Below are 56,322 nucleotides of genomic sequence, written 5' to 3' on the forward strand. Positions count from 1 at the left end.
GGTCGGGGTCGATCAGTCTGGTCTTGATGGCCCATCCGAGGAATCGGCTGGCGATCCCGCGTGTGGTGGTTCCGCCGGCCTGCCAGGCGTCGAGGTCGCCTTGGGTGAGGTCTTCGAGGCGGACTCCGCGTGCACGGAGCCAGGTCACGAAGTCGATGGCGACGGTGACGGTTTGCTTGGACCGGAGGAAGGTGCCGCGGCTGGTGCCGTCGGCCTCGTTCATCCGGCGCAGGATGTGCCAGCGGATGAAGCGGGTGATGACCTCACGGTCGTCTGGGTGGGCGAGTCGTTCGATGGCACCGGGAGCCCAGTCGTTGAAGCGGTCAAGGTAGAGGTCCTTGCGGGGGAGCGCACCGTGTTCGACCAGGAGCCCGCGAACGTAGTCGCGCGTCCGGGAGGGCGGCAGCGAGTCCAGCAGCTCGTGGGTGACGTTGCGGTGGCCGCGGACCTGTTCGAAGAACGCGCGCACGTGGGTTTGCTTGATCCAGGTCAGGCCGCTGTTGGCTCGCTTCATGTTCTTCATGGCTTCGCTGATGGCGACGAGCTCGGGTGCGGTCTGCCCGGTGACCGGGTCGGCCAGCATCGAGTCCACAACGAGGTTCAGCTCGCAGTGCATGCAGCGTCCACCGCGATAGAGCTCGGCTTCGGCGCCACACGCGACACAGTCGATGTTGAGGGTGACACCTGAGCAGGTCCGGCAGGTGGGCCTGCCGTCAGTCCGTCCGGGGAGAACACCCTCGTGGCCGCAAGCGCATCGGCCGCGGTGGCGCTTGGCGGCCTGGTAGCAGTAGCCACAGATCCGCCCATCGGGCCACCATGCGGAGGTCGGGTGGTGCTCGTTGCAGCGCGCGCACGGATCCGGCCAGGCGGCTGGGTCGCCTGGCTTCCTGGGACGCGCCATCAGTCGTCGGACTCGTCAGGAACGACGCGGACCCGTCGGGCGACGGGACTACCGGGCTTGATGCCGAGGTCCTCGGGCCGCTTGGGAGCGTTGGCCGTGGCAGCGGCGCGCATTTCGACGTAGGGCTCGAAGAGGTCGTTCGGGGTGCAGTCGAAGATGTCACATAGGGCTGCGAAGGTGCGTGCGGGAATCCGGTCGGGAGCCTGGGTGACGAGTCGATGCACCTGGGCGTTGGACAGGTTCACGCCACGCGACTTGAGTAGCGGGATGAGCTCGGTGGTCTTCCAGAGGTTGTGCTCGGCCATCACCTGGCGCAGACGCCAGTGGTAGCCGACGCGTCGTTGCTCAGCCATCGTGACCACCATCCTGGTTGTCGAGTCGTAGGCGCCGGTTGATCATCTGCTGGATCGTCTTCTGTTTGAAGTCCGAGGACACCGATGTGTACAGCGACGTGGTCGAGGCGTGTTGGTGCCCGACCTGCTGCTGGACGAAGAACGGGTCGTAGTCGGCTTCGATCAGGTGCGTCACGTAGGAGTGGCGCAGACAGTGCAGCGTGAGCTCCTGCGGAAGGCCGGCTTGCTCGCGTGCGCGGGCGAAGGCGCGTTCGAAGGTTCGCAGGCTCGCGGCGCCGGCCCGTTCCGAGGGCCAGAGACACCGGGACCGGTCGGCGGTCGGGAAGAGCGCGCGGCCGGCCGGGGAGAGCCAATGCTGGAGAAGGTCGACCACCCAGTCGAACTCCGGTGTGGTGAGAACGGTGCGCCGTCGTGGCCCGGAGCCCCGCATGCCCTTGGCCCAGCGCACCTGCACGGCCCCGAAGTTCCGGTACGCCGGGACCTTTGGGTTGGGGCCGAAGTCGACGTACTCCAACTTGGTCAGTTCGCGTCGTCGGAGCCCGTATGCGTAGGCGACCTTCAGCGCGGTCGAGTCACGCAGCGCCGGCAGCCACCGTTTGGTGCCCTTGGCGTACTCGGCGTCGACGAAGTCATCGGCGGCGTCGAACAGGCTCTGCATCTCGGGGCGGGTCAGGGCCCGTCGCCCGGTGGGCACGTCGTCGTCGGTGCTGTGACGTGGACTGTTCCAGTCGAAGACGATCTGCGCCGGGATGTCATCGAACACTCGGTCGCAGAACGCCACCCAGCCGTACCGGGTATCGCTGACATAACGCGTGAACGCACGGATCGCCGTGGTGTAGGAACGCAGCGTCGAGACCTTCAGCGGCGGCTCACCGGTGCGTAGGTCGGCGAGGAACTCCTCGAAGTGATGAGCCAGCCAGGTCCACGGGTACTCGTTGGTGTGCTCCTGGAATCGCGTCACAATCCGGGACGAGGTCTTGATGTGGGCCGTCGTCAGGCCGCGTGCCAGCTGCTGCGCACGCCAGCCATCCAGCATCGCTTCGAACACACGGTCATCAGCCCGCAGCAGCCCGATCGAGTCGTCAACCAGATAGTCGGGGATCCGTCCCGGCACAAGCTCCATGTTGCAGACCGTACGCGAGAAACTCGCATTAAACGAGAGGCAACCCTGTTGAGCAGGCGTTATGCGGCTACTCAAGCGCACATCCGAGCCTGGCCCGAGTAGAGCAATCCACGCCGCGGCCTGCGGAAACACCGCAATGCGGGTGCGCGACGAGCTCTCTCATCTGTTTGAACTCGTCGTACTTTTGCTCCGATAATCTACATTATGTCAGTTACTAGTCTGCGTATTGCATCGGATGAATCAATCGCGGGCGGCTATCCCGCTGCCCCGCTGGCAGGACTGAACCCAGCTCTGACCCGCGGAAACGCAGCACCGAACGTCGTCGTAACGGCGTCAAACCGTGCGTGGCGGCGGAACGATCAGGCGTTGCGCGGCCACCGCGACACGCCCTTGACCTGCGTAAACACAGATGGCGTCTCATCGGATGCATCATGGAATCACTGGATGAAACCAGATTCTCGGGAGGATCCGATGCAGGTTGATGGCTCCGGACGGGTCCGCCTGGTCGAGTCGGTGCCGGTCCTCCGGCCCGACGAGCAGGTGCTCCAGAAGATGCTCGAGGGCTGGCGAAACCAGCAGCTGTCACGCAACCTGCAGTTCGCGACCATCGACCAGCGGCTACGGGTGGTGGAGCGCTTCATCAGCCACGTCAACGAAGACCCGTGGAACTGGACGCCCGCGCTCGTCGAGGAGTTCTCGGCGGACCTACGCACCCAGAAGCACGTTGCCCACTCGACGCTGCGCGGCTATCACTCCGCGTTGCGTGCCTTCACCAGCTACATCAGCAATTCCGACTACGGGTTCGACGTCGTGTGCGAGCGGTTCTTCGGCACCCACCCGGCGCAGGTGTTCTTCGACTGGAACACCGCTCCCCACGTCCAGGAGTACGACGGACGCCCGAAGAAGCGTCCGTACACCCGTGAGGAGATCAGTCAACTCTTCGACCACGCCGACGACGAGGTTGAACGGATCGGCAAGTCGGGCCGCAAGGGCTGGCAGGCCGCGTACCGGGACGCGGTCATGATGAAGATCGCGTACGGCTACGGGCTCCGGTTCAACGAGTTGAGGCACCTACAAACGGTCGACTTCGCCCGCAACCCACACGCCCGAGAGTTCGGCGCGTTCGGCGTCTGCAAGGTTCGCTACGGCAAGGCGAAGCGGTCCTCGCCGCACAAGCCGCGGAGCGTTCTCACTGTCTGGCGGTGGACGCCCGGCATCATCGAGGACTGGCTCGCCAACGGCCGCGGTGATCCGGGCACCCTGGACCTCTTCCCTAGCGAACGCGGCGGACTGGTCGTCGAGTCGACTCTGATCCGACGGGTCCGGCGCTACTGCGAGGAGTTGGGATTCTCCGATGGGCTCGATCTCCACTCGTTCCGTCGTTCGTACGCCACTCACCTGCTCGAAGCTGGATGGGACCCGCGGTTCGTGCAGGACCAGATGGGCCATGAGCACGGGGCGACAACCGGCATCTATCACTTCGTGTCCGACGAGTTCAGGCGCTCCACGCTCAGGAGCGCCTTGGACCGTACGGTGAAGGAAGCCATGGCCCGCAAGACCGAGGACGGAACATCATGAAGCGCAAGGTCGACTACACGTGGCGCCTGGCCGAGCTGATGGCCGCCCGGGGCCTGCACAACACCACGGATCTCATTCCCCTGCTGGCCGAGCGCGACATCAATCTGTCTCGACCGCAGGTGTACCGGCTGGTGAACCAGCGGCCGGAGCGCGTCTCCCTGATGTTGATCGCGGCGCTGTGCGACATCTTCGAGTGCGAGTCGACGGACCTGTTCACGACGACGGCGACGGATGTACGCGTGCGCAAGACGGGCACCGCTTCCCCGCCGAACGTCGTCTCGCTCGACCGCAGCGTGCGGCCGCGGCGCGCAAACATCCTCGACGAGTAGCGCCAGGAGCATCGATGGATCCGAAGCCGACGGGCCTCTCCCCTCGCTCGACCGTCCAAGGCCGTCCGCGCGCGACGAGCACTCGCGACGATCCGTGTGCTCGCTGCGGCCGGAACATCCCCAGACTCGCAGCCAACTGGCCAGAAGGCCGACTCTGCAACATCTGCTACTACGACGCCGTGCACACCCGCGGAACCTGCCCAGAGTGCCTCCAGGATCGGCTCCTGCCGGGCCTGCGCGCCACCGATCGCCAGCCGATCTGCTCGACATGCGCTGAGATCCCCGTCGACTTCCACTGCGAGCGCTGCGACGTCGAAGCAGCGCGACATCGCGGACGGCTCTGCGTCCGCTGCGCACTCCGCGACGACCTCCACGGGCTGCTCGGTGGCGTGCCAAGCGATCCCGCACTGCTCGGCCTGGTCGATGCTCTCTGCGCGTCGGACAGGCCCGAGTCGATCCTCGTTTGGAAGCGGTCGGCCAAGGTCCAGGAGCTGCTTCGCGGGCTCGGTAACGGCGCCATCGCCGCGTCGCACGAGGGTCTCGACTCCGTGCCCGGCAAGCCCGCCGAGCATCTCCGGGCACTGATGCAGCACCACGGCCTACTCCCCCCTCGCGACCCCTACCTGCCGCGCTTCGAGAACTGGATCGAAGCCAAGCTCGACGGACTCCCCGACGAGGTACGGCAGCCGGTTCAGCACTTCGCCACGTGGCACCACCTGCGGCGCATCCGCGCCAAGGCCGGGGCTGGCGCACCCACTCGCGCGCCAATCCACTCCGCGAAGCAGGAGATCACCGAAACAGTGAAGTTCCTCGTGTGGCTCCACGAGACGTATCAGCGCACCGCGGCCACCTGCACTCAGCAGGACGTCGACGAGTGGCTCGCCGCCGGACCGACGACGCGCAGTGCGATCAGAACGTTCTTCGTGGTCGCGAAGCAGGCGCGTCTCAACACGGCGGTGACTGTTCAGCACCGATCCGCGAAGAGCAGCCCATCTCTCAGTCAGGATCAACGGCTCGCCTGGATCCACGAGCTCCTCACGGGCACCAGCGAGTCACTCCCCTACCGCGTCGCCGGGATGCTCCTGTTGCTCTACGCCCAGCCGCTGGTCAAGGTCGTCACCTTTCCGACCAGCATCGTCGACGACGCCGACTCTGGGATGAGCATCGTTCTCGGCACGCATCCGACCGATGTTCCCGAGCCGTTCGCCTCGCTCATCAGGGAGCACCTTGCCGCACGGCCGAACCTACGCACGGGCGCCGGATCCGACAGCCCGTGGCTTTTTCCAAGCACGCTGGCGGGGCGGCATCTGCATCCCAACACCGTCATGGACCGGCTCCGCGACCTGGGCGTCAACCTCCTCGGTGCCCGCAACCGTGCCATCGGTGAGCTCGTCCTTGAATGCCCGCCCTCCCTGGTGGCAGAGGCGCTCGGTTACAGCGCCCAGGTCGCGTTCCTCCACGCCGACAAGGCGGGCGAGCCGTGGGCCCGGTACGCCGGCCGATCCATTAAGACCTAGTCTTCCCTACGCCGGACACCCCGCGGCGAATGGAGAGACATGTCCAATCTCGGTAGTGATCGTCTCGATCTCCGAAAGCGCGACTTAACGACCTCTGACGGCAAGATCCTTCGCGAGGCTACTCTAGCCAATCTAAATTGGGCTGAGCCACGTTTTACCGTTTCTGACGTCACCTCGAATCCCGAGTTCTCCCATTACGTGAACCTCGACCCTTCTCGCGGTGACTTCGGGGTCGTGGCGGTTGACGAAGATAACCAATGGGTGGGCGTCGCCTGGGTGCTTTTCCTGCCATTAGACGATCCGGGTTACGGATTCGTCGACGCTGACACCGGAGAGGTCAGCGTGAGCGTTATAAAGCATGCACGGCGCCGTGGTCTGGGTCGCGATCTGATGGTTCGCGCGATCGAGATGGCTCGTGATCGAGGACATCGTCGGCTTAGCCTCAGTGTTGAGTCGGACAACCCCGCCCTGGCGCTCTATCGCGACCTTGGGTTCGTCGATGTCGACCCGGATCGGCTGCCTGGAACCATGCTGCTGACCTGGTGAAGAAGACGAGGAACCAAACATATGTATGACTCATTGGTTGAGCTTGACAACGCTCTCGGTAAAACTATTCGAATTACGATAGACGAGCCAACGAACGGGAGTTCGCGCGGCTCTGTGGTGCTGGCGCCTCCTTTCGGCGCGACGGCTCACAGCATGTTCCCGTTTGCCTACGCTTTAGCCACGAACGGTTGTCGGGTCGCCCGAATCGATTTTACGGATCACGTAGGTCTGAGCGATGGAGAAGTCGCGGATGCTGCTTTGCCGACTATGCTGGACGATCTTCGGCTCACCCTCGATGCTTTCCCCGATGCCCGAGCTGGAACAGCGAGCCGTGACCACGTGGCGATGGTGGTCGACCGACGACCTCACAAGCGCGGAGGTACAGGTCTTCCCCGACAACCTGGTCGATCTCGTCCGACAGGCGTCTGAGCTCGTTCGCACTGAGGCGGCCAACCCGCCTGGCGAGCTGTAGTCGGGTCAGGCGGCAGGGTCGTTGAGGCGCAAGATCTGAAGGCGCTCGTCGGAGGTGAGGTCCGACTCCGCGAGGACCTTCTGGAGAACCGCAGACTTTCGGGCGATGTAGGTATCGATGTCCATGCCGGGCTCCGCTGCAAGCGCCAGCTTCACGGCCCCGTACTCGTCACGCAGATCTTCCCGCACACGAAGAACGTCGCGAACCGCGAGGTGGTTGCGGACGTTCAACGTGCCCGCCCGGCAGACATAGACGTTCCGCCGCGGGTTCGCATCGGGAGCATGGAAGGCCTCCCGATCGACAACTCCCAGATCGCCGCGGTGAACGTACCCGGCCGAACCCAGGGCGGCGACCGCTGCCGACATCTCCGCTCCGTCGACGATGACGTCGATATCGAGGATGGGCTTGGCCGCCAGTCCTGGCACTGAGGTTGAGCCCACGTGCTCGACTCGCGCGGTCGCCAGTCCAGCGAGAGCCTGCTTCAGGTCGCTTGCGACCAGCGCAAACTGCGCAGGCCACGATGGCGAGTACGGAACCACTTCGATAGGCACTGGGCGATGCTAGCCGCCGGTCTCACCGGGTCTCATCCCCGCCGAATACGCCCGGACTTGATACGCAGCCTGTCCACTACTGTAGATCCGGGTTCCGAGCGAGGGCCCCTCGATCGGACTCCGATCCGTTGCGTCACCATGACTCCATGAGCACCCCGCCGCCCCGTGCCGAGCTCCGACGAGAACTCCGCACGGGCGACGCGATCTTCATCGGACTCGGTTCCATGGTGGGCGCCGGCGTCTTCTCCGCCTTCACGCCGGCGGCCGTGGCCGCCGGCTCGGGGCTGCTCGTCGGCCTGGCCCTGGCCGCGGTCGTCGCCTACTGCAACGCGACGGCATCGGCCCAGCTGGCCGCCCAGTACCCGACCTCCGGCGGCACCTACGTCTACGGCCGTGAGCAGCTCGGCGCTTGGTGGGGGTTCCTGGCTGGCTGGGGATTCGTGGTGGGCAAGACGGCCAGTTGCGCCGCCATGGCGCTCACCTTTGCCGCGTACGTTGCTCCGTCCGGTTGGGAGCGTCCCGTCGCATTGGCCGCCGTGGTGGCGCTCGCCTCGGCGAACTACCGCGGTGTCACCCGCACCGCACGCCTCACCCGGGTCATCGTCGTGATCGTCCTGACGGCCCTCTCCCTCGCCCTGGTCGCCAGCCTCGTCGCCGGTGAGCCGGAGCTCAGCCGCAGCGTTCCCGACCTGTCATCGGGCACCGACTGGTACGGCGTGCTGCAGTCTGCCGGTCTGCTCTTCTTCGCCTTCGCAGGCTACGCCCGGATCGCCACCCTGGGCGAGGAGGTCCGTGACCCGGAGCGGACCATCCCCCGGGCCATCCAGACGGCACTGCTGCTGGCCGTGCTCGTCTACGGCGCGGTGGCCGTGACGCTGCTCGCAACCCTGGACGCCTCCGGTGTCGCCGCCTCCGCCACCCCCGTGGCGTCAGCGGTGGACGCCTCATCCTGGGCCTGGGTCGACCCGGTGGTCCGGCTCGGGGCTGCCGCCGCCTCGTTGGGAGCTTTGCTCGCGCTGATGGCCGGGATCGGACGTACGACCTTGGCGATGGCGCGGCACCACGACCTCCCCCACTGGCTCGCCGCGGTCCACCCCCGCCACCAGGTCCCCCACCACGCCGAGATCGCGCTCGCGGTCGTCGTCAGCCTCCTGGTGATGACCCTGGACCTGCGCGACGTCATCGGATTCTCCTCGTTCGGCGTGCTGCTCTACTACTTCGTCGCCAACGTGTCCGCCTTCACGCAGGAACCCGATCGACGACGGTTTCCCCGGGCGTTGCAGGTGGCAGGTGCCGTCGGCTGCGCGGTGCTGGTGGCCACCCTGCCGGCAACCTCGGTGGTCGCGGGCGTGGCGGTCCTGGCCGTCGGGGTGATCTACCGGCTCAGCCGGCGCTCGCGAGGGAGAGCTTCACGGCGAACCCCATGAAGAGGGCACCCGCAGCGGTCGAGGCTCCAGCCGTGAGCGCCTGCCGTCGACGCGCCACCGCGGACAGGTGCGCTCCGGCCAGCACGAGCACCGACAGGTAGCAGAAGCTCGTGAGCGTGACCATCGATCCCAGCACGAGGAAGGACGCCCAGGGGTGGGCGTAGGTCGGGTCGACGAACTGCACGAAGAACGAGACGAAGAAGAGGATCGCCTTCGGGTTGAGCAGGCTGACGACCAGGGCCCGACGGTAGGCCGCCGCAGGGGTGACCGCGGTTCCACCGACTCGCTCGATCTCGTCGACGAGCTCCGACGCGCCTCTCCCCCGGTGGCGGCGCCACGCGCCGATCCCCGAGAGCAGCAGCCCGAAGCCCAGCCACCCGAGGTAGCCGGCTCCCAGGAACTTGATGACGGTGAAGAGCAGCGGATGCGCCTGCAGCACCGAGGCGACGCCCGCCACGGCGAGGATCATCAACACCGCGTCGCCGGTCCAGACGCCCGCTGATGCAGCGTAGGCCGGACGCGCACCCGAACGGCTGGCCGTCGCGAGCACGTACAGGGAGTTGGGCCCCGGCAACAGGATCATGACGACGAGACCAGCCACGAAGGTGGGGAGATCGACGACACCTAGCACGCCGTCGATTGTGACACGGATTCCCCTACCATCTGGCCATGACGTCTCGCCTTCCTCGCCGTGCCGCTGCGGCATCGTCCCTGCTCGTCGCCGCCCTCCTTGCCGGTTGTGGCAACGACGACTCGACGGCGTCCGGAACGTGCGACTACCCCGATGCAGGCGCCGCGGCCAAGGAGGTGGACAAGCCTCCGGCTTCACCCGACCAGGACGGACCGCTGGACGCTGTCCTGCGACTGGGCCAGGGCGACCTGACGATGACGCTCACCCCCGACGAGGCCCCGTGCACGGTCAACAGCTTCGTGTCCCTGGTGGAGCAGGGATGGTACGACTCCACCGAGTGCCACCGGTTGACGACCGAGGGCATCTTCGTGCTGCAGTGCGGAGACCCCACGGCGACAGGGACCGGCGGCCCCGGCTACACCATCCCGGACGAGGTCGACGGCAGTGAGACCTACCCGGCCGGCACGGTCGCCATGGCCAGGACCAGCGCCCCCGACAGCGGCGGGAGCCAGTTCTTCCTCGTCTACGAGGAGAGCCAGCTGTCGGCCGACTACACCGTCTTCGGCTCGTTCGGGGACGACGGGGTCGAGCTGCTGCGACAGATCGCGCGCGGCGGCACCGCCGACGGCACGACCAGCGGACCGCCGGCGACCCCGGCCGAGATTGAGACGATCACCCTCGAACGGGAGTGACCCCTCAGGTTGCGGTACGGAACTCGATCGGCTCCCCGATCTGGACGGTGCGGCTCACCGAGCAGAGGCGGTCACGGCTCTGCTCGAGCGAGCGCTGGATCACCGAACGGGCAGCGTCGCCCTCCTCGCCCGGAGGGAACTCCAGGTCGAAGGTCAGGCGCAGGCCGGTCATGTGGTTGCCCTGCTCGTCGCGGACCTTGTCGCCCTCGCTGACCACCTCGAACTTCGTCGCGGCCGCGCGCTTGCCGGTGATCAGGTCCACGTCGATGGCGCTGCATCCCGCGATGGCGGCGAGCAGGAGCTCGACCGGTGAGAAGTCGGGATCCTCTCCCCCGGTGCCGAAGTAGGTCTCTCCCCCACGGCCGTTGGTGGCCTTGAAGCGGCCGTGGCCGATCTTGCTCACCGTCACGGCGCGGTGGTTCTCGGCGGGAGCGGGCGTGGCGGGTGCAGGCACGTCGGTCATGGCCCGATCATAGAGAACCGCCCCGTTGGCCGGGCCGTCAGTCCGACGGCACCGCACAGGCCGGCAGGTCGAACCACCGCAGGTGCTCGAAGTCGGCGGAGAGGTCGCCGGGATGGCTGTCCAGCGACGGCGGGTCGGCGGCCGCCAGGATCTCGGTGGCCTCGCTCAGGTGCTGGGCCAGCAGCTCCTCCCCTCCCCTGGCCTGCGAGGTCGGGAACCGCGGGACCCCGTCGGCGTACGTGACGGCGCGCAGGCTCAACGGCGGCTCGACCACCCCGGCCCGATGACGCCACAGGCCGGTGGCCGGGTCGAAGAGGTAGTCCCCCAGCAGGCGCCATCCCTCCCGGGCGACCAGCCGGACAGCCTCGACGAGGTAGTCGGCCACCGCGTCGGAGATGAAGTAGTTGAAGTTGACGCGCACCCAGCCGGGCTTGATGCCCTCGCATCCCCCGCTGATCTCGCGGTCGAACTCCGCCGACCGTTCCAGGTCGATGCCCAGCAACCGGTGGCCGTAGGGACCGGCGCACGAGCACCCGCCTCGCGCCTGGATGCCGAAGAGGTCGTTGAGCAGGGCGACGACGTAGTTGTGGTGCAGGTGCCGCCCAGACGGGGAGCGCACGACGAAGGAGACGATGGAGAGGCGTTCGGCCTCCAGGTTGCCGAGCAGCTCGACCGCCGGCTCACTCCCCCACGCCTCGACCGCCCGACGCAGCAGGCGCTCCTCCTCGGCACGGATCGTCTCGACTCCGACGGCCTCCTTGAGCTGGAAGACCAGGCCGGCCCGGATCGACTCGATGATCGCCGGAGTGCCGCCCTCCTCGCGCACCTCCGGATCGCCGACGTAGCGGTGGTCGTCGGAGTTGACGTAGGAGACCGTCCCGCCACCGGGCACGTCGGGCACCCGGTTGCCGAAGAGCTCCCGGCGCGCCACCAGCAGTCCGGGCGTCGAGGGGCCACCGATGAACTTGTGCGGACTGATGAAGAGCGCGTCCTTGTGCGACCCCGGCCGCTGGAGGTCGCCGTTGAAGTCGATCGCGACGTAGGGCGCGGCTGCAGCGAAGTCCCAGAAGCTCAGGGCCCCGTGGGCGTGGAGCAGCTCAGCGATGCCGTGGGTGTCGGAGACGATGCCCGTCACGTTGGAGGCGGCCGAGAACGACCCGATCTTCAGCTCCCGGTCAGCGTGACGCTCCAGCTCCCGGCGGAGCACCGCCTGGTCGATGCGCCCGTCGGGGTCCTCGGGAATCGTGACCACGTCGGCGATCGACTCACGCCAGGGCAGTTCGTTGGAGTGATGCTCGTAGGGTCCGATGAAGACCACCGGACGCTCCGAGGCGGGGATCTGACGGCCGAAGCCGTAGCGGTCCTCGAGGGCCGACGGCAGTCGCAGTCCCATGACGCCGATGATCTTCGCGATCGCCGCGGTGCTGCCGGAACCGGTGAAGAGCACGACGGAGTCGTCGCCACCGCCCACGCACCCTCGGATGATCTCGCGCGCCTCCTCCCGCAACCGGGTGGTCTGCAACCCGGTGCCGGACGACTCGGTGTGGGTGTTGGCGTAGGAGACGAGCACCTCGCGGCGCAGGAACTCCTCGAGGAAGTCCAGCGCCCTGCCCGAGGCCGTGTAGTCGGCGTAGGTCACCCGTCGACGTCCGTAGGGCGTGGTCATGACGTGGTCGTCACCGACGACCGCGTCGCGCACCGTACGCAGGAGTGCCCCGGCACCGGGCTCCTCGCGGAGTCCGGTGCCGGGGCGGGTGAGGTCCTGGGGGGTCATGCCCCCATCATCACCGGATGACCACGCGGATGCGCTGCTGACCCACCACGATCGAGGGGGCAGCCGGCGTCACGGCCTCCGGCACGGCGCGGTCGTCGTCACCGCGGCCCAGGACGAGCACGGCCTGGTCATTGCGGGCGCTCTTGGCGACGTACTCCTTCAGCGCTGCGACGGAGTCGTTGGACCAGTCGCCGTAGTGGCGACGGCCGCCTCGCACCCACGCCGGCGTCGACGTGCCCTTGAACCGCCTCGGCACGACGAGCGACACCTTGCGACGCACGGTCTGCTTCGCGTTCTTCAGCACGACGCGCAGGACCATCTTCTTGCCGGCCTTGGCCACGACGGGCCCGCGGACCTTGACCCACTTGCCCTTGGCGCGCTGCTCCACACCGGCGACCCGCAGGCGAGCGGTGCTCTGGGAGAGCGTGATGTCGGACTCCACGGAGTCGACCTCCACCCCGGAGAGCCGCTGCAGCTGCCAGAGCAGGTCCGGCGCCTCGCCCACGGCCTCGCTGGCCAGGTCCCATCCCGCCGGGTGGCGGTCGGTGCGCTCGAGGGTGAAGGGAGCCCCCTTCTCGTCGGTGCCGGTGATCGTCCAGCTGACGAGCCCGTTGCCCTTGGCCCAACCGTCGACCGCCCGGTCGTTGGTGGTGGCGTTGTGCATCCACACGACCTCAGGTGCATACAAGGGCACCGTGACGGTGGACGTCCCGCTGAAGCTCCGGTTGCCGTAGCGGCTGGTCGAGCTGATCGTGGTGCCGTCGGGCACAGGCCCGAGGACGCCCGAGATGCCGGCGAGCCGGTCGTTGTCGATCACACCCACGGGGGCCCCGAGGTTGGCCACCTTGAACGGGGTGTTGGCCGAGTCCTCCTGCACGTAGACCGCCTCGGCCGGGTGCAACGCGGCCGAGGTCTGGCCCATGTAGGCGAGCGGGTGGCCGAATCCGACGACCGAGCCCTGGCAGACGGAGGTGACGGTGCCGACGCCGGAGTAGGTCACGGTGCCGGAGGAGACCGAGGCGCCCAGGTTGCCGCCGGCAACGATGGCCTCGCGGCCGACGCTGCCCACCGCTGCCCCGGCAGAGCGCGGGCTGCGGATCCACGGCCGGTCGGCGACCTTGGCGATGCGCGCGGGGTCGATGCCGGTGGCGCTCATCGGGACCTGGAGGCGCGTCATGCCGCGCGCGGCCTGGTCCTTCGACACGCCCGCGGCTCCGGCGACCGTGCCCGCCAGCGAACCGCGCAGGGAGACGTTCGAGCGAGCGGACTGACCCCGGTGCAGGTCGTCCATGTGCTCGTAGGGAGTGATGCCTGCGACCTTGCTGGGTCCCCACGAGAGCCCGTAGGAGACAGCGCCGATGAGGCGGCCGTCGGCTGCATGGACCGGCGAGCCGGACATGCCGGCCCAGATGCCGCCCGCAGCGTCGATGTCGGGCGAGCTGAGGTCGGCGATGATCATGTCGACACCGGCCGCGATGCCATCCTTCACCACGCCCAGAACCTCCCCGGTGAAGGAAGCGGGCGTCGTCCCCCGCGCCACCGTCAAGCCGGTGACGCTGTCTCCCGACGCGAGGGCCGCCGCCGGGAAGGCGACCGGGCACTCACCTGCCGGGGCTGCCGGGGCAGCCGACACGGCTGCCTGGTTCAAGGCAGTGACGCCGGCCAGGCCGCTGGCCAGCAGACCGGCGCCCACGAGTGCGGCCAGTGGCCGCTTCCGCCGATGCAAGTTGTTCATTCGTTCCCCCAAGGGTCAAGCGCACTGTGCGCCCGCTCAACCTAGGCCCAATCGGTGGCAATGACGAGGGTCGAACCGCCGTTCTCCTACGAGGAACCCCGGATTTGAGTACGCCTACTCTGAGGGAATGACCTCCGGCAGCCCCCACCCGACCCTCAGCCTCCGGCGCGACGAGGCCCAGGCGCGACGCGACGTGCTCAGCGTGGACCACTACGACGTCAGCCTGGACCTCACCGGAGAGCGGACGTTCGACTCCCGCACGGTCATCGACCTGACCAGTCGCGGGGGCGCCACGTTCCTGGACCTGAAACCCGCTGCCGTGACGAAGATCCTCCTCGACGGCACGGCGCTGGACGTCGACCTGCTCGACCGCGGGCGACTCCCGTTGGACCTCCCACCGGGCGCCCACCGGATCGAGGTCGAGGCCACGATGCCCTTCCGCAGCGACGGCGAGGGGCTGCACCTCCACGTCGACCCCGCCGACGGGCGTCGTTACGTCTACGGCATGTCCTTCATGGACGCCGCCCCGACGATCTTCGCCTGCTTCGACCAGCCGGACCTCAAGGCGCCCTACACGTTCCACGTCCGGGCCCCTCACGACTGGACGGTGGTGGGCAACGCACCAGGCGACCAGGTGGAGCCGGGTCGGTGGGAGTTCGCCACCACTCCCCCGCTGTCGACCTACTTCGTCACACTGGTGGCTGGCCCCTACCACCTGCTGCGCGACAGTCACGACGGCATTGCCCTGGGCCTGAGCGCCCGACAGAGCCTGGCCGGTGCGCTCGAGGCCGACGCCGAGGAGCTCTTCGGCCTGACGAAGTCGTGCTTCGACGAGTTCCACCGCCTCTTCGGGATCCGCTACGCCTTCGGCGCCTACCACCAGGCGTTCGTGCCCGAGTTCAACGCCGGTGCCATGGAGAACCCGGGGTGCGTGACCTTCCGCGACCCCATGGTGTTCACCAGTCGCGTCACCCGGGCTGCCCGCATCCAGCGGGCGACCACGGTGGCCCACGAGATGGCTCACCAGTGGTTCGGCAACCTGGTCACGCCGCGATGGTGGGACGACCTGTGGCTCAACGAGTCGTTCGCCGAATACATGGGCAACCGGGTGACGGCCGAGGTCACCGACTACGACGACGCCTGGGTGCACACGGCCTGGGCGCGGCGCCAGTGGGGCCTGAGCGCCGACCAGCGGCCCAGCACCCATCCCGTCGCCGGCAACGGTGCGCTCGACGCCGCCTCCGCCCTGCAGGACTTCGACGGCATCTCCTACGCCAAGGGCTCCAGCATCCTCAAGCAGCTGAACGCCCGGATGGGCGACGAGGTCTTCCTGGCCGGCGTCGTGGACCACTTCGACCGTCATCGCTTCGGCAACGCCACCATGCACGACCTCTTCGCGTCGTGGACCCGTGCCGGCGCCGAGGGCCTGCACGACTTCACCTCCGCGTGGCTGCGCACCGCCGGGCCCGACACCGTGCGGTGGGACCGCGCCGCGGGCATCGTGCTGCGTACGCCCCCGGCCGACGACCCCGCGGACCGTACGCACGTCCTGCGCGCCGCCGTGCACCGCGGGGGACGCTGGCAGACCGAGACCCTCACCCTCGACGGGCCCGAGACCCCGTGGGGCCCTGAGGGCGACGCCGTGGTGATCGACCCGTACGAGGACACCTGGGCCGCGACGGTGCTGGACGAGGACTCACTGACCCATCTGGTCGAGCTGTTGCCCGCCGTGGAGGACCCCATGCTCCGGGCCGGGGCCTGGAACAGCGTCCGCACCGGCTGGGGCCAGGCGCGCGTGCACCCCGACGCGGTGGTCGACCTGCTGACCGCGACCCTGCCGACCGAGCCCTCCGACGAGGCCATCACGACCCTGGTGCCGTGGGCGCTCCGGTCGGTCGTGGGTGTGGCGCCCGACCCGACCGGGACCGTGGCCCGTCTGCACGCCGCGCTCACCGAGCGGACCGGCACCGCTGCGCCCGGCAGCACCCTGCAGCTGGCGGCCTTCCAGGCCTACGTGGCCACCTGCAGCGACCCCGCCACGCTGAGGACCGTCCTGCTCGGCGACCTGCCCTCCGAGCTGGAGCTCGACGCCGACCTCAGGTGGCTGACCTGGGTGAGGCTCGCCGCGTTGGGCGCGGCGACACGTGAGGAGCTGGACGCGGTCCTGGCGCACGAGCCGACCGCGAAGGCGCGGGTCGAGCACGCACGCGCGGTGGCCTCGCTCCCCCTCCCTGCGGCGAAGGAGTGGGCGTGGGAGCGCCTCACCGGGGTGGCCGAGGCGTCCAACTACGAGATCGAGGCGGCCGGTCTGGGCATGTGGCGCACCGGCCAGGAGACCTGGACCGCACCGTTCGTGCCCCGGTTCTTCGACGCCCTGGCCGGCCTGCCGTCGGTGCACTCGGGCTGGGTGCTGGGCACCGCCGTGCGCGCCTTCTTCCCCCGCACGGCGGTCGACGACACCACCCTCGAACGCGCTGAGGAACTCCTGTCCGGGGGCCTGGACCCGACGGTGCACCGCAACCTGCTGGACCTCACCCACGACCTGCGGATGCAGGTGGCGACGGCGCGCCTCGTCGAGGCTCGCCGGTGAACGACCTTCCACGCCGCCCCGGCCCGACGACGCGTCTGCGCGTGAGCGAGCACGACGACGGCCGCACCCGCCGCCGCGAGGACCGGGTGGTGACCGAGGAACCGATGGAGATCCGGCTGCGGTGGCCAGGTCATCCCGGGCAGCGCGTGTGGACGACCATGCGCACCCCCGGGCACGATTTCGAGCTCGCCACCGGATGGGCCTTCCACGAGGGGTGGATCGGCGCCTCGGCGCCCTCGCGTGTCGCCTACTGCACGGACGCCGACCTGCGGGCCGAGCAGGAGTTCAACGTCGTCACCGTCGACCTCACGTCCCCGCCCGACCGGGCGCCCGCTCCCCCGCCCACGGCGCTCTCCGCAGGTTCCTCGGCCTGTGGCGTCTGCGGCAGCGACACCATCGACGCCCTCGAACGCACGATCGCCGCCTCGCGGGGTGAGGCCTATGCCGGCCCCGACCTGGACGCGGAGGTCGTGCGCAGCCTGCCCGACCGGCTGCGGGCCGAGCAACCGCTCTTCGACCGCACGGGCGGCACCCACGCCGCTGCCCTCGTGGACCTCGCAGGCGGCGTGCAGGCCGTGCGCGAGGACGTGGGTCGCCACAACGCCGTCGACAAGGTGGCCGGCACCCGCCTGCTGGCGGGGCAGGGACCGAACGCCGCCGCCCTGGTGGTGAGCGGTCGCGCCGGCTTCGAGCTGGTGCAGAAGGCCGCGGTGAGCGGGGTGGGGGCTCTCGTCGCGGTCGGCGCACCGACCAGCCTGGCCGTGGAGCTCGCCCGGAGGTGTGGGCTGGCCCTGTGGGGCTTCACCTCCGCGGAGCGCAGCGTCCGCTACGCCTGAGGCGGCTCGGCCCCGGGTGCCGGGGTCGAGCCGCCTCACTCCGCGAACGCCTCCGGTGACGGGCAGGAGCAGACGAGGTTGCGGTCGCCGTAGGCCTGGTCGATGCGGGCCACCGCGGGCCAGTACTTGTCGACGCTGATCCCGGCCGGGAAGACAGCCTCCTCGCGGCTGTAGGGGCGCTCCCACTCCCCCACCAGGGCGCGGGTCGTGTGCGGCGCCCGGCGCAACGGGGACTCCTCGACGGCCCACTCACCGGCGGCCACGCGGTCGATCTCTGCCCGGATGGCGACCATGGCGTCGATGAAGCGCTCGATCTCGGCGAGGTCCTCCGACTCCGTGGGCTCGACCATCAGGGTGCCGGCGACCGGGAAGGACATGGTCGGCGCGTGGAAGCCGTGGTCGACCAGCCGCTTGGCCACGTCGTCGACCGTCACGCCGGTCTCCTTCGTGATCTCGCGCAGGTCGAGGATGCACTCGTGGGCGACCAGGCCGGAGTGGCCGCGGTAGAGCACCGGGAAGTGCTCCTCGAGGCGGGAGGCGATGTAGTTGGCCGAGAGCACGGCGTGGGCCGTCGCGGTGGTGAGGCCGGCGGCGCCCATCATCCGCACGTAGGCCCACGAGATGGGCAGGATGCCGGCCGAGCCGTAGGGCGCGGCGCTGATCGGTCCGACCCCCTGACGCTTCTCCTCCTCCGGGTGCGCTGCGTGCGAGGGCAGGAAGGGCGCGAGGTGCTCGCGCACCGCGACCGGCCCCACGCCGGGACCCCCACCGCCGTGCGGGATGCAGAAGGTCTTGTGCAGGTTGAGGTGCGAGACGTCGCCTCCGAACTCTCCGGGCTTGGCGAAGCCCAGGAGCGCGTTCAGGTTGGCCCCGTCGACGTAGACCTGACCGCCGTGGGCGTGCACGATCTGGCACAACTCGGTGATGGACTCCTCGTAGGCACCGTGGGTGGAGGGGTAGGTCACCATGATCGCCGCGAGGTCGTCGGCGTGCTTCTCGCACTGCGCACGCAGGTCGTCGAGGTCGACCGACCCGTCGGAGGCGGCCTTGACGACGACCACCCGCATGCCGGCCATCACCGCGGAGGCGGCGTTGGTGCCGTGCGCCGACGACGGGATCAGGCAGACGTCGCGCACGGTCTCGCCGTCGGTGTGGCGCGAGGCGTGGTAGCCGCGGATCGCCAACAGCCCGGCCAGCTCTCCCTGGGAGCCGGCGTTGGGCTGGATGGAGACACGGTCGTAGCCGGTGACCTCGGCGAGCCAACCCTCCAGGTCGGCCACGAGGCGCCGGTAGCCCAGCGCGTCGTCGGCCGGGGCGAACGGGTGGAGGTCCGCGAAGCCCGGCAGGCTGATCGGCTCCATCTCCGTGGTGGCGTTGAGCTTCATCGTGCAGGAGCCCAGCGGGATCATGCCGCGGTCGAGCGCGTAGTCGCGTCCGGCCAGACGGGTCAGGTAGCGCAGCATCTGGGTCTCGCTGTGGTGCGAGCTGAAGACTTCGTGGGTGAGGTACGCGGTCCGGCGCCGCAACGTCTCGGGCAGGGTCTCCGCGGCCGAGGCGTCCAGCCGCTCCACGTCGTCGACCTCGAGCGCGAAGGCGCGCAGGACGCTGTGGACGGTGGAGCCGGTGGTGGTCTCCGAGGTCGAGAGGCCCACGCGGTCGCCGTCGACCAGGCGCAGGTGGAGGCCGAGCGTGCGAGCGCGGGCCACCACCTCGGCGGCAGCCCCTGGCACGCGCACCACCAGGGTGTCGAAGAACTCCTCGTGCTCGAGCTCCAGACCTCCCTGACGCAGGGCGGCGGCGATCGCGCTGGCGTAGCGGTGGGTGCGCTGCGCGATGGCGCGCAGGCCCTCCGGACCGTGGTAGACCGCGTACATCGACGCCACGACCGCGAGCAGCACCTGGGCGGTGCAGATGTTGGAGGTCGCCTTGTCGCGACGGATGTGCTGCTCACGGGTCTGCAGGGCCAGGCGGTAGGCCGGACGCCCCTCCGCGTCGACGGAGACCCCCACCAGACGGCCGGGCAGGTGCCGCTCGAGTCCCTGGGCGACGGACATGTAGCCGGCGTGCGGGCCACCGTAGAAGAGCGGGACGCCGAAACGCTGGGACGAGCCGACCACGACGTCGGCGCCCAGGTGGCCGGGTGCCTCCAGGAGGGTGAGGGCCAGCAGGTCAGCCGCCACCACGCCCAGCGCGTTGCGCTCGTGGGCGGCCTCCATCAGAGGTGCCGGGTCGAGGATCCGACCCGAGGCGCCGGGGTACTGCACCAGCACGCCGCAGAGCTCCCCCTCGGGCAGGCCCTCGGTCAGGTCGGCCACCACCACGTCGATGCCCATCGCCTCGGCCCGGGTCTGCACCACGTCGATGGTCTGGGGCAGGGCGTCGGCGTCGACGACGAAGGGACCGGCCGCCTTGCGGTTGGCGCGGCGGACGAGCGTCATCGCCTCGGCCGCCGCCGTGCCCTCGTCGAGGAGCGACGCGTTGGCCGTCGGCAGACCGGTCAGGTCACCGATCATCGTCTGGAAGTTGAGCAGCGCCTCGAGGCGGCCCTGGGAGATCTCGGGCTGGTAGGGCGTGTAGGCCGTGTACCACGCCGGGTCCTCGAGCACGTTGCGGCGCACGACCGCCGGGGTCACAGTTGCGTGGTAGCCCAGACCGATCATGGCCTCACCGGGCCGGTTGGCGGCCGCCAGCGCGCGCAGCTCAGCGCTCGCGGCGGCCTCGCTGAGCGGCGAGGGCAGGTCGAGCTGGTCCAGCACCCGGATGCTGCCCGGCACGGCAGCATCCATGAGGGAGGCGACCGACTCGTGGCCCAGGTGCTCCAGCATCCGGGAGACATCGGCCGGCCGGAGCCCGAGGTGCCTCTCGGAGAACGGGAGGACGCCGTCGAGGTCGGTGAGCGTGGGGCGGTCGGGCATGCCTGGTCCTTGGGGGTCGGTCGAACAGGTCAACCTCCCCCTCTGTCGGAAGAGCCCTTCAGAGTCGCCTGCCCACACGGTCCTTGGTGCCTGAGAGGTTCCGGGGAGGAATTGCCCCTTCGGCGCTGACGTCGTGACGCCAGGCTCTCCCGCATGGGATGAGACAGCGCCCCCGAATCTATCACTCGGGGGCGCTGACGGCTCGTGGCAGCGTGGGCGAGGCCCAGGTGGCTCCGCTCAGCCGATCTTGCGGGCCGCGCGTCGCGCGGCCAGCTCGTCACCTGGCACCGGCGGCTCGTCGCCCGCGGCGATCGTGCGCTCGCTCGGCAGCTCGGAGAGCGTGCCCTCGATCTCACGCCAGACACCGCCGATCGCGATGCCGAAGACGCCCTGGCCACCCTGCAGCAGGTCGATGACCTCGTCGTTGCTCGTGCACTCGTAGACCGAGGCGCCGTCGCTCATCAGGGTGACCCTGGTGATGTCGTCGGTGCCCCGCTCGCGCAGGTGCTGCACTGCCGTCCGGATCTGCTGCAAGGAGATGCCGGCGTCGAGCAGACGCTTGACCACCTTGAGCAGCAGGATGTCGCGGAAGGAGTACAGGCGCTGGGACCCCGAACCCGTGGCGCCGCGCACCGTGGGCTCGACCAGACCGGTGCGGGCCCAGTAGTCCAGTTGCCGATAGGTGATGCCGGCCGCGTTGCAGGCCGTGGGCCCGCGGTAGCCGGTGTCACTGGGCAACGGGGACACGTCGTCGGAGAAGAGCAGACCCTGCTCCTCCGCGACCTCGGTGGCATGCGCGGCTGCTGCCGCGTCCACCTTGTCCTTCTCGTTCTCGTTAACGCCCACGTGGGACCCTCCGTCGTCTACTCCGTTGAGCGTAACTCGATCGGGGAAGGAAGTCGCGGTCGTCGCAAGAACGAGTCACAACTGAGGAGTTACAACGGAGACAGTTCAAGGTAGGCCGCGCACCCCCGGGGGTCAACGCACCTCCGCGGCGTGTCGCAACCCTCACCCTCAGGTTGAGGGTGAGCCTCCGGGCTCCTCGAAGTCCTCCGGCGTCACGTGGTCGAGGAACTCACGGAACTTCTCCACCTCGTCGTCCTGCTCCTCCGGCGCACTGATCCCGGCCATCTCCAGCACGTCGGCGCTGGCGACGATGCGCGAGCCGGTGCGCAGCGCCAGGGCGATGGAGTCGGAGGGGCGCGCGCTCACCTCCACCCCGGAGGCGAAGACCAGGGAGGCGAAGAAGATCCCCTCCTTCACGTCGACGATCTGCACCTCGTCGAGCTGCTGCCCGGTGGCGGTCAGTACGTCACGCATGAGGTCGTGGGTCAGGGGCCTGGGAGGCTCCACCCCCTGCTGGGCGAAGGCGATGGCGGTGGCCTCCACCGCACCGATCCAGATCGGCAGGTAGCGGTCTCCCCCGACCTCACGCAGCAGCACGACGGGTTGGTTCGAGGGCGCCTCCACCCGAACCCCGATCACGTCCATCTCATGCACGGATCCACCCTACTCCCGGGGCGAAGGGTCAGGACTGCTGCAGGCGGGTCTTCACCAAGGTGGCGTGCAGACGCACCGAGAGGGCCGCCAGCTCGCGCGCCGTCTCGTCGGCCCGGGCGCTCGCTCCGGCGTCGCGACCACGCTTCAGCGGCTCGACGACCTGCTCGACGAGCCCGGCCTCCCGGTCGGCGGCGGACTTGTACGCCCGCAGGTGCCGCGGCTCGAGGCCGAAGTTCGCCATCTCCTGGGCAGTCCGCGCGATGAGGAGCGCGTCGGCGTCGAAGTGCCCCGTGCCGGGACGCGCCTGCACCAAGCCGGCCTGCTCGAGCTGGGCCAGGACCTCTTCGTCGATCTCCGCGATCTTGAGCAGCTCGCGGCGCGAGAGGCGCACGTCGGAGCGGGGCGCGAAGGATTCCGGGGAGGGGAATCCGTCGCTGCTCAGCGCGACCTTGGGCACAGTGGGCACCACCGACTCGATCGGCGGAGGCTCGAGGCCCCGGTCGATCGCGTCCAGGTGCTCTCCGATGACCTTCAGCGGCAGGTAGTGGTCACGCTGCATGCGCAGGACGTAGCGCAGGCGTTCGACGTCCTGCGAGGAGAACTTGCGGTAGCCCGCAGGCGTACGGTCCGGCTTGATCAGGCCCTCGCTCTCGAGGAACCGGATCTTCGGGATGGTGACCCCGGGGAAGTCGGGTCGCAGCAGGTCGAGGACCTGCCCGATCGTCATCCGACCCTGGGGCGCCGACCCTGCGGAGGCGGTGGAGGCAGCCATCACGGATCAGTCGGCGTGCCCGGGGAAGAACACCAACCGGTACTTGCCGATCTGGACCTCGTCACCGTCGGTCAACGTGACGGCGTCGATCCGGTCACGGTTGACGTAGGTGCCGTTGAGGCTGCCCACGTCGGAGACCTCGAAGGTCTCCTCCGAACGACGGAACTCCGCGTGCCGACGCGAGACGGTGACGTCGTCGAGGAAGATCGACGAGTCCGGGTGACGGCCCACGGTGACCAGGTCGGTGTCGAGGAGGAACCGCGAGCCCGCTCCCGGGCCGCGCTGCACCACGAGCAGGGCGGAGCCCACGGGGAGCCCGTCGACCGCAGCCGCGTCGACCGCACTCAGGTCGCGGTCGGACGACTCCGCCCGCTCCACGATCGCGCTGATCGTCGTGGTCGTCTCGGCACCAGACCCATTGGCCGGCTCGGCCGCCGCGATCCGGGTGCCGCACTGGGCGCAGAACCGTGCGTCGTCGGGGTTGTTCTTCCCGCAGGCCGTGCAGAACGGCATGTGTCCTCCGCTTCGACGATGACAGGCGTCCGAACCCCGAGAACCCTCACGGTCCGACTGAGGCTCAAGGTTGCTACGAACCTATCAGTGGTGGCAACCGAGGGTTGCCGGGTTGGTCAGGAAAGACCGGCCTGGTAGGCCGCTGCGTCCAGGAGGTTTTCCACCGCGTCGGCCTCGGCCGGCACCACCTCGAAGAGCCACCCCCCGGCGTAGGGGTCGTTGTTGACGAGCTCGGGCGTCGCGTCGAGCGCCTCGTTGACCGCGACGACCTCACCGCTCACCGGCGCGTACAGGTCGCTGACGGACTTGGTGGACTCGAGCTCACCGCACGACTCACCAGCGGTGATGGTGTCGCCGACCTCGGGGAGCTGGACGAAGACGATGTCGCCGAGGGCGTCCTGTGCGAAGTCGGTGATGCCGACGCGCACCGCACCCTGGGTCTCTCCAGGGCTGCGCACCCACTCGTGCTCGGCGGTGTACTTGAGGTCTTCGGGGTACATCCGAACTCCTTCGTGCGACGGCTCTGTGCCGACGAGGCTACTGCCCCTCAGCGGGCTCGGCGAACTCCGGTCGCGGCAAGTCACGCACGGACTCGATGTCGACGGCGTCGAGCTCCTCCATCGCCACGTCGGCGTCCTCCTTGTCCCGCAGCTTGGTGACCGGGCCCGACGGGAACGAGGCGGCGGTGCGCAGCGTGTAGGACTCGCCGATCACCTCGAGGACGTAGGGGGAGGTCAGCGGGACCCCGTCCAGGTGGATCACGCCGTTGACGTCGGAGAAGGAGCTGGACGCCACCAGGCGCACCTCGTCGTTGAACTCCATCGCCTCGCCACCTGCGGTGCGCAGCTCCTGGACGAGGTCGAGGAGGGAGTCGATGCTGACCCGGTCACCCTCCTCGGTGACGGTGATCCGGAGTCCAGGCCCCGTCACCGGCACGGTGCCCGCCAGGATGTTGAGGGTGCGCAGTCGCTGCTCGGCCTGCTCGATGGCGGCACTGCGGGCACTGGTGCTCACCTGCAGCTCGCGGCGTCGTTGCTCCAGCCGCGCGATCTCGCGCCGGGTGCGGTCGGCGGTGCCCGTGAGGCCGTTGAAGATCTCGATCAGCTCCTCCTCCCGGCGCCCCTGGTAGGAGTCGTCCAACCCGGTGCTGCGGACCTGGGTCACCGCCGCGAAGCCCAGCACCGCGAGAAGGACGCCGACGATGGCCTGGGAGCGTCCGGGACTGCCCATCAGGGTGCGCAGGCGCGAGGGCGGCGTGACTGGCTCTGACGACACCGTCGGCTCCGTCGACTCGGTCGGCTCCGACGACTCAGTCGGCGCACCCGGCTCCGTCTCCTCGGGCTCTGTTGCCTCGGTCTCCGGCTCCTCGGGTTCGGGAGCGTCGGGCTCCGCGTCCTGGGGCTCCTGATCCTCGGACTCGGTCTCGGTCTGCTCAGGCTCGGGCGTATCGGGCGCGGGAGAATCGAGCTCCGCCGCGTCGGAGTCCGTCACGTCGGACTCCGGGGCGCGGGTGTCGGAGTCGTCAGGCGTGGAAGACATGGCGTCGGATGGCGGCGGCGTTGGAGAAGATGCGGATGCCCAGGACGACCGTCACGCCGGTGGAGAGCTGGCTGCTGACGCCGAGCTTGTCGCCGAGGAAGACGATGAAGGCTGCCAGCACCACGTTGCTGATGAAGGAGACGACGAAGACCTTGTCGTCGAAGATCCCGTCAAGGTGCGCGCGGAAGCCGCCCAGCACCGCATCCAGGGCGGCCACGACGGCGATGGGAAAGTAGGGCTCGAGGCTGAGCGGGATGTCGGGCTGCAGGAGGATGCCCGCCAGCACCCCGAGGAGCAGGCCGATGGCTGCGATCACGGCTCAGTGGTCTCCTTCACTCGTCGCTCACGTCCCCGGAGGCGCCCGGGACGGCCGAGCGAAGCGTACGGACCCGCGCGGCCGGCAGTTGCAGGTTGTCATCATCCTCCACCTCGAGGACAAATCCCAGCGACCGCGCCACGGCGTAGAAGAGCGATCCGTTGGTGCTGGCCAACAGACGTCCCGACATCTGGTCGGGGTCTCCGACCGCCTCCACGACGTAGGGTGGGTTGAGCGGACGGACGTTGACATGGATGGCTCCGCCGGTGTTCTGGATCGGGCTCACCACGGTCAGCCTCTGCCCGTTGACCGCGATCGCCTCGGCGCCGGCCGCCCAGAGCCCGTCGACGAGGAGGTGCAGGTCCTCGTCCTTGACCCGGATGTCTCCCCCGCTCAGCGGGTCGTCGACGGTGACCCTGAGGCCGGGGCCGCGCACCGCCAGGTAGCCGGTGCGGGTGCCGACCCGGCTCACCCGGGCGGTCAGCTGGTCCTCGCGCTCGCGCAGCTCGCGCAGCGAGGCCTCGGCTGCGGCGTTGTCCGCCAGCAGCTCACCGGCCCGGTCCTGCAGGTCGCGCACCGCCGCCTTCTCCTGGGTGACCCGCTCGGCCAGGCTCGCCCGCCCCAGGGCGTCGACGTCGGCGTTGCGCGACGTCTGCACCGCAGCCACGGTGAGCAGGACGCCGAACACCCCGGTTGCCACGGCCGTCACCCAGGGCCGTCGACCCCGCGACCGCGCCGCGCCGGTGGCCTCCCCCGCCGCCCGACGACGCTCGGCCACGACCCGGTAGTCGGCATCCATGGACTCCTGGGTGAGTCGGGTGAGCAACGGCATCAGGACGTGTCCGGGCACCGGACGGTCGGTGGGGTCGACCACCGTGTCGTCGTCGGGGGTCCGGTCGTTCTCGCCCGGAGCCCGGCGAGCATCCGGTCGTTTCATGGCCGCCCTCCCCCGCCGCGGGGCACCGGCAGGGTGTGGTGCAGCAGCGTGCGCACCTGCCAGGCGTACAGGAGGCCGGCCCACCAGTAGAGGCTGATGCCCCAGCAGGCGAACGCCCAACCGAAGACGTTGGCCAGGGTCGCCAGGGCGCTGTCGCCGCCACCCAGGAGGAGCAGCGGGAAGGCGTAGAGCAGGTTGAACGTGGCTGCCTTGCCGAGGAAGTGGACCGGCAGGGAGCTGTAGCCGCGCGTGCGCAGGAGAGGCACCAGGCCCCACAGGAGCAGGTCACGCAACGGGAGCAGCACCGCGACCCACCACGGGATGAAGTCACGCCACGCCAACCCGACGACCACGGCGAAGATGTAGAGCCGGTCGGCGATCGGGTCGAGCAACGCGCCGAGCCGGGAACGCTGGTCCAGGATCCGGGCGAGGTGGCCGTCGAGCCAGTCGGTGAGCCCGGAGACCATCAGCAGGGCGAACGCGAGTGCGTCCTGCTCCACCACGATGACCAACCACAGGAACAGCGGGACACCCAGCAGGCGGGCCGCGCTCAGGGCGTTGGGGACGGTCCACACCCGCGACGAGGGGGCGTGAGCATCGGTCACCACGGTCGTCCACACCCCTTCTGCCGCCCCGTGCGGCTCCGTCCTACGGCAGCGGCACCAGCGTACCGACGCCTCCGGCGGGTCACGACCCCGGCAAGTCGTCCTGGTGCGCGGCGTCGCGGATCTCGCCGACGAGCTCCTCCAGAACGTCCTCGAGGGTCACCAGTCCGAGGGTGACGCCCTCGTCGCTCACCACGCGACCCATGTGGGCACCTCGACGCTGCAGCGCCTCGAGGGCCGTGTGCAGGGCGTCGTCGGGTCGTACGCTGGCGAACGGCCTGATCCACTTGTCGTCGACCGGGCGGCGTCGGCGTTGCTCGTCAACCTCCAGCACGTCCTTGACGTGCAGGTAGCCCAGGAGGTCGCCCGACTCCTGCTGCACCGGGAACCGGGAGTAACCGGTCGCGGCGCACACCTCCTCGACCTCGGCACCGGACGCACCCCGAGGCACCGTCATCAGCGCCTCCACCGGCATCAGCACCGTGGAGACGGGCTGCTCGGTGAAGCCCAGGGCACCGGCCAACCGGTCGTACTCGTGGGCCTCGATCATCCCCTCGCCGCGGGACTCCTCGACCAGGGCGGCCACCTCCTCGCGCGTGAAGACGGAGTTGACCTCGTCCCTCGGCTCGATCCCCAGCGCCCGCAGCACCAGGTTGGCGCAGGCGTTGATCGCGAGGATGAGCGGCTTGAGTGCCGTCACCACGACTCCCATGGGAGCGCCCAGCACGAGTGCTGCCCGTTCGGGGCCGGCGATGGCGATGTTCTTGGGCACCATCTCGCCCAGGACCACGTGGAGGTAGACGACGATCACCAGCGCGATCGCGAACGCGATGGGGTGCACCAGGTCGGCGGGCACCCCCAACGCCTCGAGGCCAGGACCAATCAGATGGGCGACGGCGGGCTCTCCCACGGCGCCGAGCCCCAGCGAGCAGACGGTGATGCCGAACTGTGCGCCGGCCATCACCAGTGACACCTGCTCCATGGCGCGCAGGGCGGAGCGGGCCATGGCGGACCCGGCGGCGGCGAGGGGCTCGATCTGGGACCGTCGCGCAGAGATGAGGGCGAACTCGGCGCCCACGAAGAAGGCGTTCATCGCCAACAGCGCGATCGCCACGAGGACGGCGGTCAGGTCACTCATGGTCGCCTCCCTCCCCCGGGGCTGCCTCGAGGCACAAGCGGTCGATCCGCCGACCGTCGACGCGCTCCACGAGCAGCCGGACGGCGGAGGCGCCGGGCTCTCCGTCCGATTCCCCCGCGGAACGGCACTCCACCTCGACGCTGTCGCCGACCACCGCGAGCCTTCCCAGCGCCTGGACGACCAGGCCGGCGACGGTGTCGTAGTGGTCGTGCTCGGGCAGGGCCCAACCGGTGGCGTCCTCGACCTCGTCGGGTCGCAGCAGCCCCGAGACCGACCACGAGCCGTCGCGCCGTCGCCGGACGCGCTCACCCATGCGGTCGTGCTCGTCGGCGATGTCACCGACGATCTCCTCGACGACGTCCTCCAGGGTCACGATGCCGGCCTGGGCGCCGTACTCGTCGAGCACCACCGCCATCTGGAAGCCGTCCTGGCGCAACAGCGCCAGCAAGGGGTCGAGGCGCAGGGAGTCGGGCACCACGATGGGCTTCACCATGATCCGCCGCACGCGGGTGGTGGCCCGCTCGTGCAGGGGAAGCGCGACGGCGTGCTTGACGTGCACCGTGCCGACGACGCCCCCGTCGGCGTCGAGCACCGGGAAGCGTGAGTGCCCGCTCTGACGGGCCAGGTCGATGACGGCCGCGGCGCGCTCGGTCTCCTGCAGGCTGTGGGTGCGCACCCGGGGCGTCATGATCTCGCCGGCCGTGCGCGTCCCGAACTCCACGGACCGTTCCATGAGCTCGGCCGTGTCGGCGTCGAGCGTGCCCTCGTCGGCCGACCGCTGCACGAGCGAGGCGAGCTCCCCGGAGCTGCGGGCCGAGCGCAGCTCCTCCTGGGGCTCGATGCCGAGGCGGCGCACGATGGCGTTGGCCGAACCGTTCAGCCCCCGGATCGGCCAGCCCATGACCGTGGTGAACCCTCGCTGGAACCCCTGCGTCGCGCGGGCGGTGGCCAGCGGCAGGGCGATGGCCAGGTTCTTCGGCACCAGCTCCCCCAGCAGCATCGTGCCGAAGGTGGAGAGCGTCAGGCCGATGCCGATCGCGAGGGGCGTGACGGCCCCCGCAGGCGTCCCGAGGGCCACGAGAGGCCCGTCGACGAGCTGCGCGATCGCGGGCTCGGCGAGGAACCCGATGGCCAGGTTGGTGACCGTGATGCCGACCTGCGCCCCGGACAGCTGGGTCGAGAGCGACTGCAGTGCGCTCTGGACACCGGCGGCGCCGGGTTCTCCCGCCCGGACAGCGCGTTCGACGGCGTTGCGGTCGACGGTGACGAACGAGAACTCAGCGGCCACGAAGAGGCCGCAGGCCACCATGAGCAGCACCGAGAGCGCGAGCAGGAGCCAGGGCGTCATGCCCCACCTCCTCGAGAGCGAGGCAGGCGGGGCCGAGGTTGACCGTCCATGCGGTGCTGGGCTCCTCCACGGTTCGGGGCGCGGCGTCGGTCGGAGCCGCCCATCCTAGTGGTGTGCGGGCCCGACCCGGTGCCGCGAGCGGCTCAGGAGGCGACGAAGAGACCCATGGCCGCGGCGACCTCGCTGGTCGAGACCTCCTCGAGCACGTCGTCGGCACGGCTCGTCGAGACCCACCCGACTCCGGGCACCAGCCGACGCACCACCCTGGCCGGGGCGCCGACCACGACGCTGTGGTCGGGCACCTCACCGCGCACGACGGAGGAGGCCCCGACGACGACGTTGCGTCCGATCCTGGCACCGGGCAGGATCACCGCACCCCGCCCGATCCAGGAACCGTCTCCGATCTCGACGGGGTCGTGGCGTCCGAACTGCAGACCGACGGGAGTGTGCGGGTCCTGGTAGCCGTGGTTGGCGTCGGAGACGTAGACGTCCTGGCCGAACCACACGTCGTCACCGATCACGATGGACTCGTGGGCGGTGATCGTGGCGCGCGCCCCGATGACGCAGCGTTCGCCGATCACCAGTCCCCGCTCCGGTGCGGCGGAGTCGCCGGGTCCGTAGCCCACGCTCATCGAGGTGTGGCGGCCGATCATCGTGCCGGCCCCCACATGGATCGACCCGGTGCCGAAGAGCGACAACGGCGGGAACGCGATGCAACTGCCCGGCCCCAGGGTCCCGAACTCGTCGCCGAGCACCGTGCCGGGCGCGATCGCCCCGGCCCGCTCCACCCACCGGTGGGCGGCGTGCAGGGCGGAGGCGACGAGACGCTGACGACGGTTCACGCGGCGTGACACTACCCGCGCGTAGCCTGGCGCGGGCCGAGTCCGGCGATGAGGGCTCGGAGGTCAGGGCGGGGAGGGCAGGTCGATCGTGCGGCCACCGCGGGCGAGGATCTCGCGCTCCGTGGCGCTGACGATCCGGAAGAGCCGGGTGTTGCGCCCGAGCCGCGCCTGCTCGGGCAGGACTCGTTGTGACGCGCGGACCGCTGCCGTCAGGCCGGCGTGCGCCGCGCGGTGCACCGGTGTCCAGCGGAAGCCGAACGCCTGCCGGACACGCTCGGGCAGGAGGCCCACGACCACCAGGCCGGTGCCGCGCGAGCCGAGTCGGATGCGGGCCGGCACCGGCATGGCGGTGGCGATGGCGCGACCCACCACCCGCGCCTCGTCCGTGACGTGGAAGTCGGGCCCCTCGATCTTCCCCCGCAGCCAGGCATCGAACTCGGGGGCGGTCGGAGGTGCCACCTCCCTCGGCATCCCGAAGAGCTCCCCGAAGTGGATCCAGTCCTGCCACAGGTCCTCACGCTCGGCGGGCGTCAGCGGACGTACCAGTGCCTCGAAGCAGACGCGCGAGGAGTCCGCCAGCACCGCCATCGTCCACAGCATCAGCTCGGGGTCGAAGGCGTCGTAGGGCGTTCCCTGCGCGAAGCGGCCTTCCGTGCGGGGCAGCACTCCCCTGACCCGGTGGTGCATGTGCCGGACCCCGGCCAGCACTCGGTCAGCCTCCGCGCGGGTGCCGAAGAAGACGGTCTCGAACGCCTCCGCGGTGGCGGCCAACCGCGAGAACGGACGTTCCTTGGCGTGGGTGGAGGAACTCGTGCCGACGTACGGCACCGGCTGGGTGGCGCCCAGGACCAGCGCGCGCTGACCGTAGGTCTGCCCCACGGCACGGTGCGCCTGGACGCGCTGGAGCAGGGTCCCGTCGAAGTGGCCCGACCCTGCGGATCCCTGACCCATCGAGGCTCCTTCCCCGCAGCGGTCACCCGCGCGTTGCTCCTCCCCCATCGTGTCACGCCCCCGAGGTCTCAGGAGTGAGCGAGGACGCCCAGGGGTAGGAGCCGGTGGTCCGCGTCGACCAGATGCGGCTCGTGTCACGGGAGTCCTTGCCAATGCCAGAGCAGAAGTCGGCGGTGCTGGTGCCGCCACGCCAGCGTCAGTCGCGTCCCCTCACCGTCGCGTCGGTGCCTGCGGGGCACGTGTACGTCCGTCACCTGGCGCCCCTCGATGGTGGCGGCCCACGACGCCTGCCCGACCCCGTGCCGGCAGGCGGACGGCCCAACGGCGCCGCCTGGTGGCCGCCGGTGATGCTCGACCCGACCTGGCTCGCCACCGCCGACTTCGACCTCCTCCACCTGCACTTCGGCTTCGACGCCTGTGATCCCTCGACCCTGGAGGAGGTGGTCGAGGTGCTTCGTCGCCGCGGCAAGCCGTTCGTCTTCACCGTGCACGACCTGCGCAACCCACACCACGAGGACCGCACGCTCCATGACGCCCAACTCGACGTGCTCGTGCCCGCCGCCGACGCGGTCATCACCCTCACCCGGGGCGCGGCGACCGAGATCGCCCGCCGCTGGGGCGTGGAGGCCACGGTCGTCCCGCACCCCCACGTCGTCGACCTGGAGACCTCGGCCGCCCTCCGGCGCCAGCGCCACGACCGCGACGGCGCCGGCCCCTTCCGGGTGGGCCTGCACGTCAAGAGCTTGAGGGCGGGGATGGCTCCCCACCGCATCCTGCCGACGTTGATCGAGACCGTGGCGAACCTCGACGACGCCGTGCTCCAGGTCAACGGGCACCGTGACGTGCTGGAGCGCGGGGGGGCCCGGTTCGACGACGAGCTGCACGCGTTGCTGTCGGAGGCGGCGCACCGCGGACTCGTCGACCTCCGGGTGCACGACTACCTCAGTGACGCCGACCTGTGGCAGTACCTCGCCTCGTTGGACCTCGCCGTCCTGCCCTACCGCTTCGGCACCCACTCGGGCTGGCTGGAGGCGTGTCGCGACGTCGGCACCACGGTCCTGGCGCCGACCTGCGGTCACTTCGCCGACCAGGGACCGGTGCTGACCTACACGCACGACGAGGACCACTTCGACCCCGCGAGCCTGCGGACGGCGGTGCTGCGGGCGTACGAGGAACGCCCGAGCTGGGGGGCGAGTGAGGCCGAGCGGCGCCAGCAACGCCACGAGGTGGCCGCCGCCCATGACGCGATCTACCAGGACCTCGTGCGATGACGACGCACTCCACCCACTCCCTGCGCGGCCGGTGGCGGGACGAGGCAAGGCTGCGCATCTGCCTGGTGGCCAACGCACGGTTCCCGATCCGCCAGCCCTTCATCGGGGGTCTCGAGTCGATGACCTGGCACCTGGCGCGGGGCCTGCGTCGACGGGGACACGAGGTGGCGCTCTTCGCCGCCCCCGGGTCGGACCCGGCGCTCGACGTCGAGAAGCTGCCTCTCACTCCGACGCAGGGCAACGCCGGACGGCGCCACTCCGGACGGAACGACGTCGACGCACCGGAGTGGATCGAGGCCTCGGAGCACGTCGCCTACCAGCGGCTCCTCGCCGACCTGTCCGCCGGTGAGCGTCACTTCGACGTCCTCCACAACAACAGCCTCCACCCCCTTCCGCTGGCCGAGGCCGCGTCGCTGCCGATGCCGGTGCTCACGACGCTGCACACGCCTCCTCTCGCGGCGATGGAGAAGGCCATCAGGACCGGTGGCGGACGACCGGCCTTCACCGCGGTCTCGGAGTTCACCGCGAGGTCCTGGGCGCCGTTGGTGGACGCCTCCTGCGTGCCCAACGGGGTGGACACCGACCTGTGGCCGGCTGGCCCCGGAGGAGACACGGCCGTGTGGTCGGGACGTCTGGTGCCGGAGAAGGCTCCCCACCAGGCCATCGACGCGGCCCGCCACGCCGGGGTGGCGCTGGTGCTGGCGGGTCCCGTGCTGGACGACGCCTACTTCGCCGCCGAGATCAGGCCCCGACTGGGAGGCAGGGTCATCTGTGCCGGGCACCTGCGACAGCCGGCCCTCGCCCAACTGGTGGGCCGCTCGTCGGTGGCCGTGGTGACGCCCGACTGGGACGAGCCCTTTGGACTCGTCGCGGCGGAGGCGCTCGCGTGCGGCACCCCGGTGGCGGCCTACGCCCGCGGTGGGTTGCCGGAGGTGGTCGGTCGACACGGCAGCTTCGCGCCGGCCGGAGACGTCGTCACCCTCGGTCAGGCGATCCGGGAGGCACGCGGACTGGACCGCCGTGCTGCCCGGCGCCACGCCGAGCGGCACCTGTCGGTCGCCACGATGGTCGAGCGCTACGAGGACCACTACCGCCTCCTTCTGGACACAGGGGTGGCCGCGTGATCGGTCACTACGTGCACCACCACGGCAGCGGCCACCTGCACCGGGCCATGACCATCGCGCCGCACCTGCCCGAGCCGGTCACCGGCCTCTCCTCCCTGCCCCGTCCCGACGGCTGGCAGGGCGACTGGGTGCAGCTGCCCCGCGACGACTCCGACCCGGTGGGCTACGCGACCGCCGACGTGACCGCCGGCGAGCGGTTGCGCTGGGTGCCACTGCAGGACGACGGCCTGAGGGAGCGTACGCACGCCCTCTCCTCCTGGATCGAACGGGAGCGACCCTCCGCCATGCTGGTCGACCAGTCGGTGGAGGTCACCCTGACCGCTCGCCTGCACGGCGTCCCCGTCGTCGGCTTCACGGCTCCCGGACACCGGGGCGACCCGGCCCACACGCTCGGGTTCGACGTCTGCTCCGCCTTGGTGGGCGCCTGGCCCGAGGGCTGTACCGACGCCATGCTGCCGGGCGTCCCGGAGCGGATCCGGCGCCGCTTCACGGCCGTCGGGGGGTGCTCCCGGTTTCCCGTGGCCCTGCCCGAGCACCGACCCGGGCCCGGCCGACGCGCGGGCCGCCACGTCGTGGTGATCGCCGGCGACGGCGGCGACTCCTTCTCGGCTCCCGCCCTCGAGCGGGCCCGCGCCAGCACGCCAGACTGGACCTGGACCGTGCTCAGTCGCCGCCTCGGCACCTGGCACCCCGACCCTGCAGCGCTGCTCGCGACGGCCGACGTGGCGGTGATCCATGCCGGCCAGAACTCGGTCGCGGAGGTCGCGTCGCTGCGGGTCCCCGCGGTCGTGGTGCCGCAACCGCGACCCTTCGACGAGCAGGTGACGACCGCGACGGTGCTGTCGGAGGGTTGGCCGGCGCTGGTTCTGGACACGCTGCCCGACGTCGGGTGGTCCGACGTGCTGGAGCAGGCGGCATCACTCGACGGTGACGCGTGGCAGAGCTGGTGCGACGGACGGTCGGCGGAACGCGTGGCGGCGCTGGTGCGCGCCGTCATCCACGAGAGGAGAGCAGCATGAGTCGCGTCGCGGTGATCACGGTGGCCCACGGTCGCCACACCCACCTGGCCGGGCAGCGTGCCACGCTGGCGGCCTGCGGGCCCGCCCCGGACGACCACGTGGTGGTCGCCATGGACGACTCGGAGCTGGTGGAGCGCGGGGTCGCCCGCGTCAGCGTCGACGCCGTGACCCTTGCCGACTCGGGGGTCACGGCCCTGCCCCTGGCTGCGGCCCGCAACGCCGGCGCCCGGGAGGCACTGGCGCACGGCGCCGAGGTGCTCGTCTTCCTCGACGTCGACTGCCTGGCCGGCTGCGACCTGGTCTCGGGCTACACCGAGGCCGTACGCATGCGACCCGACGTCGTGTGGTCCGGTCCGGTCACCTACCTGCCCCCAGCCCCCGTCGCCGGCTACGACCTCGACCGTCTGGCGGAGATGGACGACCCCCACCCGGCCCGCCCCGCACCGGCGCCTGGAGAGCTGGTGGTGGGCGCCGACCCCGACCTCTTCTGGTCACTCTCGTTCGCGTGCAGCGCGGATGCGTGGCGCACGACCGGTGGCTTCTGCGAGGACTACGTGGGCTACGGCGGTGAGGACACCGACTTCGGACGCCTGGTCGAACGCTCGGGGCTCACCCTGGGCTGGACCGGCGCGGCGCGGGCCTACCACCAGTGGCACCCCGTCTCGGCCCCGCCCGTGGAGCACCTCGACGACATCGTGCGCAACGCCAACCTCTTCCGCGAACGCTGGGGCGAGGACGCGATGGAGGCGTGGTTGCTCGAGTTCGCCCGCCGGGGGCTGGCGGCCCGACGCGCCGACGGCAGCTGGCAGGTGCTGCAGTCGGAGACCCGTCGTCCTTGGCGGCGGTCGGCGTGACGACGCCCGTGCTCGACATGGACTTCGGCCCGCTCACGATCGCCCACGACGCGCGGGTCCTGGAGCCGAGGCCGTGGACGGTGCTGCAGTCGCGCTGGGCAGCGGACCTCTCCCCCGAGCTGCCCGGTGGACCGCTCCTCGAGCTCTGCACGGGGGCCGGCCACATCGGGCTGCTCGCGGTGCACCTCTCGGGCCGGCCCGGCGTGCTCGTCGACGTCGACCCCGCGGCCACCTGGTTCGCCCACGCCAACGCCGAGCGCGCAGGGCTCGCTGACCGCGTCGAGGTGCGGCTCGGACGGGCCGAGGAGGCGGTGCGTCCCGACGAGTCGTTCGGCCTCGTCATCGCCGACCCGCCGTGGGTGCCGTCGGCGTCCGTCGGCCGCTTCCCCGACGACCCACTCCTCGCCATCGACGGTGGCCACGACGGACTGGCGATCGCCTGGACCTGCCTGACGGTGATGGGCGACTGCCTGGCCCCCGGAGGGGCCGGACTGCTCCAGCTGGGCGACCACGCCCAGGTCGACGCGGTGCGTGAGTGGCTGGCCCGTGACGACACGCCGGCCCTGCGGGTGACGGACGTACGGGCCCACGAGGACCGCGGGGTCGTGGCCCTGCTGCGCTGGGCCGGCTGAGGTCCGGACCGGACTGCGGCAAGCCACGTGTGACGCCGTCGGGGTGGGGGTAGGTGGGTGCCAGTCCGAACTTTCCAGGAGGCAGCCCGTGCTCACCCCTCGCCCCGTCGGTCCCCTCTCCGGATGGGTCCACGGCGTCCTCGTCGGCGCTGACCCGGCCCCCGCGCCCGAGGTCGCCAGCGACGACCCGGTGCTCGACCGTGACCTGCAGCTGGCGCTGTGGACGCTCTACGAGCTGCACTACGGCGGCTTCGACGACGCGGACCCCGACGCGGACTGGGACCCCACGCTCATCGCCTTCCGCCGCCAGCTCGAGCGCCTCTTCGAGGCCTCCGTGCGGGAGCGGACGGCCTCCGTGATGCCCACCGAGGCGCCCGCGACGGACATCGAGGGCGTCGTCGCCCAGCTGACGCAGGTCATCGACGCCGTCACCGGGCCTGACCTGACGGGTCACCTGCAGCGTCGCGCCGACCTCGCGCAGTTCACCGAGTTCATGCGCCTGCGCAGCATCTATCACCTGAAGGAGTCCGACCCGCAGAGCTTCGTGCTCCCGCGCGTGCGCGGTGGCGCCAAGGTGGCGCTGGCCGAGCTCCAGTACGACGAGTTCGGCGCAGGCCGCCCCGAGATGCTCCACCAGCGGCTCTTCGCCGGGGCGCTGGAGGCGTGCGGCCTTGAGGCCGACTACGGCGTCTACATCGACGAGGCCGACGCCTCCACCCTGGCCGTGAACAACGTGATGTCGCTCTTCGCGCTCAACCGCAGGCTGCGGGGTGCCAGCCTCGGTCACCTGGCCGCCTTCGAGGCCACGAGCAGCATCCCCTGCCGCCGCATCGCGCAGGGCACCCGCCGTTTGGGGCTGCCCGACGCGGCGGCCGCCTACTGGGACGAGCACGTCGAGGCCGACGCCGCGCACGAGCAGGTCGCCCTCCGGGACATCTGTGGGCGCGTGGTCTCCGACGAACCTGCCCTGGCGGGTGACGTCCTGATGGGAGCGGCCGCCTGTGCCGTGCTCGACGCGGTCGCCGCCCAGGAGCTGCTCGGCCGCTGGGATGCCCTCGACGAGTCGCGAGGGGCGGCATGAGCGTGCGTACGCAGGTCTGCCCCCACGGCCCGCTGCTGGTGCGCGGCGCCGACGCCTGGCCCGACGCCGACGGAGAGCTCCACGCGGTCGAACGCCCCGTCGTCGCGGTCTGCCGGTGCGAGAAGTCGCAGCGCATGCCCTGGTGCGACGGCACCCACAAGCTGATGCCCCCCGGGTGGGACACCGCCGCTCCGGAGACAGCGGCGCCGCGACCGACACGCCCCCGTCTCGCCACTGGTGGTGAGTGAGGTGCGCGCCGTCTGGGGCGAGCCAGCCCACTCCACGTCGGGCCCGCTGCCGGTCTCCTGCGACGACGTCGTGATCGGGGCCGGCGTGACGGGACTCGTCACCGCGCTGACCCTGGCTCGGGCAGGTCGTGACGTCTGCGTGTTGGAGGCCCGCCGCGCCGGGGCCGGCGCCACGGGCCGCAGCACGGCCAAGTTCTCCCTCCTGCAGGGCACCCGGCTGCAGCAGGTCGTGCAGCGGCAGTCGGTCGCCATCGGTCGCTCCTACGTCGCAGCGAACCGGGCGGGCCTGGAATGGCTGCGTGCCTTCTGCGAGGACCAGGGCATCGTCGTGCAGGAGCGGGTGGCCGCCACCTACGCGCGGTCTGCCGACGAAGTCGGTTCCGTGCGCACGGAGCACCAGACCGCTCTCGAGCTGGGTCTCGACGTCGCCTGGCACGACGGCCCGCTCGACGGTCTGCCCTCCCACGGCGCCACCACCCTGGCCGGGCAGCTGCAGGCCGACCCCGTGCACCTGGTGCAGAAGCTGGTCGCTGCCGTGCGCAGCGCCGGCGGCCGGGTCGTGGAGGGCGCGCGGGTGCGGCGCCTGTCCCCCGACGCCGCCACCGTGCACCTCGAGGGCGGTCGCAGCGTGCGGGCCGACTCGGTGGTCGTCGCGACCGGCACCCCGGTGATGGACCGTGGACTGCACGTGACGCAGGTGAAGCCGATGCGGTCCTACACCGTGGCCTACCGGTGGGACGGTCGTCTCGAGCACATGGCGCTCTCGGCCGGCAGCGACGGACGCTCGGTGCGTGACGCGGTGGACCGCGACGGCAACCAGCTGCTGCTGGTGGGCGGCGCGGGGCACGTCGTCGGGCGTACGCGCGACGAGAGCGCTCACCTGGACCGGCTGCGTGACTGGACCCGGCAGCACTTCGCCGACGCGGTCGAGGTCGCCGCCTGGTCGGCGCAGGACTACGAACCGACCCACGGGGTGCCCCTGGTCGGTCGGATGCCGCTGACCCGCGGTCGCGTGCGGGTCGCGACGGGGTTCGCGAAGTGGGGCTTCACCAACGGGACGGCCGCTGCGTTGGCCATCGCCTCCGACATCGTCGGAGACGAACCGCTCCACCTCCCGGGCCACTACCTGGGCGCCACGCCCGCCCCCGCCTCGTGGGCGCGCAACAACGCCACCGTCGGGCTGCGCCAGGTGCGCGACGTCGCCCAGGTCGCCCTCCCGGGCGCGGGCGACGTCGGTGTCACCGACGCCGCCAGGGGATGCGGCATCTGCCCGCACATGGGCGGCGTCCTGCACTGGAACACAGCGGAGAGGTCCTGGGACTGCCCGCTCCACGGCTCTCGCTTCGCCCCCGACGGCAGCGTCCTCGAGGGCCCCGCGACCCGGCCGGCCAAGGTGCCGAGCGCACCAGAGACCACATGGCCAGCAGAGACCGGCACACAGAAGGGATCACCCATGCAGCAGAACGAGCAGTCCACGCCGCACGACGCGTCGGGTGGACAGGTCAGCGAACCCGAGGCCAACCCTGTCCCGCCGGGACAGGACCCGAGCACCACCCCGGGGGTCGACGACACCCCGCAGACCGCTCCCGACCAGGAGCACTGACCCTGGTCACCACCACACGCTGAGCCAGGTCGCCCACCCCGGCTGGGGTGGGCGACCTATTTGCTTACTGCTCGCCGCGGCTCCGGCGCGCCGAGACGTACGCAGGCGCCCGCAGGCGTTCGACCCATCGGTAGTTGCCCAGCTCTGGGTGCGGGGAGCGCACCGGGTCGAAGGACGGATCCTCGGGGCTGCGGGCGATGAGCCTCAGCTCACCGAACCGCACCCAGTCGCCGCGGCCGAGGGCGTACGACAGCACGTGGCGCTCCTTCTCCGCCGGCTCCGCGCGCAGGAACACCGGCCCCACGGGCGTGGGGTAGGGCAGCAGCGACGTGTAGCCGCTGATCCGCGCCGCCCGTGCCGGCAGCAGCACGAAGCGGCTCCAGGGCCCGGCGCCCGTGGAGGCCAGGAGGATGTCGGCGCCCTCCCACTGCGGCAGGCGCAGAGCCAGGCCCTGGATGTCCCACGACCACGCCGGCAGGCCGACCGCGGCGGAGCGTCGCACCAGCACGTCGTCGTGCCCCGGTTCGTCGAGCCATGCGACGCCGACGCGGGAGGAGGCGCCTCCCTCACGGGTGAGCACCCCCTGCCAGACCTCCCCGCGCGGGTGCAGCGGCTTCGGAGCACGGCGCAGCGCCGCCACCCCGAGGGTGGCGCCGGAGAGCAGCAGCCCGCCGACGCCACTGACGGCGTCGGAGACGGTCCTCGACACCTGCCTCACCCCTCAGGAGACGGAGGCCGCGAAGCGTTCCCACACCCGGTGGGCCGACATCAGCTCCTGGACCTCGGCGAAGACGTCGACGCCGCTCTCCCCCACCACGACACCCACGTCGCCCTCGCCCGTGCCCGCGAGCCGCAGGCCGGTCGCGCCATCTCCCCAGGCGCCGAGCACCTTGGCGTGGCGCCAGCACTCCTCGACGAGCAGCTTCACCCGGGGGTCGAGGGCCGGGTCACCCCCGGCCCCAGCCTTGGCATCACGCGCCGGCAACGCGTCAGGCGCAGGGACGGGGCTGGCGGCCAGCAGCAGGGCGTCGAACTCGACCGACCGCGCCGTGGCGAACGTCCGCTGCACCGTCGCTCCCGCCACCTCGCCGCCGTGGGGCGCCACCACCAGCGGCACCATGCCGGCGGCGAAGACGGCCGCGCGCACTTCCTGCAGCGCCTCGGCATCGGTGGCGTCATCGACGACGATGCCCACCATGCGACCGTCGCCCGGCCAGGTCTGCCCCAGCTGCGACAGGGCGGCGCTCGGCGTCACGTCGGCCAGCGGCTCCGACGGCTCGGGCGTCGGCATGCCGAGCGCCGTGGCCACCTCGGAGCAGAGCACCGGGTCGATCTGCGCCAGGCACTGCAGCTGTCGGGCCTTGATCGTCTCCTCGTAGCACTTGCCGAGCTCGAAGGAGTAGGCCCTGATGATGTGCTCCTTCTCCACCGGCGTCATGCTCTGCCAGAAGAGACGAGCCTGTGAGAAGTGGTCGTCGAAGGACGCGGGGTTCTCCCGCACCTTCGTGGCAGCCGGGATCTCGACGGGGGTGTCGAGGAACGCGTTGTCCTCGTTCCCGGCGAAGAACGGACAGCCGCCGTCGAGCGAGTTCGGCTTGTAGGGCGCGACGCCGACGTGGTCCGCGTGCTGGTGGAAGCCGTCGCGGAACATGTCGTTGACCGGCGCGTGCGGTCGGTTGACCGGGATCTGGTTGAAGTTCGGGCCGCCGAGCCGGCTGAGCTGGGTGTCGATGTAGGAGAAGAGCCGGGCCTGCAGCAGCGGGTCGTCGGTGACGTCGATGCCGGGCACCAGGTGGCCCGGGTGGAAGGCCAGCTGCTCCACCTCGGCGAAGAAGTTGCGCGGGTTGGCGTTGAGCGTCAGCAGGCCGATGGGCTGCACGGGTGCGAGCTCCTCGGGCACCAGCTTGGTCGGGTCGAGCAGGTCGATGCCCTCGAACTCCTGCTCGGGGGTGTCGGGGAAGACCTGGATGCCGAGCTCCCACTGCGGGTGGGCGCCCGACTCGATGGCGTCGTAGAGGTCGCGGCGGTGGAAGTCGGGGTCCACGCCGTTGATCAGCTGGGCCTCCTCCCACGCCAACGAGTGCGCGCCGAGCTTCGGCTTCCAGTGGAACTTGACCAGCGAGGTGACTCCCTCGGCGTTGGTGAGCCGGAAGGTGTGGACTCCGAAGCCCTCCATCATCCGGTAGGAGCGCGGGATGCCGCGGTCGGACATGTTCCACATCGTGTGGTGCTGGGCCTCGGTGTGCAGCGAGACGAAGTCCCAGAAGGTGTCGTGGGCGCTCTGCGCCTGCGGGATCTCCCGGTCGGGGTGCGGCTTGGCGGCGTGCACGACGTCGGGGAACTTGATGCCGTCCTGGATGAAGAAGACGGGCATGTTGTTGGCGACGAGGTCGAAGTTGCCCTCCGCCGTGTAGAACTTCGTCGCGAAGCCGCGGGTGTCGCGCACGGTGTCGGCGGAGCCGCGGGACCCCAGCACGGTCGAGAACCGCGTGAAGACGGGGGTGGTGACCCCCTTGGCCAGGAAGGCGGCGTGGGTGACGGTCTCGGCGGTGCCATAGCCCTCAAAGACGCCGTGCGCGGCGGCGCCGCGTGCGTGCACGACCCGCTCGGGGATGCGTTCGTGGTCGAAGTGGGTGATCTTCTCGCGCAGGTGGTGGTCCTGGAGCAGCGTGGGACCGCGTCGTCCGGCCTTCAGCGAGTGGTCGCTGTCGCGCAAGCGGGTGCCGGTGGAGGTGGTCAGGAACTCGCCCTGCTGGGCGCGGGCGTCCTGCAGCGCACCGGTCTCTGCACCGGTCGCGGTGCGCGTGGCGGGACCTCGCTGGTCGTCCTTCGGCGGCAACGGCGGCTGCGGCTCGGTGGGCTCGTCGGCCGGCGGCGAGCCGGGGCCGGGGCGGCCGGGGATCGTCTCTGCGGTGGACTCGAGGGTGCGACGCGCCGCGTCGACGGTCTCCTCGACGGCTTCGGCGACCTTCTTCGCGGCCTTGCTGGTGTCCATGCCATACCTCCGAGATCGGGTGGGGTCCCAGCGCCCCTACCCGCACTCGTCCGGGGCCATACGTGCCCGGTGCCACTGATCGCGGGACGAGACCAGACCTGCCCGACGGTTCGTCGGCGACGTCCCGGGGTACCTGCGCCCCACGGGCCCGGTGGGCCCCCACGACACCGCAGATGGAGGAGATGTGACGACCACGATCGACCCCGACACCAGGTCTGCGCTGCTGCTCATCGACCTCCAGGAGGACTTCCTCGCAGCGCCGGGGCTGCGCGAGCAACGCGACGACCTGCTCACCGCCGTCCGGGGATGGATCGACTGGGCGAGCGCCACCGGTTCGCCTGTCGTCGAGATCCGCACCGTGCTCCCCCTCGACGAGGAGACGTGGGCCCTCAACATGCGCGACGACATGCAGCCGGTGGTCCTCGAGGGCACTCCGGGGTCATGGCGCGTCCACGAGCTCGAGGTGGAGCCCGACGTCGAGATCCAGAAGCGACGTGACGACGCCTTCCACCGCACCGACCTCGCGCAGCGGCTGAGCGACCTCGGCGTCGGGCAGGTGGTGCTCGCCGGCGTCTCGACCGAGGCGTGCATCGCGATGACGGCCGCCTCTGCCTACGCCCACGACCTGCGGGTGGTGGTGGCCCGGGACGCCGTGGCCTCGGCCGACAGCACGGCGCACGAGGCCGCGTTGGTGTGGTTGGAGGAGCAGTACCGGGCGCCCGCCCTGACGCCCGCCGAGTGGGGGCGCGACAGCTCCGAGACCTCCGAGAGCTGATCTGCCCACCCGCAGCTCTTGCCGCACGGCGCCTGCAGGTGGAGAGTGCGCAGGAGAGGGTGCGGGCCGCCCGCGTCCGCCCTCAGGGTGGTGGGTCATGGGGGTTCGACGAGTGACCGTGTGGCTGGCGTTGGCCTCCGGCCTGGCATCGGGTCTGGCATCGGTGCTGGTGGGGATTCCCACAGCGGGCGCCGAGACGTCGGGTGCGGCGGCGGCACGGTGGGGTCCGACGCACCGGTTCGAGCAGAACACCCTCGGCGAGTCCTTCGTGCAGGACGGACGAGGGGTCACCACGGTGGTGTGGGGCTCGCAGGCCGGGTGGCCAAAACCGGTCAAGGCCCAGCAGCAGACCGCCCAGGGGCGCTGGCGTGACCCGGTGGAGCTCGGGGAGGGCCACTCCCCCGTCGTGGCGGCCGACAGTGCCGGCAACCTGGTCGCCGCGTGGATCCGCGACGAGCAGGGGCGTACGGCCAGCGTCTGGTCGGCCCGCAAGCCCTACGGTCGGGCGTGGTCGGCGCCAGTGCGTCTCTCCTCCGACCGCGAGGTGACCGGCTATCCCGACGGCGTCAGCAACTACGGCGCCGTCGACCTGCAGGTGGCGGTGCGCGACGGTGGTGCCGCTCTGGTGGCGTGGCGGTGGGGCAGCCTGGAACGGGAGGTTCCGTTCCGGGTGCAGGCGGCCTTCCGTCCTCCGCGCAGGGCGTGGCAACCCGCTCGGACGCTGAGTCGCGGGGCACAGGACGTACGTCAGGTGCGCGCCGACCTCGGTCCGGCTGGCGTCTGGGTGGCGTGGTCGCAGGAGCAGCGACGCGGGCCCGAACGCGTGCTCGTGCGCGACCGCCGTCGTGGGGGCACCTGGTCGGCGGCGACCCGCGTCGGAACCGGCGACCTGGGCGCCCTCGCCCTCACGGCGCCGGGTGAGGTGGTGGTCGTCTTCCGGCAGGCCGGCACGGTTAGATCCGTCGTCAAGCCGCGGGGCCGCCGGTGGCGGACCCCGGTCGACGTGACCGCCCCCGGGGTCCGCGCCCGCGGGTGGTCGGCGGCCGTCAACAGTCGGGGGCAGGCACTGGTCAGCTATCTGGTCGGTCCCCACACGGTGGAGGCGGTGCGCCGAGGCCCTAGGGGCCGGTGGGGCATGGCCGAGTCTCTGGGGCAGACGGGCGAGCGACGGATCGCCGAGACCCTGGCCGCGATCAACGGTGCGGGCGCCGCGGTCGTCGGCTGGCACAACTACTACGGGGTCTGGGCGCGTCACCGCGCACCGCGCGCCTCCTGGGGGCCGACCACCACGCCGCATCGTGACCGCGGTCAGGTCGACGTCCTGGAGTCCGTACGTCTCGGCATCTCCCCCGGCGGACGTCCGGGCCTGCTGTGGGCCCAGGAGGAACGGCCGCTGCGCTTGCGCTACCAGCTCACCCTTGGGCGCTGATCGCCGTGGTGGACCGGGAGGAGCGGCCGTGAGGACCTGGGTGGTCGTCGAGTCGATGTGGGGCAACACCCGGCAGGGCGCGCGTGCCGTGGCCGAGGGTCTCGGTGAGGACGCACAGGTGCTGGACGTGGCGCAGGCCCCGCGGCTGACGGGCGACGTCGACCTGCTGGTCATCGGTGGTCCCACCCACGCCTTCTCAATGTCGCGTGCCTCGACACGACCCGACGCCGTGCGCCAAGGTGGGGCCGCCACCGCCGAGGCCACGGGCATCCGCGAGTGGCTGGCTGCCCAGGAGCGTGCGCCGCAGCTCGCCGTCGCCACCTTCGACACCCGCGTCGCGTCCATGCGCCGGCTACCGGGCTCGGCGGCCCGCGCTGCTGCCCGTGCCGCTGGTCGTCGCCACCTCGGGCATGTCGTCGGACGGGAGAGCTTCTACGTCACGGGCGTCAGCGGCCCCCTCGCCGACGGTGAGGTCGACCGGGCGCGGGAGTGGGGACGTACGCTCCGCAACGCACGGTGACCCAGCGGCTCAGCGCGGGTCGGGCGGGCTCTGCTCGGTGTCCCTCAGCAGGGCGTTGCGCAAGGCGTCCAACTGCTCGCTCCACGCCTCGACGGGCGCCAGCACCCGCTCCAGCACCTCGAGCTGGGCATCGAGCACGGTGAGCTCGGCGGTCATCGCCTGGATGGTGAGGCGCTTGGCATGGATCTCCTGCGTCAGGATGCGCAGCTCCTCACCGACCGTGGGTGCGCCCTCGGCGAACTGCCGCATGGCTGTCACCCACTGCTCCACCGGGCTGACCACGGCCTCGGGCACGACGGCTCGGGCTCCTGCCTCTCCCGCGTGGGCCAGCCAGGCCACCAGCGAGCTCGTCGCGTGCACGAGGGCGTCGGCGCCCGGCGGGAGGTGGAGGCCGGGACGGCGTGGCGTTCCGTCGTCGGAGGGGGACGCGGGCTCTTGCTCGGGCTTCGTCACCTGGGATGACCTCTCGTGCGGGCGGCGCTGGCGGGTGGGTGTCACCCTAGTGGCGTGCTCGGGGCCACAACAGGAGCGTGGTTGCCCCGACCTGGATGGCGCACGGTGGGTGAATCCTGGGCGCCGTGGGTAGCACCCAGTCATGCGACTTCCCCGAATCCTTGGTCTCGTGCAGGCAGGCGGCGCAGGCGGCCGGATGGACGTCCTGACCCTCGAGCACGCCAAGCCTGCGCTCCCCTATGCCGGTGACCACCAGCTCGTCGACGTCTCGCTCTCCACCCTGGCGACCTCGGGCGTGCAGGACGTCTGGTTGTCGGTGCAGTACCAGGCCGGGTCGCTGGAGGAACAGGTGCGCAACGGCCGGCCGTGGGACCTCGACCGCAGCGTCGGTGGGTTCCGGCTGGTCCCGCCGGAGCAGGGCAGCGGCTCGTTGCACGAGGAGGGCATGAACGCGGGCAACGCCGACGAGCTCTACGGGTTGCGCGACCAGCTGCGCGACAGCGGAGCCGACCTCGTGGTGGTGATGAGCGCCGACCACGTCTACCGACTCGACCTGCGCGACGTCGTCGAGACCCATCTGGCCAAGGAGGCGGAGGTCACCGTGGTCTCCACCGACCTCGGCGACACCTTCGCCGAGGACCCGGCCGACCACGCAGTGGTCCAGGTCAACCGGTTGGGTCGCGTCACCGACGTCGCCTACAAGCCCGAGCGCCCCGTCGGCAGCCTCGTGGCAGCCGAGATCTTCGTCTACGAGGTGCCGGTGCTCGTCGAGGTGCTCGAGGAGCTCCACCGTGAGCTGGCAGGTGAGGAGGACGACAGTGGGCTGGGTGACTTCGGGGAGCACCTGCTGCCCCGGATGGTCCAGCGCGGCAAGGCCTTCGCCCACCACCTCGACGGCTACTGGCGCGACCTGGGCCAGCCGCACCACTACCTCAACGCCCACCTCGAGCTCATCGACCACGGGCTCGAGCTCTTCGACGGGACGTGGCCGCTGCACACCTCCCACCGCCCGCACCCGCCGGCGCGCGTGGGTTCGGGCGCCCGGGTCGAGGACAGTCTGCTCAGCCCCGGTTCACGGGTGGCAGGCACCGTGCGACGCAGCGTGCTGGGCCCGGACGTGGTGGTCGAGGAGGGAGCCGTGGTGGAGGAGTCGGTCCTCTTCGGTGAGGTGGTCGTACGCTCCGGGGCCCGGGTGCGGCGCAGCGTGGTGGACACCGGGTGCGAGCTGCTCGACGGCGCCGACGTGGGCGCCGCGGACATCGACCTCACCGACCCCGACGCGATCGTCCTCGTCGGCCGCGACAGCCGGGTCGCCTCGGCGTTGCCACCGGGGGCACGGTTGGCGCCGGGCACCACCGCTTGATGGCTTCAGAAGCCGGCGAACGTCAGACCCGCACCGTGTGGTCAAGCTGCGGCGCGGCGGCGACGAGGCGACCGCGGGCCCAGAGGCGGTGGATCAGCACGGCGGCCACCAGGGCGCCGAGCACGCCGAGACCCAGGTCGCTGAGCGTGTCGGCGTAGGCGAACCTCCGCTCGGACGAGCCGCTGATGAAGGCGAAGAACTCGCCGATCTCCCACGCGATCGCCCCCGTCGCCCCCACCGCGAGGGCGCGCTCGACCACCCGGCCCAGGGTCACCGAACGGTGCATCGTCAGGAGGATGACCGCCGCGGCCAGCAGCCCGGTGTTCATGAAGTGCATCCAGTCGTCGAACCAGACGATGGAGTCATACATGTCGAGTCGGTTGCCGAGGATGTCGGTGAAGCAGGTGATGGTGACCAGGAAGTCGGCCAACCACGGGAACGAGGAGCGCTCACGCCAGTGGACGTACCAGATCGCCGGGACCGTGAAGGCGAGCAGCGGGTAGACCACGGCCCGCACCCCGGCGGCCTTGTCCCTCATGTTGCTGTCGTCGGGGAAGAGCAGCGCAAAGACCAGCAGGAGGACGAGTCCGGCCTTGGCCGACACGTTGGCCAGCCGCAGGGTCGACGGGATCGGGTAGCGGCCCACAGCCAGCTCTGACATCCCGCCTCCTGCTTGCGTCACCGGGGCGCGGTCTGCCTCGGTGCGACCATGATTGTGTCACTGCGGCCCGTCCCCCGAGCGCCCGCCGCCCTGCTGGAGTGTCGGGCGTCACGCCTCACGTCGTCGCGGGATGGATCTCCACCTCGGCGGCCTTGACGACGAACTGCGCCCGCATGCCGGGCGCGAGCCGTAGCTCGGCCACCGCAGCCGGGGTGATGTCGGCGTGCAGGTCGTCCCCCCGCACACGCACCAGGTCTCCGTGAGGCTCCAAGGTGGAGACGGTCACCTCGACGACGTTGCGCGGTGACCCCGGCACGGTGTCGAGGTGCACGGCCACGGCGGCCGGCCGGAAGAGCGCGACGACCGGGGCACCGTCACCCACCCCGGCCTCGCGCAGGGTGCCCTGCAGGCGGCGACCGTCCCGAGTCCGTACCCCCGACCCGTCCCAGGTGCCGGCCACGAGGTTGAGGCCCGCGATCCGGGCGCCGAACCGGCTGCGGGGCCGCGAGAGCACCTCGTGGGTGGGGCCGTGCTCGACCACCCGCCCCTCCTCCACCACGGCCACCGCGTCGGCCAGCAGCACCGCGTCGAGCACGTCGTGGGTGACGATCACCGCGGTGCGCTCGGCGAGCACCTCACCCAGCACGTGCCGCAGGGCCGGCGTGGCGTCGACGTCGAGCGCGGCGAAGGGCTCGTCGAGCAGCACGAGGTCGGGCGCAGCGGCCAGCGCGCGGGCCACGGCGACGCGTTGGGCCTGACCACCCGAGAGCTGCGAGGGCCGGCGCTGGCCGAGCGCCTCCAGACCCACACGGTCGAGCCATTCCTCGGCGATCTCGCCGGCCTGCGTACGCCCGCTGCCGCGGCTGCGCGGCCCGAAGGCCACGTTGTCGCGGACGGTGAGATGGGGGAAGAGGTCGGCCTGCTGGGCGAGCAGGCTGACTCGACGCCGGTGGGCGGGCACCCAGGTCCGGGCGTGACCGTCGACGACCTCACTCAGCACTCGACCGCCGAGCGCGATCCGGGCGTCGTGGGGGCGCAGCAGACCTGCAACGGCGTGCAGGATCGTGGACTTGCCGGCACCGTTGGGGCCGAGCACCGCGAGCGTCGACCCCCGGGGCACGTCCACAGTGACGTCGAGACGGCGCTCCGGCACGACGAGGGAGATCTGCAGACTCACGTCGCCCCCCGTCGCCGCGCGGTCAGCCCGATGACCAGCACTGCGACCACCACCAGCAGCAGGGACAGCGCCACCGCCGCGTCAGGGTCGGCCTCACGTTGCAGGTAGATCTCCAACGGCAGGGTCCGGGTGACTCCCTGGAGGCTTCCGGCGAAGGTGATGGTGGCACCGAACTCACCCAGGGCCCGGGCGAAGGCCAGCACCGTGCCGGAGAGCAGCGACGGCACCACCAGAGGCAGGGTGACCCGCCACAGCACCCGGCTGGGGCTCGCGCCGAGGGTGGCGGCCACCACCTCGTAGCGGTGCCCGGCGGTGCGCAGCGTCCCCTCGAGGCTGAGCACCAGGAAGGGCAGCGCCACGAAGGTCTGGGCGATGACGACAGCAGCGGTGGAGAAGGCCACCTGCACGCCGAGCACCTCCAGGCTCTCCCCGAGCAGGCCCTGACGCCCGAACGTGTGGAGCAGCGCGATGCCGCCCACCACCGGCGGCAGCACGAGGGGCAGCAGGACCAGGGCCCGCAGCACGCCCAGGCCCGGCAGTCGGGTGCGTGCCAGCACGAGCGCCAACGGGACGCCCAGCAGCACGCAGCAGACGGTCGCGAGGCCGGACGTACGCAGACTCAAGGCGAGGGCTGCCCGCGACGACTCGCTGGTCACGAGGCCGAGGAAGTCCGACCAGTCGACCCGAATGAGCATCGCCAGCAGCGGCAGCAGCAGGAAGGCCGCCCCACCGAGGGCGGGCACGTACACCCAGCGGGGCACCGCGGTCCCCGCTGCAGGGGTGGTGGCAGTGGCCCGTGTCGGGGTGCTCATGGCGTCACGGCCGCGCGAAGCCGGCGTCGTCGAGCACCTGGCGGCCCCGGGGCCCGACCACGAGGTCGAGGAACGCCTTCGCCAGGTCGGGTTGGTCGCTTTCGGTGAGCGTGGCGACGGGATAGGTCGTGACCACGTCGGCGGCCTGCGGCACGGTGACACCGTCGACGCGGTCCTCGCCAGCGAGGACGTCGGTCACGTAGACCAGGCCCGCGTCGGCCTCTCCGACAGCGACCTTGGCCAGCACGTCGCTGACGCTCTGCTCCTCACTCACCGGTCGTAGATCGAGGTCCGCGGAGCGGAGCAGCTCGCGCGCCGCTAGTCCGCACGGCACCTGGGGCGCGCACACGACGGACTGCACCCCGTCGCGGGTCAGGTCGGCCAACCCGGTGACACCGGCGGGGTTGCCGGGCGGCACGGCGATCCGGAGCGTGTTGGCCGCGAAGGCGACCGGCCCGTGGTCAACGAGCCCGGCGTCGACCACGCGGTCCATGGTGGTCGTGTCAGCAGAGGCGAAGACGTCAGCCGGAGCGCCCTGCTCGAGCTGGGCGGCGAGGTCGGAGGAGCCGGCGAAGCTGAAGACCACGTCGACGTCGTCGTGCTCGGCCTCGAAGAGCTCCCCGAGCTCGGTGAAGGTGCCGGAGAGCGAGGCCGCGGCGTGCACCGTCAGGGTGGTGGTCCGCGACTCCTCGGCGCTGGTGCAGCCGGTCAGCCCGACGACCAGCACGACCGCGGCGGACGTGGCGAGAGCGGCGACGGGTCCACTGCCCCGGCGTCGATCGCTCACTGGTCGCCGGCCTCGTGGGCGACCTCGACCACCACGTGGGTGGCCTTGGTCGTCGCCACCGCCGCGGAGCCCAGCTCGAGGCCCAGCTCGCGGACGGCTTCGCTGCTCATCAGTGAGACGACGCGGAAGGGTCCGCACTGCAGCTCGACCTGAGCCATCACCGAGTCCATGCGGATGTCGGTCACCAGCCCGACGAACCGGTTGCGGGCCGAGCTCGTGGTGCCCGTCGGCAGGCCGGGAGGTGCGGCCTGGTCGCGGGCGACCATGGCCACCTCATAGCCGTCGACGACCTTGCGGCCAGAAGAGTCCAGGTCGGCCTGCAGGAGCCCGCGGTCGATCCAGCGACGCAGGGTGTCGTCGCTGACCCCCAGATGGGTGGCAGCGTCACGAATCCTCATCTTCGGCACGCTACCACCCTACGTGTTCCGCACATGAGGATCCAGGATTCGCTTCCGGGCTCGAGTCGCGTGGGCACCCGGCCACCATCCGGAAACCGTTCGGATCGCGGCCCTGTTCTCCGCCGCAAGGCTTCCCTAGAGTCGAAGCATGCCTCTCGAGACCCCCGACGTCGTGCAGCTCGAACCCCAGGAGGCGCTCGCCATCCGCGGGGTGGTGGCCCGTGACGAGATCGGCGGCTTCCTGGGCGAGGCTTTCCAAGAGGTCGCCTCGACCGCCCAGGAGTCCGGACTCGTCATCACGGGACCCCCTTTCGCCTACTACCCCGAGCCGCCGGGCGACAGCATCACGGTTGATGCCGGCTTCCCCGTCTCCAGCCCCGCGGACCCCTCAGGCAGGGCGCGCCGCCTCGTCCTTCCCGGGGGCGCCGTCGTGATCGCGACCCACGTGGGGCACTACGACGCCATCGCCCAGAGCTACGAGGACTTGGAGCGCTGGGTCGGCGACCGAGGTCTCACGCCTGGCACCAGCGCGTGGGAGACCTACGTGACCGACCCGGACGATGAGCCGGACCCCGCCGGGTGGCGGACGGTCATCCACTGCCCGCTGACGGGAGCGGAGGGCCCGTGAACGCCGAGCTCGAAGCCCGTCGTGTGGAGCGTGAGTCGTCCCGAGTGATCAGTGCCCACGCCCGCTCCTGGCAGTTGGTCTCCGCCCTGCGCGTCGAGGACTTCGACGTCGCCCACCTCGGGCGGGCCGACCAGGTGATCCTCGACATGGAGGACGCGATCGACGACCGGCTCAAGCAGCAGGCCCGCGACCACGTGCTCGAGTGGTTCGCCGGTGGCGGCAAGGCGTGGGTGCGCGTCAACGACGTGACCACACCGTTCTGGTCCGACGACCTGTCGGCCCTGGCGGGCTCGCCCGGTGTCCTGGGGGTGATGTTGGCCAAGACCGAGTCGGCGGAGCAGGTGAGCGTCACCCACCACCGGTTGGGCGGCCACGTGCCGGTGATCCCGTTGGTGGAGTCGGCACTGGGCATCGAGGAGGCGACGTCGATTGCTCGGGCGCCGGGGGCCCACCGTCTCGCCTTCGGTTCGGGCGACTACCGCAAGGACACCGGCACCGCCAACGAGGCCGTCGCGATGGCGTACCCCCGGACCCGCCTCGTGCTGGCCTCCCGCATCGGCGGGCTGACCGGCCCCATCGACGGCCCCACCGTGGGCTCCGTCCACTCGTTGCTGCGCGAGCAGTCCGAGGACGCGGTCGTGCTCGGCATGACGGGCAAGCTCTGCCTCGACCACGAGCAGCCCGCGGTGATCAACGAGGAGTTCAGCCCCTCCCCCGCCGACGTGGCCTGGGCGGTCGACTTCCTCGAGAAGTTCGAGGCAGGCGGGCGCGTGATCCGCGACGGCTCGGACAAGCCGCGGCTGGCGCGGGCCGAGCTGATCACTCGGCGAGCGTCCTACTTCCATGTGGATCCGCGCTGAGCGGACCTCATGGAGGAAGACCGTCGATACTGCAGGTGGCGCGGCTTAGACGGCGACGGCAACTGTCCTTAGGTACGACTTTGCTGGGCAGACGCGGTTGATCGCGCGGTATCCCCTACTGAGTCTGGACCCCTGCCAAGAAGGGCTCGGAGGTGTGAGAGGTCAAGTCCAGGGGCGTGGTGTACGAGGTTGATCCCTCGGTTGGGCGTGTCGGTTAGGCCGTGAGGGCCTGGGGTTCGGGTTCGGTCAGCTCCTCGACGACGGCGTTGTCGACGGCTTGGGCGCGGGTGAGGACCGCGACGCCGAGATTGCCCGCAGACTGTCGGCCCTGGTTTCGATGCCGGTCCCCGACACTCAGTGAATGTGGCGGTCCAAGACTCCCTCGTCCCCCGGCCGGATGAGGGCGAGGGTGTGAGACGGAACCGGTTTCCCCATTTGTCAGGAAGCCCACCCGCGGGCGGTACCACCCTCACGTCCTGCGCACTGACGCCCCATCCCAGACGACCACGTCCCCGTTGCCGACCACACCTAGGTCGGCCCCGCCGGGCAGTAGTCGAAAGAACTCACCGTGACCCACGACTACGTGCGTCGTTCCAGACGCCAACCCTGCGAGCGCGACCTGCGCTCGGAGCCGTACACGGCCCGCATCCTCCACTCCTCCATGGGCGAGTGCCAGCTTGGACGCCCTGGCCGTCCAAGCGAGGGTGCGGGCGTGCTTCGTGCCTTGGAACAACCCAAAGGAGCGCTCTCGGAGCCGAATGTCCTCGCTCCGGCCGGCTCCCAGGAGCTGGGACAGGATTTCGGCCCCCTCGACGGCTCGGTCCAGATCACTTGACGTGACGAGCCCGACCTTCCTCCCTGACGTGAGGCACCTGATTCTCTCGGCGGCCGTGACCATCTGCTCGCGTCCCCGCGCGGTGAGTCGGGGATGGGCGGTCTGTCCTTGCGTCACACCGCGGACGTTCCACTCCGACTCCCCGTGCCGCACGAGGTACACCAACTCCTGCACGCGGCCCATTCTCCCGTAGGCTGCTGGCGACCCACGGTGCAGGAACCCGGTGAGACTCCGGGGCGGTTCCGCCACTGTGACCAGGCTCTGATGCCTGGCAGCCAGACACTGGCCGTGGGTGAATCCGACCGCTACACGGGGCGAGAACCCCGGAGGAGGAACCCGGCACATGGCCGCGTCCGCACACGTCTGCCTGCTCTCCACGTCCGACACGGACCTGCTCTCGGCGAGGGCCAGTGGCGCGAGCTACGCGCTCGCCAACCCGTCCCGCAGCACTGGCAGCGAACTCGACGCCGTCGTCGAGGACGCGGACCTCGTCGTCATCCGCCAGCTGGGTTCGCCCCACGACCTGTGGGACGGGCTGGCCGCCGTCCGCGCCGCCGGCACTCCCCTCGTCGTCCTCGGTGGGGAGCAACAGCCGAGCGCCGAGCTGATGGAACTGAGCACGGTCCCGATCGGTGTGGCTGCGGAGGCGCACCGCTACCTCGCCGAAGGCGGACCCGTGAACCTGGCGCAGATGCACGCCTTCCTCTCCGACACGGTCCTGCTCACCGGTGAAGGCTTCGAGCCCCCGACGGCCGTGCCGACGTGGGGCTTCGCGGAGCGGAGCCCCACCGACCCGGCGCTGCCGAAGGTCGGGATCCTCTACTACCGCGCCCACCAGGCGAGCGGGAACACCGCCTTCGCCCACGCACTCGCCGACGCCGTCGACGCCACCGGACAGGCGGTCGGCGTACCGATCTTCGCGGGCTCGCTGCGCAGCGCGCCCGACGAGCTGTTCGACGCCCTCGGTCAGCTCGATGCGCTGGTGGTGACCGTCCTGGCGGCCGGCGGCAGCGTGCCCGCCTCGGTGAGCGCCGGAGGCGACGACGAGACCTGGGACGTGGAGCGGATCGCCGCGCTCGACATCCCCGTCCTCCAGGGTCTGTGCCTGACCAGCAGCCGCGAGGAGTGGGAGGCGAACGACGACGGCGTCACGCCGCTCGACTCCGCCAACCAGATCGCCATCCCCGAGTTCGACGGACGCATCATCACCGCTCCCTTCTCCTTCAAGGAGATCGACGAGGAAGGACTCCCCCGCTACGTCGCCGACCCGGAGCGCTGCGCCCGGGTGGCCGCGATCGCGGCCAACCACGCCCGTCTGCGGCACCTCCCGAACGCCGAGAAGAAGGTCGCCCTCGTCCTGTCGGCATACCCGACGAAGCACTCCCGCATCGGCAACGCCGTGGGTCTGGACACCCCGGTGTCCACGATCCGTCTGCTCCGCCGCCTCCGCGACGCCGGGTACGACCTCGGCGAGCCCGGTGCGGTGCCCGGTCTCGACCTCACCGACGACACCGAGGCCGGCGACGCACTGATCCACGCGATGATCGCCGCAGGCGGCCAGGACGAGGAATGGCTGACCTCGGGTCAGCTCACCGACGCGCACGTACGGATCAGCGCCGAGCAGTACCGCCGCTGGACCGCGCACCTGCCGCAGGGTCTGCGCGACTCCATGACCGAGGCGTGGGGCGAGGCGCCCGGCCAGCTCTTCGTGAACGACGCCGACGAGATCGTGATCGCGACGCTGGTGGCCGGCAACGTGGTCATCATGATCCAGCCGCCGCGCGGCTTCGGCGAGAACCCCGTCGCGATCTACCACGACCCGGACCTGGCCCCGACCCACCACTACATGGCCGCCTACCGGTGGCTGGAGGAGTCGCCCTCGTCCGGTGGCTTCGGCGCGCACGCCGTCGTCCACGTCGGCAAGCACGGCTCGCTGGAGTGGCTGCCGGGCAAGAACGCCGCGTTGTCGGCCGAGTGCGGCACCGACGCAGTGCTCGGCAACCTGCCCCTCTTCTACCCGTTCCTCGTCAACGACCCCGGTGAAGGCGCGCAGGCCAAGCGCCGCGCCCACGCCACCATCGTCGACCACCTGATCCCGCCGATGGCGCGCGCCGAGACGTACGGCGACATCGCCCGCCTCGAGCAGCTGCTGGACGAGTACGGCAACATCGCCGCGATGGACCCGGCCAAGCTGCCGGCGATCCGTGGCGAGATCTGGCAGCTGATGAAGGCCGCCGAGATGCACCGCGACCTCGGTCTCGACGAGCGTCCGGACGACGAGGAGTTCGACGACTTCCTGCTGCACGTCGACGGTTGGCTGTGCGAGATCAAGGACGTCCAGATCCGTGACGGCCTGCACGTTCTCGGGCAGGCGCCGACCGGCGACGCCCTGGTCAACCTGGTGCTCGCCGTGCTGCGGGCCTCCCAGGTGTGGGGCGGTGTCGGCAACGCCGTTCCCGGCCTGCGCTCCGCGCTCGGCCTGTCCGACGGCGCAACGACCGCCGAGGTCGACGCCTTCGAGGCCGAGGCCCGCCGACTCGTCCAGGCCCTGGCCGACGCCGGTTGGGACCCCGCTGTCGTGCCGTCTCTTCACGAGGACGACGGGGTACGGGCCGCGCTCACTTTCGCCGCCACCGAGGTGGTGCCCCGACTGGCCAGCACCACCGACGAGATGGACGTCCTGCTGCACGCCCTCGACGGCGGCTACGTGCCCGCCGGCCCGTCCGGTTCACCGCTGCGGGGTCTGGTGAACGTGCTCCCCACCGGCCGCAACTTCTACACCGTCGACCCGCGCGCCATCCCGTCGCGCCTGGCCTGGCAGACCGGTCAGTCGATGGCCGAGTCACTCGTCCAGCGCTACCTCGACGAGACCGGCGAGTACCCCACGTCGGTGGGCCTGTCGGTATGGGGCACCAGCGCGATGCGTACCTCCGGTGACGACGTCGCCGAGGTGCTGGCACTGCTCGGCATACGCCCCGAGTGGGACGACATGTCGCGTCGCGTCAACCGGCTGCAGGTGATCGACCTGGCCGAGCTGGGCCGTCCCCGCATCGACGTCACGGTCCGCATCTCCGGGTTCTTCCGCGACGCCTTCCCCCACGTGGTGGCAATGCTCGACGACGCCGTGCAGCTGGTGGCGGAGCTGGACGAGCCGGACGAGATGAACTTCGTCCGCGCCCACGCCCGCGCCGACCTGGCCGAGCACGGGGACGCACGTCGGGCCACCACCCGCATCTTCGGCTCCAAGCCAGGTTCGTACGGGGCGGGCATCCTTCAGGTCGTCGAGTCGGGCTCCTGGCGTGACGACAACGACCTGGCCGAGGTGTACACCGCGTGGGGCGGGTTCGCGTACGGACGTGGGCTGGACGGCGTGGCCGCGGCCGACGACATGCGCACCGCGTACCGCCGCATCAAGGTGGCTGCGAAGAACGTCGACAGCACCGAGCACGACATCGCCGACTCCGACGACTACTTCCAGTACCACGGCGGCATGGTCGCCACCGTGCGGGCGCTCACCGGCGCGGACCCGAAGGCGTACGTCGGCGACTCCACCTCCCCCGACGCCGTCCGCACCCGGTCGCTGCAGGAGGAGACGAACCGGGTCTTCCGGGCCCGGGTGGTCAACCCGCGGTGGATCGGTGCGATGCAGCGCCACGGCTACAAGGGCGCCTTCGAACTCGCAGCCACCGTCGACTACCTGTTCGGTTTCGATGCCACCGCCGGTGTCGTCCACGACTGGATGTATGAGTCATTGGCCAGCTCGTACGTGCTGGACGAGACGAACCAGCAGTTTCTGCGTACGTCGAACCCCTGGGCGTTGCGCGGCATCGTCGAGCGGCTGCACGAAGCTGCGGAGCGCGGCCTGTGGGCCGAGCCCGACCCGGAGACGCTGTCCCAGCTGCA

Annotated in this window: 56 protein-coding genes and 2 riboswitches (1 of these 58 only partly in view); of the genes, 25 read left to right on the top strand and 31 right to left on the bottom strand. The window is 70.7% G+C overall.

Features of this window, described 5'->3' with window-relative positions:
* The 3 genes from IEQ44_RS13635 to IEQ44_RS13645 all read right to left on the bottom strand — a co-directional run.
* Positions 1-901, bottom strand: a 901-nt coding sequence (locus IEQ44_RS13635; protein WP_227487488.1) for a hypothetical protein, incomplete at its 3' end; no start/stop codon positions are given.
* Positions 901-1,254, bottom strand: coding sequence for a helix-turn-helix domain-containing protein (locus tag IEQ44_RS13640; protein ID WP_193639022.1), 354 nt, complete (start codon positions 1,252-1,254; stop codon positions 901-903). The genes IEQ44_RS13635 and IEQ44_RS13640, both read right to left, overlap by 1 nt.
* Positions 1,247-2,215, bottom strand: coding sequence for a tyrosine-type recombinase/integrase (locus IEQ44_RS13645; RefSeq protein ID WP_319804679.1), 969 nt, complete (start codon positions 2,213-2,215; stop codon positions 1,247-1,249). Before IEQ44_RS13645 ends, IEQ44_RS13640 begins: the two co-directional genes overlap by 8 nt.
* A 633-nt stretch (positions 2,216-2,848) precedes the next feature.
* Between IEQ44_RS13645 and IEQ44_RS13650 the strand changes: the two genes are divergently transcribed.
* The 5 genes from IEQ44_RS13650 to IEQ44_RS13670 all read left to right on the top strand — a co-directional run bounded on the left by IEQ44_RS13650 (position 2,849) and on the right by IEQ44_RS13670 (position 6,819).
* Positions 2,849-3,955: a tyrosine-type recombinase/integrase gene (locus tag IEQ44_RS13650; RefSeq protein WP_193639024.1), complete on the top strand. Its 1,107-nt coding sequence runs from the start codon at positions 2,849-2,851 to the stop codon at positions 3,953-3,955.
* Positions 3,952-4,284, top strand: a complete 333-nt coding sequence (locus IEQ44_RS13655; protein WP_071416681.1) for a helix-turn-helix domain-containing protein — start codon at positions 3,952-3,954, stop codon at positions 4,282-4,284. Before IEQ44_RS13650 ends, IEQ44_RS13655 begins: the two co-directional genes overlap by 4 nt.
* A 14-nt stretch (positions 4,285-4,298) precedes the next feature.
* Positions 4,299-5,801 (top strand): recombinase XerD, encoded by a 1,503-nt coding sequence (locus IEQ44_RS13660; RefSeq protein ID WP_193639025.1) that lies wholly within the window; start codon positions 4,299-4,301, stop codon positions 5,799-5,801.
* A gap of 39 nt (positions 5,802-5,840) precedes the next feature.
* A complete protein-coding gene (locus IEQ44_RS13665) occupies positions 5,841-6,347 on the top strand; it encodes a GNAT family N-acetyltransferase (protein WP_193639026.1) in 507 nt (168 codons plus the stop codon).
* A 307-nt stretch (positions 6,348-6,654) separates the two neighbouring features.
* A complete protein-coding gene (locus tag IEQ44_RS13670; RefSeq protein ID WP_193639027.1) occupies positions 6,655-6,819 on the top strand; it encodes an NUDIX hydrolase in 165 nt (54 codons plus the stop codon).
* A gap of 5 nt (positions 6,820-6,824) precedes the next feature.
* Here the strand turns inward: IEQ44_RS13670 and IEQ44_RS13675 are convergent, their stop codons facing one another.
* The gene (locus IEQ44_RS13675; protein ID WP_193639028.1) at positions 6,825-7,370 is read right to left on the bottom strand and encodes a GrpB family protein; all 546 of its coding nucleotides are present in this window, start codon (positions 7,368-7,370) and stop codon (positions 6,825-6,827) included.
* 146 nt (positions 7,371-7,516) lie between these two features.
* Between IEQ44_RS13675 and IEQ44_RS13680 the strand changes: the two genes are divergently transcribed.
* Positions 7,517-8,797, top strand: coding sequence for an APC family permease (locus IEQ44_RS13680; protein WP_193639029.1), 1,281 nt, complete (start codon positions 7,517-7,519; stop codon positions 8,795-8,797).
* Here IEQ44_RS13680 and leuE read toward each other — a convergent pair.
* Positions 8,754-9,428 (bottom strand): leucine efflux protein LeuE, encoded by a 675-nt coding sequence (gene leuE, locus IEQ44_RS13685; RefSeq protein ID WP_193639030.1) that lies wholly within the window; start codon positions 9,426-9,428, stop codon positions 8,754-8,756. The two genes, IEQ44_RS13680 and leuE, sit on opposite strands and share 44 nt — an antisense overlap.
* Positions 9,429-9,466: 38 nt before the next feature.
* Here leuE and IEQ44_RS13690 point away from each other — a divergent pair, with 38 nt between their 5' ends.
* Positions 9,467-10,120 carry a peptidylprolyl isomerase gene (locus IEQ44_RS13690; protein ID WP_193639031.1) on the top strand — a complete coding sequence of 218 codons (654 nt, stop codon included), beginning with the start codon at positions 9,467-9,469 and terminating at the stop codon, positions 10,118-10,120.
* 4 nt (positions 10,121-10,124) lie between these two features.
* Here IEQ44_RS13690 and IEQ44_RS13695 read toward each other — a convergent pair whose 3' ends face one another.
* The 3 genes from IEQ44_RS13695 to IEQ44_RS13705 are packed head-to-tail and all read right to left on the bottom strand — an operon-like array spanning position 10,125 to position 14,092.
* Positions 10,125-10,583 (bottom strand): OsmC family protein, encoded by a 459-nt coding sequence (locus IEQ44_RS13695; protein ID WP_193639032.1) that lies wholly within the window; start codon positions 10,581-10,583, stop codon positions 10,125-10,127.
* 37 nt (positions 10,584-10,620) lie between these two features.
* The gene (locus IEQ44_RS13700) at positions 10,621-12,357 is read right to left on the bottom strand and encodes an aminotransferase class V-fold PLP-dependent enzyme (protein WP_193639033.1); all 1,737 of its coding nucleotides are present in this window, start codon (positions 12,355-12,357) and stop codon (positions 10,621-10,623) included.
* A 10-nt stretch (positions 12,358-12,367) separates the two neighbouring features.
* The gene (locus IEQ44_RS13705; RefSeq protein ID WP_193639034.1) at positions 12,368-14,092 is read right to left on the bottom strand and encodes a SpoIVB peptidase S55 domain-containing protein; all 1,725 of its coding nucleotides are present in this window, start codon (positions 14,090-14,092) and stop codon (positions 12,368-12,370) included.
* 127 nt (positions 14,093-14,219) lie between these two features.
* Between IEQ44_RS13705 and pepN the strand changes: the two genes are divergently transcribed.
* Positions 14,220-16,682 carry an aminopeptidase N gene (gene pepN / locus IEQ44_RS13710; RefSeq protein ID WP_193639035.1) on the top strand — a complete coding sequence of 821 codons (2,463 nt, stop codon included), beginning with the start codon at positions 14,220-14,222 and terminating at the stop codon, positions 16,680-16,682.
* Positions 16,679-17,518 carry a formate dehydrogenase accessory sulfurtransferase FdhD gene (locus IEQ44_RS13715; protein ID WP_319804680.1) on the top strand — a complete coding sequence of 280 codons (840 nt, stop codon included), beginning with the start codon at positions 16,679-16,681 and terminating at the stop codon, positions 17,516-17,518. The genes pepN and IEQ44_RS13715 overlap by 4 nt, the downstream gene beginning before the upstream one ends.
* 35 nt (positions 17,519-17,553) lie before the next feature.
* Here IEQ44_RS13715 and gcvP read toward each other — a convergent pair whose 3' ends face one another.
* From gcvP to IEQ44_RS13785, 14 genes are all read right to left on the bottom strand, one after another.
* Positions 17,554-20,433, bottom strand: coding sequence for an aminomethyl-transferring glycine dehydrogenase (gene gcvP, locus IEQ44_RS13720; RefSeq protein WP_193639036.1), 2,880 nt, complete (start codon positions 20,431-20,433; stop codon positions 17,554-17,556).
* A gap of 67 nt (positions 20,434-20,500) precedes the next feature.
* A riboswitch (glycine riboswitch) is annotated at positions 20,501-20,595 on the bottom strand.
* 75 nt (positions 20,596-20,670) lie between these two features.
* Positions 20,671-21,249: a MerR family transcriptional regulator gene (locus IEQ44_RS13725; RefSeq protein ID WP_193639086.1), complete on the bottom strand. Its 579-nt coding sequence runs from the start codon at positions 21,247-21,249 to the stop codon at positions 20,671-20,673.
* Between the two features lie 198 nt (positions 21,250-21,447).
* The gene (locus tag IEQ44_RS13730) at positions 21,448-21,933 is read right to left on the bottom strand and encodes a bifunctional nuclease family protein (RefSeq protein ID WP_193639037.1); all 486 of its coding nucleotides are present in this window, start codon (positions 21,931-21,933) and stop codon (positions 21,448-21,450) included.
* A gap of 28 nt (positions 21,934-21,961) precedes the next feature.
* Positions 21,962-22,705: a transcriptional regulator FtsR gene (gene ftsR / locus IEQ44_RS13735; protein WP_193639038.1), complete on the bottom strand. Its 744-nt coding sequence runs from the start codon at positions 22,703-22,705 to the stop codon at positions 21,962-21,964.
* 6 nt (positions 22,706-22,711) lie between these two features.
* The gene (locus IEQ44_RS13740) at positions 22,712-23,218 is read right to left on the bottom strand and encodes an FHA domain-containing protein (protein ID WP_193639039.1); all 507 of its coding nucleotides are present in this window, start codon (positions 23,216-23,218) and stop codon (positions 22,712-22,714) included.
* Positions 23,219-23,334: 116 nt separating this feature from the next.
* Positions 23,335-23,718 (bottom strand): glycine cleavage system protein GcvH, encoded by a 384-nt coding sequence (gene gcvH, locus IEQ44_RS13745; protein WP_193639040.1) that lies wholly within the window; start codon positions 23,716-23,718, stop codon positions 23,335-23,337.
* Between the two features lie 37 nt (positions 23,719-23,755).
* The gene (locus IEQ44_RS13750; RefSeq protein WP_227487490.1) at positions 23,756-24,757 is read right to left on the bottom strand and encodes a DUF881 domain-containing protein; all 1,002 of its coding nucleotides are present in this window, start codon (positions 24,755-24,757) and stop codon (positions 23,756-23,758) included.
* Positions 24,741-25,073, bottom strand: coding sequence for a small basic family protein (locus tag IEQ44_RS13755; RefSeq protein WP_193639041.1), 333 nt, complete (start codon positions 25,071-25,073; stop codon positions 24,741-24,743). The genes IEQ44_RS13750 and IEQ44_RS13755 overlap by 17 nt, the downstream gene beginning before the upstream one ends.
* A gap of 16 nt (positions 25,074-25,089) precedes the next feature.
* Positions 25,090-26,010: a DUF881 domain-containing protein gene (locus tag IEQ44_RS13760; protein ID WP_193639042.1), complete on the bottom strand. Its 921-nt coding sequence runs from the start codon at positions 26,008-26,010 to the stop codon at positions 25,090-25,092.
* Positions 26,007-26,615 (bottom strand): cardiolipin synthase ClsA, encoded by a 609-nt coding sequence (clsA, locus tag IEQ44_RS13765; protein ID WP_193639043.1) that lies wholly within the window; start codon positions 26,613-26,615, stop codon positions 26,007-26,009. Before clsA ends, IEQ44_RS13760 begins: the two co-directional genes overlap by 4 nt.
* 82 nt (positions 26,616-26,697) lie before the next feature.
* A complete protein-coding gene (locus IEQ44_RS13770; protein ID WP_193639044.1) occupies positions 26,698-27,753 on the bottom strand; it encodes a hemolysin family protein in 1,056 nt (351 codons plus the stop codon).
* A complete protein-coding gene (locus IEQ44_RS13775) occupies positions 27,746-29,101 on the bottom strand; it encodes a hemolysin family protein (RefSeq protein ID WP_193639045.1) in 1,356 nt (451 codons plus the stop codon). Before IEQ44_RS13775 ends, IEQ44_RS13770 begins: the two co-directional genes overlap by 8 nt.
* Positions 29,102-29,244: 143 nt before the next feature.
* Entirely contained in the window at positions 29,245-29,943 is a 699-nt protein-coding gene (locus IEQ44_RS17975) for an acyltransferase (RefSeq protein ID WP_319804681.1), read from the bottom strand.
* A gap of 63 nt (positions 29,944-30,006) precedes the next feature.
* Positions 30,007-30,894, bottom strand: a complete 888-nt coding sequence (locus IEQ44_RS13785; RefSeq protein WP_193639046.1) for an oxygenase MpaB family protein — start codon at positions 30,892-30,894, stop codon at positions 30,007-30,009.
* A gap of 152 nt (positions 30,895-31,046) precedes the next feature.
* On the opposite strand from IEQ44_RS13785, the gene IEQ44_RS13790 reads away from it, so the two are divergent.
* From IEQ44_RS13790 to IEQ44_RS13825, 8 genes are all read left to right on the top strand, one after another.
* A complete protein-coding gene (locus IEQ44_RS13790) occupies positions 31,047-32,165 on the top strand; it encodes a glycosyltransferase (protein ID WP_193639047.1) in 1,119 nt (372 codons plus the stop codon).
* Positions 32,162-33,289: a glycosyltransferase gene (locus tag IEQ44_RS13795; RefSeq protein ID WP_193639048.1), complete on the top strand. Its 1,128-nt coding sequence runs from the start codon at positions 32,162-32,164 to the stop codon at positions 33,287-33,289. Before IEQ44_RS13790 ends, IEQ44_RS13795 begins: the two co-directional genes overlap by 4 nt.
* Positions 33,286-34,308, top strand: a complete 1,023-nt coding sequence (locus IEQ44_RS17980; protein WP_193639049.1) for a glycosyltransferase — start codon at positions 33,286-33,288, stop codon at positions 34,306-34,308. The genes IEQ44_RS13795 and IEQ44_RS17980 overlap by 4 nt, the downstream gene beginning before the upstream one ends.
* Positions 34,305-35,162 (top strand): glycosyltransferase family 2 protein, encoded by an 858-nt coding sequence (locus IEQ44_RS13805; protein WP_193639050.1) that lies wholly within the window; start codon positions 34,305-34,307, stop codon positions 35,160-35,162. Before IEQ44_RS17980 ends, IEQ44_RS13805 begins: the two co-directional genes overlap by 4 nt.
* On the top strand, positions 35,159-35,794 hold the full coding sequence (locus IEQ44_RS13810; RefSeq protein ID WP_319804682.1) for a class I SAM-dependent methyltransferase: 636 nt from the start codon (positions 35,159-35,161) through the stop codon (positions 35,792-35,794). The genes IEQ44_RS13805 and IEQ44_RS13810 overlap by 4 nt, the downstream gene beginning before the upstream one ends.
* Positions 35,795-35,882: 88 nt before the next feature.
* Positions 35,883-36,875, top strand: coding sequence for an iron-containing redox enzyme family protein (locus IEQ44_RS17985; protein WP_193639051.1), 993 nt, complete (start codon positions 35,883-35,885; stop codon positions 36,873-36,875).
* Entirely contained in the window at positions 36,872-37,123 is a 252-nt protein-coding gene (locus IEQ44_RS13820; protein WP_193639052.1) for a CDGSH iron-sulfur domain-containing protein, read from the top strand. The genes IEQ44_RS17985 and IEQ44_RS13820 overlap by 4 nt, the downstream gene beginning before the upstream one ends.
* On the top strand, positions 37,116-38,726 hold the full coding sequence (locus IEQ44_RS13825; RefSeq protein ID WP_193639053.1) for an FAD-dependent oxidoreductase: 1,611 nt from the start codon (positions 37,116-37,118) through the stop codon (positions 38,724-38,726). The genes IEQ44_RS13820 and IEQ44_RS13825 overlap by 8 nt, the downstream gene beginning before the upstream one ends.
* A 64-nt stretch (positions 38,727-38,790) precedes the next feature.
* Here the strand turns inward: IEQ44_RS13825 and IEQ44_RS13830 are convergent, their stop codons facing one another.
* On the bottom strand, positions 38,791-39,435 hold the full coding sequence (locus IEQ44_RS13830) for a hypothetical protein (protein ID WP_193639054.1): 645 nt from the start codon (positions 39,433-39,435) through the stop codon (positions 38,791-38,793).
* 12 nt (positions 39,436-39,447) lie between these two features.
* Positions 39,448-41,721: a catalase gene (locus tag IEQ44_RS13835; protein WP_193639055.1), complete on the bottom strand. Its 2,274-nt coding sequence runs from the start codon at positions 41,719-41,721 to the stop codon at positions 39,448-39,450.
* A gap of 62 nt (positions 41,722-41,783) precedes the next feature.
* Between IEQ44_RS13835 and IEQ44_RS17740 the strand changes: the two genes are divergently transcribed.
* The 4 genes from IEQ44_RS17740 to IEQ44_RS13850 all read left to right on the top strand — a co-directional run bounded on the left by IEQ44_RS17740 (position 41,784) and on the right by IEQ44_RS13850 (position 44,445).
* Complete coding sequence (locus tag IEQ44_RS17740; RefSeq protein WP_264674486.1) at positions 41,784-41,909, top strand: hypothetical protein; 126 nt, start codon at positions 41,784-41,786, stop codon at positions 41,907-41,909.
* Positions 41,906-42,496, top strand: coding sequence for a cysteine hydrolase family protein (locus IEQ44_RS13840; protein WP_193639056.1), 591 nt, complete (start codon positions 41,906-41,908; stop codon positions 42,494-42,496). The genes IEQ44_RS17740 and IEQ44_RS13840 overlap by 4 nt, the downstream gene beginning before the upstream one ends.
* 97 nt (positions 42,497-42,593) lie before the next feature.
* Positions 42,594-43,925 (top strand): hypothetical protein, encoded by a 1,332-nt coding sequence (locus IEQ44_RS13845; protein WP_193639057.1) that lies wholly within the window; start codon positions 42,594-42,596, stop codon positions 43,923-43,925.
* Positions 43,926-43,953: 28 nt separating this feature from the next.
* The gene (locus tag IEQ44_RS13850; protein ID WP_193639058.1) at positions 43,954-44,445 is read left to right on the top strand and encodes a flavodoxin family protein; all 492 of its coding nucleotides are present in this window, start codon (positions 43,954-43,956) and stop codon (positions 44,443-44,445) included.
* A gap of 9 nt (positions 44,446-44,454) precedes the next feature.
* On the opposite strand, the gene IEQ44_RS13855 is transcribed toward IEQ44_RS13850, so the two are convergent.
* Positions 44,455-44,943, bottom strand: a complete 489-nt coding sequence (locus IEQ44_RS13855; protein WP_193639059.1) for a hypothetical protein — start codon at positions 44,941-44,943, stop codon at positions 44,455-44,457.
* A gap of 97 nt (positions 44,944-45,040) precedes the next feature.
* Between IEQ44_RS13855 and IEQ44_RS13860 the strand changes: the two genes are divergently transcribed.
* Positions 45,041-46,261: a glucose-1-phosphate adenylyltransferase family protein gene (locus IEQ44_RS13860; RefSeq protein WP_193639060.1), complete on the top strand. Its 1,221-nt coding sequence runs from the start codon at positions 45,041-45,043 to the stop codon at positions 46,259-46,261.
* Between the two features lie 22 nt (positions 46,262-46,283).
* Here the strand turns inward: IEQ44_RS13860 and IEQ44_RS13865 are convergent, their stop codons facing one another.
* From IEQ44_RS13865 to IEQ44_RS13885, 5 genes are all read right to left on the bottom strand, one after another.
* Entirely contained in the window at positions 46,284-46,922 is a 639-nt protein-coding gene (locus IEQ44_RS13865; RefSeq protein WP_193639061.1) for a DUF2238 domain-containing protein, read from the bottom strand.
* A gap of 115 nt (positions 46,923-47,037) precedes the next feature.
* Entirely contained in the window at positions 47,038-48,099 is a 1,062-nt protein-coding gene (locus tag IEQ44_RS13870) for a sulfate/molybdate ABC transporter ATP-binding protein (RefSeq protein ID WP_193639062.1), read from the bottom strand.
* The gene (locus IEQ44_RS13875; protein ID WP_193639063.1) at positions 48,096-48,911 is read right to left on the bottom strand and encodes an ABC transporter permease; all 816 of its coding nucleotides are present in this window, start codon (positions 48,909-48,911) and stop codon (positions 48,096-48,098) included. The genes IEQ44_RS13870 and IEQ44_RS13875 overlap by 4 nt, the downstream gene beginning before the upstream one ends.
* A 4-nt stretch (positions 48,912-48,915) precedes the next feature.
* Entirely contained in the window at positions 48,916-49,698 is a 783-nt protein-coding gene (gene modA / locus IEQ44_RS13880; protein WP_193639064.1) for a molybdate ABC transporter substrate-binding protein, read from the bottom strand.
* Positions 49,695-50,096, bottom strand: a complete 402-nt coding sequence (locus IEQ44_RS13885) for a TOBE domain-containing protein (RefSeq protein WP_227487491.1) — start codon at positions 50,094-50,096, stop codon at positions 49,695-49,697. Before IEQ44_RS13885 ends, modA begins: the two co-directional genes overlap by 4 nt.
* Positions 50,097-50,244: 148 nt before the next feature.
* Here IEQ44_RS13885 and IEQ44_RS13890 point away from each other — a divergent pair, with 148 nt between their 5' ends.
* Positions 50,245-50,724 (top strand): GyrI-like domain-containing protein, encoded by a 480-nt coding sequence (locus IEQ44_RS13890; RefSeq protein WP_193639066.1) that lies wholly within the window; start codon positions 50,245-50,247, stop codon positions 50,722-50,724.
* Positions 50,721-51,584 (top strand): HpcH/HpaI aldolase/citrate lyase family protein, encoded by an 864-nt coding sequence (locus IEQ44_RS13895; protein ID WP_193639067.1) that lies wholly within the window; start codon positions 50,721-50,723, stop codon positions 51,582-51,584. The genes IEQ44_RS13890 and IEQ44_RS13895 overlap by 4 nt, the downstream gene beginning before the upstream one ends.
* A 469-nt stretch (positions 51,585-52,053) precedes the next feature.
* On the opposite strand, the gene IEQ44_RS18070 is transcribed toward IEQ44_RS13895, so the two are convergent.
* Positions 52,054-52,602 carry a histidine phosphatase family protein gene (locus IEQ44_RS18070; protein ID WP_193639068.1) on the bottom strand — a complete coding sequence of 183 codons (549 nt, stop codon included), beginning with the start codon at positions 52,600-52,602 and terminating at the stop codon, positions 52,054-52,056.
* A gap of 8 nt (positions 52,603-52,610) precedes the next feature.
* Positions 52,611-52,724, top strand: a riboswitch (cobalamin riboswitch).
* A 38-nt stretch (positions 52,725-52,762) separates the two neighbouring features.
* Here IEQ44_RS18070 and cobN point away from each other — a divergent pair.
* A protein-coding gene (cobN, locus tag IEQ44_RS13905; protein ID WP_193639069.1) for a cobaltochelatase subunit CobN crosses the window boundary here: on the top strand, positions 52,763-56,322 show its 5' portion. Its footprint extends 46 nt past the window's final position; only the first 3,560 of its 3,606 coding nucleotides appear in the window; its start codon is at positions 52,763-52,765; the stop codon falls past the right edge of the window.

This window comes from Nocardioides malaquae (assembly GCF_015070385.1).
Taxonomy (GTDB): domain Bacteria; phylum Actinomycetota; class Actinomycetes; order Propionibacteriales; family Nocardioidaceae; genus Nocardioides; species Nocardioides malaquae.

Excerpts from the sequence above, each read along its gene's own strand:
- IEQ44_RS13640 (WP_193639022.1), bottom strand. The coding sequence starts at position 1,254 with ATGGCTGAGCAACGACGCGTCGGCTACCACTGGCGTCTGCGCCAGGTG.
- IEQ44_RS13650 (WP_193639024.1), top strand. The coding sequence starts at position 2,849 with ATGCAGGTTGATGGCTCCGGACGGGTCCGCCTGGTCGAGTCGGTGCCG.
- IEQ44_RS13655 (WP_071416681.1), top strand. The coding sequence starts at position 3,952 with ATGAAGCGCAAGGTCGACTACACGTGGCGCCTGGCCGAGCTGATGGCC.
- IEQ44_RS13660 (WP_193639025.1), top strand. The coding sequence starts at position 4,299 with ATGGATCCGAAGCCGACGGGCCTCTCCCCTCGCTCGACCGTCCAAGGC.
- IEQ44_RS13665 (WP_193639026.1), top strand. The coding sequence starts at position 5,841 with ATGTCCAATCTCGGTAGTGATCGTCTCGATCTCCGAAAGCGCGACTTA.
- IEQ44_RS13670 (WP_193639027.1), top strand. The coding sequence starts at position 6,655 with ATGCCCGAGCTGGAACAGCGAGCCGTGACCACGTGGCGATGGTGGTCG.
- IEQ44_RS13680 (WP_193639029.1), top strand. The coding sequence starts at position 7,517 with ATGAGCACCCCGCCGCCCCGTGCCGAGCTCCGACGAGAACTCCGCACG.
- IEQ44_RS13690 (WP_193639031.1), top strand. The coding sequence starts at position 9,467 with ATGACGTCTCGCCTTCCTCGCCGTGCCGCTGCGGCATCGTCCCTGCTC.
- IEQ44_RS13695 (WP_193639032.1), bottom strand. The coding sequence starts at position 10,583 with ATGACCGACGTGCCTGCACCCGCCACGCCCGCTCCCGCCGAGAACCAC.
- IEQ44_RS13700 (WP_193639033.1), bottom strand. The coding sequence starts at position 12,357 with ATGACCCCCCAGGACCTCACCCGCCCCGGCACCGGACTCCGCGAGGAG.
- IEQ44_RS13705 (WP_193639034.1), bottom strand. The coding sequence starts at position 14,092 with ATGAACAACTTGCATCGGCGGAAGCGGCCACTGGCCGCACTCGTGGGC.
- pepN (WP_193639035.1), top strand. The coding sequence starts at position 14,220 with ATGACCTCCGGCAGCCCCCACCCGACCCTCAGCCTCCGGCGCGACGAG.
- gcvP (WP_193639036.1), bottom strand. The coding sequence starts at position 20,433 with ATGCCCGACCGCCCCACGCTCACCGACCTCGACGGCGTCCTCCCGTTC.
- ftsR (WP_193639038.1), bottom strand. The coding sequence starts at position 22,705 with ATGGCTGCCTCCACCGCCTCCGCAGGGTCGGCGCCCCAGGGTCGGATG.
- IEQ44_RS13740 (WP_193639039.1), bottom strand. The coding sequence starts at position 23,218 with ATGCCGTTCTGCACGGCCTGCGGGAAGAACAACCCCGACGACGCACGG.
- gcvH (WP_193639040.1), bottom strand. The coding sequence starts at position 23,718 with ATGTACCCCGAAGACCTCAAGTACACCGCCGAGCACGAGTGGGTGCGC.
- IEQ44_RS13750 (WP_227487490.1), bottom strand. The coding sequence starts at position 24,757 with ATGTCTTCCACGCCTGACGACTCCGACACCCGCGCCCCGGAGTCCGAC.
- IEQ44_RS13760 (WP_193639042.1), bottom strand. The coding sequence starts at position 26,010 with ATGAAACGACCGGATGCTCGCCGGGCTCCGGGCGAGAACGACCGGACC.
- IEQ44_RS13770 (WP_193639044.1), bottom strand. The coding sequence starts at position 27,753 with ATGAGTGACCTGACCGCCGTCCTCGTGGCGATCGCGCTGTTGGCGATG.
- IEQ44_RS13775 (WP_193639045.1), bottom strand. The coding sequence starts at position 29,101 with ATGACGCCCTGGCTCCTGCTCGCGCTCTCGGTGCTGCTCATGGTGGCC.
- IEQ44_RS13785 (WP_193639046.1), bottom strand. The coding sequence starts at position 30,894 with ATGGGTCAGGGATCCGCAGGGTCGGGCCACTTCGACGGGACCCTGCTC.
- IEQ44_RS13790 (WP_193639047.1), top strand. The coding sequence starts at position 31,047 with ATGCCAGAGCAGAAGTCGGCGGTGCTGGTGCCGCCACGCCAGCGTCAG.
- IEQ44_RS13795 (WP_193639048.1), top strand. The coding sequence starts at position 32,162 with ATGACGACGCACTCCACCCACTCCCTGCGCGGCCGGTGGCGGGACGAG.
- IEQ44_RS13805 (WP_193639050.1), top strand. The coding sequence starts at position 34,305 with ATGAGTCGCGTCGCGGTGATCACGGTGGCCCACGGTCGCCACACCCAC.
- IEQ44_RS13820 (WP_193639052.1), top strand. The coding sequence starts at position 36,872 with ATGAGCGTGCGTACGCAGGTCTGCCCCCACGGCCCGCTGCTGGTGCGC.
- IEQ44_RS13835 (WP_193639055.1), bottom strand. The coding sequence starts at position 41,721 with ATGGACACCAGCAAGGCCGCGAAGAAGGTCGCCGAAGCCGTCGAGGAG.
- IEQ44_RS13845 (WP_193639057.1), top strand. The coding sequence starts at position 42,594 with ATGGGGGTTCGACGAGTGACCGTGTGGCTGGCGTTGGCCTCCGGCCTG.
- IEQ44_RS13860 (WP_193639060.1), top strand. The coding sequence starts at position 45,041 with ATGCGACTTCCCCGAATCCTTGGTCTCGTGCAGGCAGGCGGCGCAGGC.
- IEQ44_RS13865 (WP_193639061.1), bottom strand. The coding sequence starts at position 46,922 with ATGTCAGAGCTGGCTGTGGGCCGCTACCCGATCCCGTCGACCCTGCGG.
- IEQ44_RS13875 (WP_193639063.1), bottom strand. The coding sequence starts at position 48,911 with ATGAGCACCCCGACACGGGCCACTGCCACCACCCCTGCAGCGGGGACC.
- IEQ44_RS13885 (WP_227487491.1), bottom strand. The coding sequence starts at position 50,096 with ATGAGGATTCGTGACGCTGCCACCCATCTGGGGGTCAGCGACGACACC.
- IEQ44_RS13890 (WP_193639066.1), top strand. The coding sequence starts at position 50,245 with ATGCCTCTCGAGACCCCCGACGTCGTGCAGCTCGAACCCCAGGAGGCG.
- IEQ44_RS18070 (WP_193639068.1), bottom strand. The coding sequence starts at position 52,602 with ATGGGCCGCGTGCAGGAGTTGGTGTACCTCGTGCGGCACGGGGAGTCG.